Below are 57671 nucleotides of genomic sequence, written 5' to 3'. Positions count from 1 at the left end.
TGGATTGCCTTCGGCTATAGTATCCCAGCTGATTCCATCAATACGATAATCATTGAATTTCTCCGGCTTTGCATGCGATCCACAGGTATGAAGGATGTTTTTGCCATAGCTTGCGGCCTCCAACACAATAGAATCATAGGGTCTGGAGAACTCATCGAACATCGCTTCATCAAATAATCCCGGATGTGCCGTTCCTGTCACTGCGTAGAACAAACCATCTGAACCTGCTTGCTGCAGCTCTTGCACATAATCAGCCAAGGTTAATGAAATCGCATGTAAAGCATGGTGTGCTGCCGCTCTATGCTCTTTAAACAACGATTCCAAAGTAACAGGCTGCTCAATGCCAAACACAGTTTTTGTTACATAAGCAGAACGCCCTACGATAAACAGCAACACCGTTAACGGCGAAAATATCGTTTGGATTAGCGGGGTGTCCGGTAACCCTTGACGAATTTTTCTGACCGCCTCTAAATGCTCGATCAGAGAAGCAGTCTGGGTTGCCTTTTTCACTTCGAGATCCCAAAGGTTATCGGCGGTAGTAATAGCAGTCGTCTTTTGTCTTGGAAAAACGGTCTGATAATCCGTAAAGTCATATTGATTTCCCCAAGCTTCAGCTAAATAAGTAGCTCTAGGATTAATTTTGACCCAGTCCCAATCATATTTTTGCGTAAAAGAAATCGTTGTTGCTGCTAAATCTTCTGCATTTTGTTCCTTGTCAATAAAATGACGCCATCCGCTGACAATGTGACGATCCGCCTGTTCTCCGGATAATATTGCCTTAAACCGGTCCTGCTTACTCCATTCACTCATCTGCCGATCCCTCCTTGTATCTGTAATAACTAATAGCGGCGAATTTTTCTTGCCAGCTTGTTACCTAAAGATTGAATGCCTTGCACCAAAATGATGAGAATAAGAACAGTGGCTACCACTACTACAGTGTCAAATCGCTGGTATCCATAGACTATGGCCAAGTCTCCAACTCCGCCGCCGCCTACCGTTCCGGCCATTGCAGTTGCGCCAATCAGCCCGATCGTTGCTGTTGTCAATGACAGGATTAAGGAACCGACCGCTTCCGGCAACAAAAAGTACCAGATGACTTGAAAAGGAGTAGCCCCCATCGCCTCTGCGGCTTCCAGAATTCCCGGGTTCACTTCAAGCAGCGAGTTCTCTACCAAACGTCCTATATAAGGTGCGATATAGATAATTAGAGGTACGATCGCTGCGCTTGTCCCAATCGAAGTATGCACAATGGCCCGTGTAAACGGAACAATCGCAACCAACAAAATAATAAAGGGTAGAGAGCGAATGATGTTGATCATCGGATTTATGATGGCGTAAAGGGCTTTGTTCTCCAATACACCGCCTGGACGAGTGATTACTAGCAATATCCCGATTGGAATCCCGAGCAGGGAACCAAGAAACAAGGAGAACCCTACCATTTGAATCGTTTCTATTATGGCCTGCATAAATTGTTCACTTGTTACTGTGGTCGAAAACATAAGATTCTACCTCCTCTACACCGACTCCGCTTCTTTTCAGGAAAGCTAAAGCATTGTTAATCTCTGATTGCTCTCCATTTAATTGAATGATCACTGTTCCGAGTGTCGTTTCTTGAATCTCCGTCATATTCGCAAATAAAATATTGACCTTTATCTCGGAAGAACGAATCATCTCATACAGAACGGGCTCAGATGCATTTTCACCAACAAAATTAAGTTTATAGAGCAGACTTCCATGTTCTGCTTTTATTGATTTTTGAACGCTGGACGTCATGCTGTTTTGAATAACGGTTTTCACAAAATTTTGCGTGGTCTCATGTTTGGGTTGACCAAATACATCCAGCACGCTTCCTTGCTCGATGATCCGCCCCTCTTCCATCACAGCCACCTTGTTGCAAATCTCTTGAATGACAGACATTTCATGCGTAATGATCATCACCGTAATGTTGTATTCCGCATTGATTTTTTTCAAAAGCTGTAAAATAGATCGTGTTGTCTGTGGATCTAAGGCAGAAGTCGCTTCGTCACACAGCAGGATAGACGGATTCGAGGCAAGCGCTCTGGCAATCCCGACCCGCTGCTTCTGTCCACCTGATAATTCACTCGGGTAGCTTCCAGCCTTGTCACTTAATCCGACAAACTCAAGCAGCTCCTGTACCCGCTTGCGGATTTCATCTTTATTCTTTTTCAGCAGAACGAGAGGAATCGCGACATTATCAAATACTTTTTTAGATTCTAACAGGTTAAAATGTTGAAAAATCATGCCGATATTTTTCTTGGCCGCCCTCAGCTCTTTGTCGTTGTAGGTTCCTAAATCACGCCCGGCTACTAGAACCTGGCCTTTTGTGGGTCTTTCCAAATAATTGACTAAACGGATTAATGTGCTTTTTCCCGCACCACTATAGCCGATAACCCCGAATATATCGCCTTTTTCAACCTTTAAATTGATCCCTTGCAGAGCATCAATCGTAATATCCTTGCGAGTGAATGTTTTGTACACATTCTTTAATTCAATCATGTTCATTCCCCTCAATCATATTGTAGATTTAAGATTTAGGATTAAGCCCTCTCTAGCAGCTTCTGAAGTGCTTGCTCTGACAATGAAGCAAAATATTTAGCGGCAGGCAGTATAGCTGCCTCATCCACATCGAAACGGGGGTGATGCAAAGCATAGGCCGGGCCTGTTCCGATATTTACAAATGCACCCGGTATCTGCTGTAAATAATATGAGAAATCTTCTCCCCCCATTTGCGGCGGGATATCATGCACATCATATCCGGCTCCTATGGCGACCTCTTTGGTGAAGTCAGCCCAGTCCCCATGATTAATAGTTGCTGGCGGGCCAGGATACCAGTGCAATTGCGCCTCAGCCCCGGCTCCTGCAGCAATCCCTTCGATAATTCGGGTCATTTGTATAGGAATCTGGCGGCGGATCTCTTCATTGTAAGTACGTACCGTACCTTCTAATTCAACTTTTTCCGGCAATACATTCCATGTGAAGCCCCCGTTAATTCTGGTAACACTTAACACAACCGGCTCTAAAGTATTATTTTGGCGGCTTACGACGGTTTGCAGCATTGTAACAATTTGCGCAGCGGTCACAATCGAATCCACACCTTTTTCCGGAGTAGCAGCATGAGCGCCAACGCCTTTTACAGTGATTTCAAACCGGTCAACACCTGCCGTTAAAGCTCCCGACCTCGTTCCAAAAGATCCTGTTGGCAAGTCTGGTGAGTTATGTAAACCGAATATAGCAGCTACATCCTTGAGGCCTCCTGATGCTAAGACACTTTCCGCCCCGTGTCCTGTTTCTTCTGCCGGCTGGAACAAGACTCTAACTCTTCCCGGCAATTCACTTTCACGCTCTTTCAGCAACAAGGCAGCGCCTAAGATGGTAGCGGTGTGAAAGTCATGGCCACATGCATGCATTTTTCCTGGAATCTCTGAGGCAAAAGGTAATTCCGTTTGTTCTTCTATCGGGAGTGCATCAATATCACAGCGAATGGCCACAACAGGCCCGTCACCTTGTCCAATCTCTGCGATAAGTCCCGTCTCTAAAGGGAGGTCTAAAATATGTATATTGGCAGTTGTCAGCCATTCCTGCAGTTTCTCTGTTGTTCTGAACTCTTCATATGCCAGCTCTGGTTCTCGATGCAGGTTTCTTCGAACCTCTATTAATTGACTAGCTAAAGCTTGATCAATCTTATGCAGTGGCTTCATAGGTGAAGTAATCCCCTTTCGTTATGGGCCGATATGGTCTATCTCGTTTTCTTCCATCCCTTTGATTCGCGCAAGCGCAGTAGATAAGCTGCTTAGAATATGATCCCGCATTGCTTTTTCTGCACCATCTTCATTTTTGTCAGCGATCATTTGCAGGATATAATTATGTTCTTCATCCGCCTGTGTGTTCCAATCTCCATGCATGGAGACATAGCGACAGTAGCGAAGCGAATGATCTCTTAATTGATTCAGAACTTTCTCAAACGTTCTAAGTTCACTGATTTCAGATAAATAATCATGGAACTCAAAACCATAGGATACAAAATCCTGTTTATCACCTAGCTGGAAGGAATGTTTGATTCGCTCCATCATCGTTGTTAAATGTAGAATATCTTTATCTGTAGCATGCTTAGCTGCACTTCTAGCAATATAGCCTTCAAGCATGCTGCGAATCAGAAAAACCTCTTCCACCTCTTTGATAGTTACGGAGGCTACCCGCAACCTGCCATTTGGCTGACGAACGAGAAAATCCTCATTCTCCAATCTCTGAATGGCCTCTCTTAAAGGAGTCCGGCTGACCCCGAGCAACGCCGCCAAATTTTCTTCATTTACCGCTTGATTCGGCTCTAACTCACTATCAATAATTTTTTGTTTTAATGCATAGTAGGTATTATCCTTAGACAACCTTCGTGATCGTATCACCATACCTATATTGCTCCTCATCGATAATTTGAGAATGGCTTTAAATTTATTTGTATAATTGTATACAATTATTAAATTAATAGATTAAATAGATGATTATTTCAAAACACGTCTTTGTTTTTCAAGCTTTTTTCATACTATAAACCTATTATTCCCCCTAGTCAAGTGGGTATTATGGGTGAATAAAAGCTTTTATTGTATAAGAGGAACAGAATTCCTATCAAACAACCCAGTACCGCACCGGCACTGGGTTTGTTGTATATTTGAAGGGACGTTATGGAACAGCCCTTTTACTATTTTAAGGCTCAATCCCCCATACTAAAGTATCGTTTTGGTATAGTGTAACTTTCTCCCAATCGATGAAGGCGTTTTGAGCTCCGCCAAACGAGTAGTCGTCCACTTCATTAAAGTTTGACCAGTCGCTTTTCGCAGCACGGAATTGAATGTCACCACTCTGTCCTCCTGCTGCGATGGAGCCTGCATTTGCGCTAAAGGACAACTCCAGGTAAGTGTCAGCACCGGTTTTCGCCTCACTTAAAGGTGTGAAGGTTCCGGTTACATTGCTGTTTCCAATCTGCGCCCAATCCGTCCAGAAGTTCATTGCTGCGCTTCCTTCTTTCGTGAAATAATAACGTATTTTGAGAGCATTCAAATCTACTGCAGCTGTTCCTGTACTTACAATATTGAATGAAGCACTGATCGAATTGTCTGTTGCACTACTGTTATTTACTTTGTATTGAACCTTGAGTGAGCCTGTAGCCGGAGCCTGTGGAATTACGCTAACTTCAGTAGAGTTAACGCTGGTTCCTACGCTGTTTACCGCATTCACCACATAAAAATATGCAGTACCATTCGTAACATTGTTGTCTGTGAAGCTTGTACCCGTTACATTTGTTGCCACAGTCTCATAAGGCCCGCCGCTAACTGCTGCACGTTGTACCGTATAACCAGCCGCACCACTGGATGCTTTCCAGCTAATTGTGGCTTGATTATCGCCTGCCTTTACCGCTACATTGCTAGGTGCCTCCGGTGCTTTATCGGGATTCGTCGGATTATTCTTCCAATCCGGTAATTCATCCAATGTCACCACGTATTCGTGATTATATAGCTTATTCAGATGAGCCAATGAATTTGTTATTCCGTCTTTTAAGTGCTCTCCTTCCCAAGTACAGAACCAACTCCAATCGGCATTATATAGTTGTAATAGCTCAGGATCTGGAATGGAACCGTTTTCACTTAACGCTACAAGTTTATGATCATTACCCAGTGCTACAAGTTGATCGAATTTTCCGATCTGTGGACTGTAATCCCCTTTGCTTGGATAGGAATCGTAACTTACAATATCTACAACGTCATCCCCCGGATACCACTCTTCGGCAACGGAGTTCCATACCCAAATTAGGTTATTCAAGTGGTGCATATTCGTTAAACGATCATACACAATACGGTATAATTCTTTAGCTGGCCCTGGACCTTTTGCTCCCCACCAGAACCATCCGCCTTCGGCTTCATGCAATGGACGGAACAATACTGGAACATCCGCATCCTGCAATCTTTTTAATTGGACAGCTATGGCATCAATATCTCTTAATAACAGCTGATAATCTTCAGAAGCTTTATGTTCAAGAGCATAACTTAGGTCGAATGTGGTTGAGTCTGTGTAGAAACCTCTCCACCATTCTTTTCCTGGCTGATCAATGAGGTCTTTGGGTGCGTTCCAATGCCAAGCAAAAGTCACAATCCCATTTTGGCCGTCCCATTGGATGGCTTGATCAATCTCGTTAGAGGTAGTCCCCCGCTCGACTCGTGATGGTGAATAATCCATCAGATCAAATCCGACAACTGCCGGTTTCTTTCCGGTATTGGCTTGCAACCAGCTCACATTGTCATATTCCTGCTGTCCTGAAAGAATGGCTTTGCCATAATTATCAACAAGATAGCCCATCAATGCTTTAGCTTCCGGTGTTGCAGCCGGATTGACTAAAGCGTCCGTCACTTGGTGAGGGGCAGGAGCAGCTGCAGGTTCTACTTTGACATAATCAATTAGATACCAGCCCCAGTGATTTTCAATTCGAATTGTATTCTCTCCTGCATTTAATAACGCTTTTGTCACTGGAATTTCAGTAAATTCAGTCGTTTCCGCAAAATCAGCCACTCCGGCGGGCACTCCGTTTATAGACAGATTAGCCTGTTTATAGCCGTAAATCGCATTGTACCTGATATAGATTTGATATAGCCCCGTCGTTTCCACCATTGTCGTAACGGTTACAGAATCGCCAGCGGTGTCAAACCCTGTAACATACCCTGTGCCGGAAAAGCCGGAAACTGCCGTGTCGACAGTAGTTCCACTTAATATACCATCCTCTGCTTCATAAATCTTAGTCTGGGTGTTTGCGGAAGCTACTGCCGGAATAACGGATAGAACCACAGATAGCAATATGAATATGATTCCAAGCCTTTTCATCATAATTCCCTTCCTCCCATTAATTTTTTTAAAAGTAAGCGCTTTCTATATTGATCTATCCCCTCCCTTCAAATGCTAGACTCCACTCTATTTTAAAACAAAACAAGAACATTATCATCATAATTTTGTATTTTAGGATATATTTGGTATGTAAAATATGGATTTGCCCATTAATCCGGGACTTCACTTCCTTCTCAGCCATTGGAACAGCTCCTGCCAATTCCGGAACCCTATATTTCTGCGATAGTTCTCCGAAGACCTGATCAGTAAAAGAAACTAAAAGACACTAACGCAGGTTAGTGTCTTTGTCTGTTCATAGCTTGCAATTTTATCATTACATAGAAATAGGACCCACTACCGGATGAGGAACATATGGCTCTTCCAGCGACGCAATTTCTTCAGCTGTTAACGTAATGGAAAGAGCGGCTACGGCATCTTCAAGGTGAGACATTTTCGTGGCACCGATAATCGGGGCTGTTACTGGTTCTTTCTGCAACACCCAGGCAAGGGCAATTTGAGCACGGGGTACACCACGTTGCTCTGCGATTGCTGCAACTTTCTCTACAATCAATCGGTCCGTATTTGCAGTCGCATCATATTTAGATTTCTGGACTTGGTCGGTTTCGGAGCGATGTGTGGTTTCCGACCAATCACGGGTCAATCTCCCTGAAGCAAGTGGGCTATATGGAATCACAGCGATTTTTTCTTCCTTACAAAGCGGCAGCATCTCTCTCTCCTCTTCACGGTATACGAGGTTGAAATGATTCTGCATGGATACAAACTTAGTCCACCCATTGTTCTCAGCTACATGTAATGCCTTTAGAAACTGCCAAGCATACATGGCAGAAGCACCGATATATCTTGCCTTCCCGGCCTTAACAACATCATGCAAGGCTTCCATCGTTTCTTCAATGGGAGTATTGAAATCCCAGCGGTGAATCTGGTACAGATCCACATAATCTGTTCCCAGTCTCTTAAGACTCTTATCTATTTCACTCATGATCGCCTTTCGGGACAGTCCAGCACCGTTTGGACCTTGATGCATCCGGAAATAAACTTTCGTCGCCAGGACAATTTCATCTCGATTGGCATAATCCTTTAAAGCCCGCCCAACGATTTCCTCGCTTGTTCCGTCTGAATATACATTCGCTGTATCAAAAAAATTGATCCCATTCTCCAGAGCTTGTTTAATAATGGGACGACTCCGCTCTTCATCAAGGACCCATGGATGGACCCATCGTTCTGCTTCACCAAAGCTCATACAACCCAGACATAGCCGAGAGACATCCAAACCAGTATTTCCGAGTTTCATATATTCCATTTGATTGTTCCCCATTTCCACATAGATTTTGTTTCCTTCAAATGTAGCTTACTCCTTGGAGTTAACTCCAAGGCAAGCGATTTTATTAAACGCTGCGAAAGAATAGATGTCTTCATTGACCATAGCCGCTAAGCATGGTAATCGTTACGCTCTTAATAGAACAAAAACAATATAGAGAGGATGAACCTGATGTTGGAACACCATAGACAGACAATGGAGAATTTCGTGAACAAGCTGAAGGTTGCCCCTTCATGTCTGGCGGTCATCACCTCTGGATCGGTTGCCCGGGACCGGGCGAAGGAAACTTCCGATGTGGATGTCCATCTGGTAGTCACAGATGAATCCTACGAGGTACATGCAAAAAATAACAACCTGTCTTATGTGGACCGGGAGGCCAGCACATATGAAGGCGGGTACGTAGATGTGAAGGTGACTAATCTCCGCTTTCTGGAGCTGGCCGCTGAGCGCGGTAACGAGGCGACACGGTATGCATTTACCGGTTCGCAAGTGCTTTTCTCAAGAATACCTGAACTGGAGCGTATTGTAGCTCGAATCCCCATTTATCCCGAAGAGAACCGTGAGTGCAATTTGCGGGACTTCAGCGCACAGATTCACCTGCATGCTTTTTATTTCGCTAAGGAAGCCGCCAAAAATAACGATGCCTATCTAATGGCGCATACAGTAAGCAATCTGGTATTTTACAGCGGACGGATGATCCTGGCTTATAACCGTATGCTCTTCCCCAGCCACAAGGCCTTGCTGGATACGGTCGAGACCGCGCCGCACAAACCGGAGGATTTCAAACAGCGGGCTACAGAGCTTCTACTCCATCCGAACGTCAATAAAAGCACACGCTTTGCAGCGATGATGCTCTCTTTCCACAACCCCGGGCTTTCCTCAGACCAAGCACTGGGGATCTATGTAAAGAACAATGAGCGCAACTGGATAGACCAGCCTCCTCCCTTGTCAGACCGTTAATCCGCACAACAAAAACAGTCTGATCCCTAGACCAGCAACTCTGGCCACCGGATGCAGACTGTTTTCTTATTTACCTATAGCTCCAGGCCTGTTGGGCCACAGCCATCATTCGCGCTTGAAGAGTTACCCGTTCCAAGGAACGTTCCAGTCCAGCTTCACGGGTCCCATCCATTATTTCAGCGAAAGCTCGAAGCTGGTTCACGTAATAATTCATTGGCTCAAAATTTTGAACTGTACTGCGGTCATCCGGCAGATCATGGCGTATTTTCATAGGATAGAATCCTTTGAGCGGCCGTAAAAAATCGGGTACCGTCAGCACCGTCTGATCAAAATAAAGGGTATGCGAGGCGCGGTAAGGCAGCTCAAAGGAGATCAGACATTCCGTATCCAGCCCGCTGTCATACTTAAGCGCAGCCTGAAAGGTCCAGTCGCAGCCGTCCGGACCGTCAAATTGCGACTGCCCGGAGATTTGCACATGTTGAAGCCCCTCTATGTTCGCCACGAACTGTAGCCAGTAACAGCCCAGGTCAGCAAAGGCACCGCCGCCTTTTGACTTGATGCTGCGGTAATTCCCGGAATGTTGGTCCTTGGCAGGAATGGTTATACGGGTCTTCAGACTGCGCAGCTGGCCGTATTGACCGGAATCAATGATGGATTTGAGCGCCTGCTGCCAAGGATGATGGGCCACCATCAGACCTTCGACTAGCTTCGGGGCTGCAGGCTGTGCCGCAGCCGTCCCCAATTGTTCCGCCTCTGTGGGAGTCAAGGCAATTGGCTTCTCGACCAGCACATGCTTGCCAGCCGCCAGTGCCTTGAGGGCCCACTCTGCATGCAGGTCATTGCTGAGAGCGATATATACCGCATCCAGCTCCTTCATTTCCAGCAACGCCTCAAGACTGCCTGCAACTTGGGGGATGTTGTATGCGTGAGCCAGTTCCATTGCCTTTTCTGGGGTGCGGTTGGCAATAGCGGATACGGTAATATCATCAACATAACGAGCCGGTTCCAGCAGGGCAGGCCTGACGATATTCGAAGCACCGAGAATGCCAAGCCTGTAAGAGTGTGCCCCGCCTTCAGTCCTCATACATGTGTCAGTGCCGAATAGGTATTCAGGTACAGCACATTGCACTTAGAGCAGGCCGGGGACAACCCTTCGTCCAGAGTCCTCCGCAGCCGGTCATAACGCTCGGAGTTCCAAATATCCGTTAGGGATTGTTCGTTTACATTGCCAATAGACAACTCGGAAAAGAACTTGCAGGCGCTTACATCGCCATTCGGGGCAATATCGACCCGGGTGCTAAGCGCCAGACATTTCGAGCTGCTGCGGGACGCCATCGGCTTGCCGGCCACGAAATCCTCGATCTCATCGAAGTCCAGTCCCGGCTGGTAACGGATGCGGGTATTTTTCCAGGTGTGGGCATTGATCCGTTTCAGGTCTTCCGTCAGCCTGACCACATTGTCAGGTTTGATATGATACTTGAAGGCATGCCAGCTGCTGCGGTGGTCCGGGCTCAGCTCGGCAAGCCACTGGAAGTGTTCGTCATAGAACCGGTCCATTTCCAGACTGGTCTCTGTGGATATATACCAGGGGAAGCACAGCAGCACCAGATCGACACCCTTTTGCTCGAAGAATTCCACCATTTCGTACAGCTTGCCGATCATATTGTCATTGATCACATTATGCACTGATATTCTGCCTCTGAACTTCCCTTGCTCCCGCAAGGCAAGCAGCCGGTCCACAGCCTCGACCACTTTTTGAAAAGAGCCTTTTCCCCGCAGCAGATCATGTTCTTCCTCGAAGCCCTCAATCGGGATCAGCAGTTCCAGATTGTCCGAGATCGCACACAGCTCCTCTTCATATTTAGAGAGAAGAAGGGCATTGGTGCAAATCGTCGTATCTCTGGGGTGCGCCTGGAGGAGCTCCAGAATTTGCTGTGTATCGCGGTGAAACAACGGCTCTCCGCCCCACAAGTACAGTCTGGACTGTGCTTCATCGGTCTCCTCCAGCAGTTCGCGGATCATATCCAGCCTCATATCGAGATTCTGTTCGGTCTTGTCCATATCATGGTGATAGCCGGATTCATTCCACTGATAACAATGCTTGCAACGAAGATTACAACGGTTGGTCAGCTTGAGCGACATAATTTCCGGCATCACTGTCTTGAAGCCGGGATCAAGCTTCCGCTCTCTATGCGGAACGACGACATTTTTGATGGTGCGTTTCAGCGCTTCAAAGGACTTGGCGTCCAGCGCGACTTTGCTGCTTGGTTGCATTAGCTTCTCCCTTCTGCTGCGTACAGACGTTCTGCATAGCTTTTGGCATAATCAGGATACTGTTCTCTGGATGTTAGGATGTTCTCCGATAACCCCCGCAGCAGTTCACGGTCAAAGCCAGCCTGCTTCCACTCTTCATAATGGATACCGAAGCCAAGCTCGACCCAGAGATCACTGTTAATTTGCTCATGGGGACCGAACGGGTCCAGCAGCACGAGCGGAGTCCCGGAAGACAGTGAATCGACCAAGGCACCACCACCCGGCTTACTGATGACTGCGGAGGCCTGGCGGATAACACCATACATGCCTTCTGGATAATTATGACAAGGGGGGAACCAGTTCTCCCCGCTGCCGCTCACCTTGGCAAAGGGAGGAAAGCAGTAGTGTCCGCTGCTGTCACGGAGCCATGTCCTCCACTGCGGGTCATTCATATAGTAGTGTCTTCCGTGGATTTCTTCGCCAATCTCCTCATTGCTGTAAGCAGCTATATCAAGCAGGTAGCCCGCTGCCTCCAGCTCAGAAAATTTCTCGCGGAATGTTCCGATTCCCCAACCTCCGCCATGCACAACCAATCTGCCATTCCTTGCTGGCATGGGCAGCGGCTCGATACCCGTGTCCATTCTGCACAGCACCTTCCGATTCACAAGGTCATACATGTTCACTTCATGGTAGCCCTGCGCATACCCGGGGTTCAGTTTGCGGAGGTTCTTCCAGGAAGGAGAGAGGTCCGCATCGATATAGAGCAAATCGGCCAAGACTTCATAAGCCGCCGTTTCCCGGTACATGTCCAGTACATGAACCCAGTGTCCGGAGAGTGTAATGAAATGCTGCCTTCCTTCCCCGCGCCAGCGTTCAAATAACGCTTTGACCACAGTGGGGTCAAGGCTGCTGCGGATATCCCCCGGTATTTTTTGCGAAGTCAGCGCCACGGCAAAATTCTCCCTGTAAGCTTTGCGGCTGTTATCTGTCGTCTTCTTCTTATCCTCAAACATTAAGGTTTCGAAGACCTCCACCTCCGCCTTGATTCCCAAAACCTTCAGCGCCCGTTCAATCAGCAGGCCAGGAACATAAAAGCCCAGCCCAAAGCCAGAACATAGTATCGTCACTGTATCCTTCATTGGCTGCTTCCCTTCATTTCCGCAAAATAGTATATCCGCTGCTTTGCAGCGCCTCGTCCAGCTTGACCGACAGCTCCTTCTTATGCGCAGTATCGCGGTAAGCGAGCGCCGCATACAGCTTGCCTTTGGTGCCTGCGGAGTGCTCCTTGCCCGGCGGATGAAGCGTACCTGAAGTTAAAGGAATTACGCCTTCCCCGTTTCCCGCGCCGAACAGAATATTCGCTTGCTCCAAATTCCGCAGCAGCACTTCATAAGAGGTTTGCCCCATAGAAACCAGCGGAACTTGAACCAGAACCGTATAGATGTCTTCCCGGTTCAGATACCGGTCTACGCTGTGCTTGATCAGACTCATCGATTTTCGTGCATTAATCTCGACCAGAGGCGCAATTGAGCCGTCGCGCAGCAGCATCGAATCCACACAGACGTCGCCATAATAGCCATCCTCGTAGAGTTTTCTCCCTATACTGTGCATGATTTCACAATAATTCTCCTGCTCCAGCCTATCCAGCAGCGGTTTGCCGGGAGACTGTGATTCTCCGAAGGCAAACCCATTGTTGACCAGTTGCTGCACAGACACAATGGAGATTGCACCTGCTTGATCAATATGAAATTGACAGGAGAAATCCATTTCACGGTCGAGCAGCCGCTCCAGCACAAAGCGGATTCGCTTCTCCTTATTCCTGCCGGATTCCAGATACCCGGCAATTCTGCGCAGGGTCCGCTCGGAATCTACCAGCTGGTTTCCTTTGCCGGAAACACCATACTCATCTTTGATCAGGAATGGGCCCTTCTCCAGCAGTTGCAGTCCGGTATGCAGTAATTCCTGGACGCTGTCAACCGCTAACCCTACGTTCGGCAACGACAGGCGGTCCCGCATCGCTATCGAGTAGGATTTGGTGTTCACGCTGCGTACCGTCTGCTCGTCCGGCAGTTCGGGCTGAAGGCGGTAGCGCCTTAGGGCATTCTGTGTTCCGGGAAGCACGGCAAAGGGGGAAAGAGACGCTCCCCCGGGTATCATCCTGGCTAATGGGCCTTCCGGGTCCAGTCTGTCCAGCAGCTCAAATATATTCAGACTCTCCTGAGCAGCACCTTCCTCTTGCAATGTCATCGGATACACATTTGTAGTGAATGCATAACCGAGGGAATGCAAATAATCGGCCTGCGCTTTGTCCATGCCGTAACGGGTCAGCAGCACATCGCCGCTGCCGCAGAATACAAACAGCATTTCATCCATAGCCTGCACAATAGACATCCCGCTCAGGTCGGGAATGGAAGGCAGCGCGGCGAGGTCTTTCTCCCGCCAGTACCGTTCCGACTCAAAGCTGCCGCAATGCACCGTAGTCTTCATTGTCCGGTAAGTCCGGCAACATAACCCGTGAAACGGTCTACCGATTTCAAATGCTCCAGATCAAAGGTATCGAAATCAACTTCGACATTGAACTCATCTTCGATCCTAAGAATAAAATTAATAATCTGGAGCGAATCCAGAGCAGCGTCAATCGTCAAATCGGAGCTGCCGTCAAGCGTTTGCAACAACGCCGGATCCTCCTTAATTTCCGCTATGATTTCAATAACTTTTTGCTGCATGTGTATACTCCTTTCTGTGTGATTACTTGGATGGAATGAAAAGAATATACCAAATTTAATACTGTTAATATATGGTTGAATGCGCCAAAATATTCAGTTATACTAGATGGATTCCAGACTACTAATCTTACTTATTCTTCTATTTCTAGCTGAAACGGAGGTTCGTCTATGGAGGTTTTTCCGGTAGTTGCTGGGGAATATCTATTTGACACAAATTCACCGGTTCAAGTGTTGCTGACCGAAGAATCACTCACATCTGTTCTCCACCAGCATGATTTCATGGAGATCGCATATGTGCTTGAGGGAGAGGGCATTCAGCTTATCGACGGGGACAAAATACAGGTTGCAAAGGGCGATCTGTTTGTCATCCCGCCTGGGGTATCCCATGTGTTCCAGCCCCGGGATCTGAGTGGAACACAGCCGCTGCGGATCCTGAACTGTATGCTGAGTCCTGAGGTGTTCAAGCTTCCTGCCGCTTTGCCGGCGCTCTTCACGGGGCCATTCGATGAAGAACAGCAACGCCGGTTGCGGTTGCTGGAAGAACAGAAGTCCTGGTTCGGTTACCACGAGCAGGGAATGGAACTGGAGGCCTTGTTCCGCCACATGCAGGACTTACATAACAACAGCCCGTCGGCAGATCCATTGAGGCTGTACCCCTTATTGTTTGAACTTCTAAGGATTGTCGAGCCTTGTGCGGGAGTTCCTTTCTCAGACCGTTTACAGCAGGCAGATGATCCGCTGCATGATGTAATTTTATATATGGTCAGTAATTTCAAACAGAGAATTTCATTGAAGGAGATCAGCCGCTATATTTCCATGAGCTCGCGCCAATTTCAAAGACTGTTCAAGCTGAAGACCGGCAAATCCTATATCCAGCTGTTTCAGGAAATTCGTATGAAATACAGCTGTGCAATGCTGATGTTCACAGACTTTGGCATTCAGAAGATTGCGCTTGAGGTCGGGATTGGAGATATGAAATACTTCTACCGTTTGTTCCGCGAATACAGCGGGATGACACCGGGGAATTACCGCAATTGGGGGCACAGCCATTTCTCAACTGGCAAGGAGATGATAAGTTATGCTGAACATCCTGCCCGTTAAAAGCACTCCCTACCCTACGCTTCGCAGCTGTATCGATGACTGTATCCAATCAGTGGCTGAATGGCAGGGTAAAGACAGCAAGTACATGTACGGCAATGCCTGGCAGTTCTCCTTCAAGCAACAACAGTCTTCAGAACAGTCCATCATCGACCGGGTATCTACTCCGCGAATCAGCAAGGAGTATCTGGCGGCTTATCATGGGATAAATTTTACATATGTGAACCGGGAAGAGCCGGCGATGGACAAGTCTTTTCTGCTTGATATGCTAGAGAAGCGGCTCGCTGGCGGCATGCCTGTTCTGGTAGGATTCGATTCCTATAGCTGCCCCTGGTGTCTGGCCTACCGTAAGCTGCATACTTCACACGCTTGTCTGGCTGTAGGCGTCGATCGTTCAAGCCGGAAGATTTATTTAACGGATGGCTACTACGGCCGCCCCCTGGAAGCGGTGGATTTGGATGAATGGGAGTCCGCCTGCCATTTCTTCGCAGAGTTCAGCCTGTGCGAACCATCACGCCCCCTTGGGCAATGGCGCCTTGCCCTTGAGCATACGCTGCTGAATCAAGAGCATGAAATCCAGCCGCTCCAGGTTGCGGAGCATCTAAGAGCCTATGCTGATGCCTACCTCGAGACAGGAATAATCGCAGAGAACCCCGGGGAATATAGTGCCTATTTCTTGCTGGCTGCCAATACCCTTCCGATCACCCGGATAAGGTACAGCCTCTTCTTGAGTGCCATTTCCGCTGATCAAGAAGTGTCTGAGCTTACCCGCATTGCCGAGGGCTACCGGATTGCCGGGGAGACGTGGAATATGGTGAATCAATTTATGATAAAGGTGATGTGTTCGGGTAACAAACCGGCACAACGCGGCAAAATTCATAAGAAAATGCTTGAAATCATTCACTCGGAAGAAGCATTGCTGCTTGAGCTGGTGCAATTAGTGAACCAACCCGCATTCAAGAGTTAAATTTCCATTTCCCATAGACACCACTACAAATAGACCGCTCCTTATCAGGAACGGTCTTCTCTTATTACGCTTAGATCAAATAGATCTAAAGAATTCGGTAACTTCTTGAGTTTTTTTATCTCTGTTCAAGCAACTACTTCTCTAATTGTTCCATGACCAGTGCAACGAACGACTGAACATAACTTTCCTGCTGTGCCTTGGGTCTGCTGGCCATCCATATGGAATGCTTGGTCACAGCGTCTCCTGTTTCAACCTTGGCTAACGTCCCCTGATCAAGATAAGGCTGTGCCAACAAGGAAGAAACAAAGGTAATTCCATAACCGGCTATCACGGCCAGAACCGTCTCGTTCACACCATTAAATTGCAGTTCGATCTTGGGTTGCGCTACTTTTCTGTCTTCACACAGCCGAAGCAGTCTCTCTCTGGCCGCACTACCCTCCTCTCTCATAATAAACGCCTCAGATACCACGTCCTCAAGGCAGATCTGCTGCTTGGCAAAAGGGTGCTCGGAAGAAACCACAAACACGTACTCATCCTTGTACAATTCGCGATACTCAAAGTTTCCCGTATTATGTGTAGGGAACTCCATATCACTGTAAATAGCCACGTCCGCTTCAAAGTTAATTAGTTTCCCCATAGTTTCGTAAGAATTGGCGGTTGAAATCTGAATTCCAAGGTCGTGAAACCGTTGTTTAAATAAGGATGCCCATCTAGGAATCAGCAGGCTTGTAGCAAGGTAATTGCCTGCGATACGGATATTCCCCATCGGAAATTTGTGATAATCTTCAATCATTTGCTCTATTTGTTCACCCATGGCAAACAGTTTCTCAAGTGGCTGGATCAGCCTGTGTCCAAGTGGTGTGAGCGCCATCCTCTTTCCTCTCACTTCTAATAATGTAATATTATTCTCCCGTTCAAACTTACGAATCTGTGCGGATATCGCGGGCTGGCTGATATGCAATCGCTCCGAAGCCTTGGTTACACTACCTGTTATCGCCACGTAATAAAACAATCTCAATACATGAAAGTTCATCTGAATACCTTCCTAACGATATGAATGGAACGCTGTATTTGTGCAAACAGGAATTCGCAACTATAAATATACATTATGAATATTAATTATTATATAATGTTTATTTATATTCTCTTATTTTATACTTACATCTATAAATAAGGGAGGCTTCGAACATGACAGAAACCGTATTATATTTAACCCGCCATGGGCAGACAGAATGGAATTTGCAGAAAAGAATGCAAGGGCATCAGAATTCAGCTCTTACTACCCTGGGAAAGCAGCAAGCTGAATGGTTGAAGGAACGTTTAGAGGGAGAGAACTTAGACGCGATCTATTCAAGTAGCAGTCTAAGAGCATTCCACACTGCGCAAATTCTGAGGGGAAATCGAACGCTGCCTATTCAACAGTTGGATGAGCTGATGGAAATCAATATGGGGATATGGGAAGGAATGAAAACCGAGCAAATAGAGCAAGATTATCCCTTGCAATATGCTCAATTTTTCACCAGTCCTGATCTATATGTTCCTATAGGCTTAGGAGAAACGTATGAACAGCTAGAACAAAGAGTGATTCCCGCTGTTAAGTGCATCCTTAACGATAACCCGGGACAGAAGCTGCTCATTGTTACACACCGAATGACCTTGAAAGTCATTATGGCTCATTTTCTCAATAAATCACTACGGGAAATCGGGGAAATGCCGGATATTTTCTCCACTGCATTATGTAAAGTACAAGTAATAGACGGAATACCACACATCGATTTGCTGGGTGATACTTCACATTATCGTGGAGCACAGAACCAGGAAAGCAGAACCGGTAATGCTACTTGATAGCAAATGGGTGACCGGTTCAGGCTTAGCTAGGACAAATTGCTCCTAAGGACTCCTAGCTTTTTCAAATTCAATATAATCGATAACATGCAGCTAAGTGAAACAAGCCCCATCCATAGGAATAGTGAATACGACATCCACACGCTAATCATGTAGTAATTATTGTTTAACAGATAAGGCCAGAACATAACCAATACCAGCAACATCGCTCTTAGGATAATAACAATAATTACTATAAGTCTCTTGTTCCTTGTCTTTTCAACCTTTTTATTTTGCTTGCTTCCTCCAGCTAGCTTAATCACCTTAAGACTTAAACTAATGGCTGTTAGTAAGGCCAGGAACGAAAAGATCAAATCAAGCAATATGTAACTGTCATCGTATGTAAATTTATTTATAGGATTACCATTCATATTCTCATGCAGGTTATGTGCAATCAGCGATGGTGCAGTTGAATTTAAATTAGTTAATACTAATACGGCCTCAAATTTCTCAATATCAATAATAAAATGTGAGGAATAATTAGGATTACTTCCACTGTGACTAATCACCCGTTCCTCTGGATCATTACTCCAACCGTATGAATAGTATTGGTTCTCCTCTTCATATCCAGCGGTTTGAAGGTCCACCTCATGAGATTGCTGAATAGCTCTCCTCAGACCATCCGGGATATCACCCATTCCTAATTGGGCATTCATCCAATGCTCCAAATCCTTTATATTCGTCACCAAATATCCAGCAGCAATATTCCCATAATATCTGGGGGCATCATATTGAAAGCTTTTGCCGAAAAACACCCGGTATCCTCTGGTAAGCTGATCCGGTTTCTGTTCCTGACCTGTTGAAAAATAACTGTCCGTCATTTTTAGCGGTACCAGTATATTCTGAGTTACATAATTCTGATAGCTTGTACCTGTAACTTCCTCAATAATCATCGCCAGAATATCATAATTTACAGTTGCATACTGATATTCTGTCCCCGGGTATGTATCCAATGAAATATCTGAAATCTTATTTATGGTTTCGTCAAGCAGATTCTCAGTAGTACCTTCAGGAATTAACTTTATACTCCAAGACGGAATCCCACTTGTATGAGCTAACAGCTGATCAATTGTAATATTCACATTCTCTCCTTGAAAGGCTGGGACAAAACGGGGAAGATACTCTGAGACAGAATCCGAATAAGCCAGTTTCCCCTCATCTTTCAACAGAATAATAGCCAGAGCTGTAAATGCCTTGGTCGTTGATCCCAATTCAAACAATGATTCTTCAGTGACCTTCTTGTCTAGGTCAACATCTGCGTATCCGTATACTTTATAATCTGTATTGCCCTGCTTGGATGAGACTATGGCTACTCCTGGAGTCGCTGTTTTGGCCATAAGGGTCTCTACCATATGCTCCTCAGTATCATATTTCCCTTCCGTAAACAACGTTCCAAACGCGCCCCTGTCAACAGCGGCAGTAATGATTATGATAAGCAAGATTACACTTGCTAGTGCTAAGCCTTTTCTCCTAAATAAGTTCTTCATTGTCTCTCCTCTTCTTGTTCGAATTATTCCATACTCCGCACAGCCCCAAGTCATTAGAAGCTGCTGCCTGGAGCAACGCTCTTTATTTATATCTTAACGTTCTTCATTTGGTTAGACGTTCTATTCCTCTACTTCTCTGCAACTAGTTGACAGAAAACCTCTCCACTAACCGTTTACACAAATTTAAGACAACCAAGTGGAAACGGCTTCGCCGTCCTCAAAAGGACGGTATCCGTTTCAGCGAGAAATAGAAGGATAATTTATAGCGTGAAGCCTATAAATTCTTATCTTTCAAAAAAGCTCCCGCCAAAACATCAGCAGAAGCTCCATTGAACTATTTTTAGACATTTCAGGTCAATTAGTATCTTCGTCACTTTTGTATTCTAAGATATCGCCAGGCTGACATTCTAAAGCCTTACAAATCGCCTCTAAAGTGGAAAAGCGAATTGCTTTTGCCTTTCCATTTTTTAATATAGACAGGTTAGCCATCGTGATTCCAACCCTCTCCGTAAGTTCGGTTACGCTCATTTTCCGCTTAGCCAACATCACATCAATATTGATTATAATCGCCATAGTTTTCACCTCAGACTGTCAAATCATTTTCAGATTTTAGTTCAATCGCCTCTGTTAAAAGGCTTTGGAGAACAGCAGCAAAAACGGCAATCACCATGGAGGCAAAGATAATAATCAATCCGATGACTATGATTCCAGGGGCATCATCCTTCTCCGCTATGAGATAGAAGAGTGGCATGCCTGCCACATACACGCTGCTGATTGTAATTGCACAGTATTTTATATTTTTTAATACTCGTACTGATAATTCTGAGAAAGCTTTGTTGTTGTCAATATAGCCCAGAAGTTTAAAAGCTTGATACAGAGCAATGTAGAAAGGAATCGCCGATGCATATAAATCGAGATAAACGAGAAATTGGATGTACGTCATCTCCGGATACAATTCTGCTGCAAAATTCGCGATCTCAGGTACCAGAAATATGCACAAAGCCAGAACCGGGATTCCAATCAGAATAACTGCTGCCTTTAAAAAGAGTGTTGTTCCTCGTTTCATAAAAAGCCCCTCACTTATGTTTAAATTTAATATGACTTTAGCACATAATTTATCGTTTTTCAATAAATAATTAGTGAATTTAAATATATTATTGTTGTTATAAGTAAAAGCCAATTAAGCTCCTGCAGCACTATGCGGCAGATAGTATCAATTTGTATACTGTAAAAAACACAAATGACCCGTAAGAGGGTCACTTGATGTTCAAAGTTTCCATCTTACGGGTCACCGTTCAGACCAGCTCTGTTGCCGGCTGTTTAAAACACTTTTGTCGTCCACGATTCGCAGTTCCATGTTTCTGTCACGATATCGCGGTAAAACTCGGGCTCATGGGAGATCAGCAAAATGCTGCCCTTGTACGCCTTGAGCGCACGCTGTAGCTCGTCCTTCGCATCTACGTCGAGATGGTTGGTTGGTTCGTCAAGTACGAGCAGATTTGTCTCACGGTTGATCAGCTTGCACAAACGGACCTTGGCTTTCTCGCCGCCGCTTAAGACCGTGATTTTGCTCTCGATATGTTTGGTCGTCAGGCCGCATTTAGCAAGAGCCGCCCGAATTTCAAACTGCGTATAGGACGGGAACTCGGTCCAAATTTCTTCAATACAGGTGTTGTAGTTCGCATCCTTCATTTCCTGCTCGAAATAGCCGATTTCCAGCAGGTCGCCGAGCTTGACCGAACCGGAGATCGCCGGAATCTGGCCGAGAATGCTGCGCAGCAGCGTCGTCTTCCCGATCCCGTTCGCACCGACGAGCGCTATTTTTTGTCCCCGCTCCATGCGCAGGTTCAGCGGTCTGGACAGCGGAGAATCGTAACCGATCACAAGTTCATTCGTTTCGAAAATCAGCTTGCCGGAAGTGCGCGCGTCCTTAAAGTTGAACTGCGGCTTCGGTTTTTCCCTCGCGAGCTCGATAACCTCCATCTTGTCCAGCTTCTTCTGCCGGGACATCGCCATATTCCGCGTAGCCACACTGGCCTTGTTCCGCGCAACAAAGTCCTTTAGATCTGCGATTTCCTGCTGCTGACGTTTGAATGCAGATTCAAGCTGCGATTTTTTCGCCTCGTACACCTGCTGGAAATAGTCATAATCCCCCACATAACGGGTCAGTGCCTGATTCTCCATATGGTAAATCAGGTTGATGACACTGTTCAGGAACGGTATGTCATGCGAGATCAGAATGAAGGCATTTTCGTATTCCTGCAAATACCGTTTCAGCCACACGATGTGCTGCTCGTCAAGATAGTTCGTAGGCTCGTCAAGCAGCAGAATGTCCGGCTTCTCCAGCAGCAGTTTAGCCAGCAGCACCTTAGTCCGCTGCCCCCCGCTGAGATCATGGACGTCCTTATCCAAGCCGATGTCTGTAAGTCCAAGTCCGCGGGCGGTTTCGTCGATTTTGGCGTCGATCATATAGAAATCCTGGCTCGTCAATGTGTCCTGAATGGTTCCAACATCCTCGAGCAGCTGCTCCAGCTCCTCCGGGGACACCTCACCCATTTTGCCGTACATGTCGTTCATCTCTTGTTCCATATCGAACAGATACTGGAACGCTCCGCGCAATACATCACGGATCGATTGTCCCTTGGTAAGCACCGCGTGCTGGTCCAGATATCCGGTCCGCACCCGTTTAGCCCATTCAACTTTACCTTCGTCCGGTTGAAGCTTGTCTGTGATGATGTTCATGAAGGTGGATTTACCTTCACCGTTGGCACCGATCAGACCGATATGTTCGCCCTTAAGCAGGCGGAAGGATACATCGGTGAAAATCGCGCGGTCTCCAAACCCGTGACTCAGCTTTTCTACGTTTAATATGCTCATGTATTTAACACCTTTTCCTTTATTCTTTATACTCGTCATATTATAAAGGCTAAAGCGCCACAACTCCATACGGTTTTAAAAAATCGTACATTTCTCTTAACCAAAAACAAGCCATCCCCTCATAAGATCTAAGGGGAAAGCTTGTTCAATTATACTTCATTGCACTCTGGCTGGGCTGTCCCCGGAAGTATCAGAGCGCCGCAATCCGCTGCTGGATGCGCGGAAACAAGCCAAAGGCATTCTCGTAAAACACCTTCTCGTGATGCTGCTCAGGTACAAGCCGGCGGACGAATTCCGCATACAGGTCAATTGGGGCAAGCGGCCAATCGGTGCCGAACAACATTTTCTCATAATGGTCGGAGTACACCAGTGCCCGGCGGAAATGGTCCATGAACAAGGGTTCGTTCATAAACCGTTCAAAATGGGGCCGGTCGCCGACGACAAGGCCGGACAAATCGGCATAGACGTTCGGATTCTTGGCCACCACTTCGGCAGCGTCCATCACCCAGGGATCACCCAGATGGCAGATCATAAAGTTCACGCCGCGCTGCTGGTAGGCTAGTTCATCTACGGTAAGAGGATGCGAATACTTAAGCAATCCATTCATCGAATACGTATCGCCGGTATGAATGACCACAGGCACGCCGTATTTGGCAGCCAGCTCATAGACCGGTGTATAGATTTTGTCATAAACGTAGTGATGGTAGTACCCGGCATACAGCTTAATTCCCGCTACCTCGGGAACTTGCAGCCGTGCTTCAATTCGGTCAAGCTCCTCTTGGACCTGGTCCCCTGCGAGCATGTTCGGGTTGATGCCAACGCATTCCATTAAGAACGGCGGAACACTGGCTTCCAAATCAAGGCCCATCGGATTGGGTGAAGCAGAGTCAGGAAAAGCACCCTTCGTCTGTTCCGTGACCCCCATACCAATGCCGAGAACTACACCGTTCTTGTCAAATTCCGCCTTGAGGCCAGCGGCTGTGTAATCGACCTTGGACAAATCCGCCGCTGTTTGATGAAAGCTGTCGATGTCAGACAGATGAATGTGTATGTCAATGATCGGCATTTATGCTCTCCTTTTCGTCAGTAGGACTGGTAAAGGCCAGCTTCAGAAGGCCCCGTACATCCTCTGGATTCAGAGGGATCTCCCCCATGATCAAGAAGGTTGGCTGTGTCCAAGCGGTTTCTCCGTTTAGAAGTGGAAGATGATGATCCACATCATGAGTGAACACCTTATTGTTCACATACAATGAAGCCCTCTGGTTGGGGTAATGATTCACAACATGCAGCATATCCTTACGTGAAACCGCACCGACCCGCAAGATCCCCTTGGAATCCAGCTGAGCTTCCACTTTCCCCAGAAGGAATTTGCCTTCCCCGGGGAATTCCATCCATCCTTCGGCAAAAACAGGTGAAGGCTTGAAGTAACTCTCCTCAGATAGCGAATACTGTGGCAGAACCACTCCACTTCCGTTGGTTACCGAATGCAGCATACAGAGCACCGGAACGCCGGGCAGCATAAGGTAATGCTGGTTGATTATGATCCCCCGGTTTGCTTCCTGCTTTTCGATAGAAGTGGTTAATCGCAGGCCTTTCCAGACATTTCCATAAACATCCTTCCGCTTCACCCACGCTGCGGTTCTCGGCTCCTGCTGCCGGCTGAATCCACCCATTCCGGAAATTCCTACGCCGAGACCACCGTACCAAGGATTCCACCAGGAACGCGGAATGGCTTCCGGGTAGGAGCTGTCCAGCCATTCTTCCCCTTGGTGCTTCAAGGAATGCACCACGCTTCCGAACTGAGGGGCAGCCGCTATCGAGAGTACTCCGTTACTCACCGTATAAATGGGACCCGCCGGACCTTCTTCGATCTCGCAAACAACTGTTGTTTCCGTCTGAGGGAACCAGAGACCCGACCGCTCCTGAATGCGATCCTCTCCGCGATAGACCACCCGGACCTTGTGACCAGATTCGCTGTGTCCCGGCGATCCCATTTCCTCAGGAGGGAGTTCAAAGCCCGCAGAGCGTATATCCTGCTCCCTTTGCAACTCGATACCAGCCGCTCTCTGCTCCGCTCTGCCATCGGTTTGCATAAACAGCTCAAGGCTTCCTGCAAGCGGGGTCATCTTTCGTTCGAGTAGTTCTGCCTGAAGCGCACCTGCCGCAAACGGATTTCCGCCGCCGAGTGTGAGTTCCAGATGATCGTCCAGCACCGGGATAACCGAATTCTTCTGCTTTCTGGCGAAGGCGCGGAATTCCGGCCACTTGGGAAAGGTGTTTAGTGCAAACACAGTTGCCTTTGTCCGCACGATCTCTCCAGCGGAAATCTGCCCAAGGTTATGCTCAAGCCCAAGCGTGTATTCCGGGCGAAGCAGCTTCAGCGAAGGGTCCCAGCAAATTCCGCAGGTGACGTTCTCTTCCTTGCAGAACATCCAGTTCTCCGTGACCTGGTCGCTGTCCCAAAGACCCGGATCACCGGCGTACGCATCGCCCATGTCCACGTAATGTCCCTGATACGGCAGGATCAGCCGCTTGCCAAAAAAGCCGAAATTCGTCAGTACATACATGTTATCATCTAATGCTTTGCTGCTGGTGTTGCAGATCTCATGATGAAACTCAGCGATTCCATTAGCGAATAGCTTAGCCACCGTTGTTATCTCCATACCCGGGAATTCATCCGACTCGTAGAGCGCTTCGAGAACCTGGCTCTCCCCTTCCGGGTAGATCTTCACGCTGACAGCCTGCTTCTTAGAAAATTCTTCTGCGAACGGCTTGCCTAGCTTCGGAAAGGTCCACCAGAAGTTATGGCTGGAGCCGGGATATTCAATCCACATTCCATTGTCGGACTTGTTCATATGGAGCGAGAAGGCACCGTTCACGGCGACCCACTGTTCACCCTCCTGCCCGCCGAAGCGGCCCTGCGTTCCCTTCATTAGAACGGATAGTTTGCTTGTGAAGGTGACCGCCTTTTGCCCAATTGGAACGGCCGTCACTTCAATATCTTGTGAGTAAAGCCCGTAGGACAACAGGGTGAAGGCTACCGGGATAGAGGCTTTGCTCTTAGCCGGAACCGTGAAGCGTATTGCACGTTCACCCCACTGCAGGAAATCCTTCTCCGGCAATTCAAAAGCGAACTCCGCTTCTGAGGCGAAGTTATTCTCCACGTTCAGATACAGCTCAGCCGGCAGGCCCGGATACAACTCCCGGGTTGGCAAAGCAATCTTCATCTTGACCGGAAATTTCGGAGCTACGCCAAGGCGGAACTCAGCCCGCTTGCCACCGATGATCCATTGGCTCGTCACAACCGGATGGGTCTTCTTATCATTCTGCTCCTCCCGAACCGGACCAAGCTCGAATTCACCCTCTACACTAACCGTTTCTCCCGCAGCAAGTGTATGTACAGCAGACAGGTCAAACCGGATGTTCTTATCATTCTGGCCCTTGATCTCAATCGCGAGTTCAGATGCAGAACGATTCTTGATCACATAACGAATCTTGTAAGCGGAGCCAAACACAAGATCATGATCGTCTATTTCAGTTGAGATCTCATAGTCAGGTGTATCAAGAGCGGTCAGCCCGCGACCGGACTTCTCGAATTCTGCCCGCAAGGAGAGTTCTCCCTTTTGCCAAGTATAATCAAAGAAATCAAACCCACGCTCCCGCCGGCCATCCGGCTGAATGGGAAGTTCGCGGGTGCTGTCTGCGTACCAATCCAGCTCCTCGAAATAGGGAGCAAGCGCTTCAGTCTGAAGAACGGTTGGAATGAAGTTCATCAGATGGACGTAATCTTCATTCTTTTCCCAGAAGAATCCGCATTTCTTATACATCGGCACAGCCTTGGTGTTGCCTGCCCAGGTAAACAGATCGAGACGCGGCCACCCCGCTTCGACGGTCTTGCGGACGGCGTTCAAAATCAGATTACGGCCTACCTTGTAACCGTGATAATCAGGTCGCACATTTAATAACGGTACGTACAATGCTCCCTCGTCTTGACGGTAATGTGCAAAACTGCAGAATCCGACCACCTCTTTGCCATCGACAGCGAGAAACACATGAAGATTGGCCGAAACCTCCATTTCCCTGCGCACACTGTCTTCTGTTCTGTGGTTGGTGCCGCCGCCCCAGCTTTCGTTACTGCGGTTCCACATCTCCGCGACCGCTCCAGCGTAAGAAGGATCGTATTCAATAATGCGGATTTGTTCCGTAGGGATAATTGCTGTCATGAACTCATCTCCTTATGTTTCAAATATGGATATGTAATCTACTTTAGCAGAGCAATAATAGCCCTATAAGTTCTCATTATACTATTATTTGGAAGACCATTACGAGGGCAAAAACTCTTATACTTAAAGAGTACATAGCTCAGTCTGACCCAATTATAGGAAACAGCGGCAGCCATGGACGACGAAATCATGTCCCGGACTGCCGCTGTTTTATTGGAGTATCGTCCTCTCCTAACCCTTCATGCTCAGCTTCTTAATATACGCGCTATCACGCTGACTAGTTTAATCTGCTCGTCTTGCGGCCATGACGTCCGCCTGACAAACCGGCATCCTATCCCCTTCCCGGCTCCGGCACTAGCATGAGAATGACAATACCTGCGATGAACAGGACGATAAGGCTGAAGACTCCCATGTTCGTGTGGCCGGTGAACTGTGCGGTGACTCCGATTAGAAGAGGTCCCAGAATCGATGCGAACTTGTCGAAAATATTATAAAACCCGAAAAACCGGTTAGCGTTCTCCTTCGGCACCATCCGTGCGAAGTAAGCCCGGCTCAACGCCTGAATGCCGCCTTGCGACGTGGCAACTAGCATCGCAAGCACCCAGAAGTCGAACACCGACTTCATGAAATACGCGTAGATACATACGATGATATAGACACAGATACCGACATATAGCATGGTTTTGCCCGAGAACCGATCCGCCAGACGCCCGTACAACATCGCAAATGGAGCAGCGACGACTTGCGTGACGAACAATATAATGAGCAAATCAGTCGATTCGATGCCCAGATCAGTCCCATAAGCGGTAGACATCGTAATGATCGTTCCAACGCCGTCGATATAGAAAAAATAAGCGAGCAAAAAAAGGAAAATCGCACGATGCTGCTTGATTTGCTTTAAGGTCTCGTAGAGGCGCTTGAAGCTGTTCGTGATGATTCGCGGCTCGCGGTTCAAGTAATGCTTCTGGTGTACGTTGCGGAGCATGGGTAAGGTGAAGATGCCCCACCAGAGGGCCGTAATGAAGAAAGCGATTTGGCTCGACACCGTGACGGAGATCGGCAGAATTTCTTGCTCAGCAAGAAGAATGATCGCAATGCTGATGATAAAAGGAATCGTACTGCCTATATACCCGATCGCAAATCCGCGGGCAGACACCTTATTCATCCGTTCGTTGTCGGTGACGTCTACTAGGAACGCGTCGTAGAACACATTGGAGCCTGCCGACCCGATCGCGATGAACATATAGCAGATGAGCAGCAGCTCCCAACTGTCGTTCGGAATAAACGTGAGCAGCGCGGTAGCGACTATACCGAGCAAGCTGAAGCAGGCGAAAAACGTTTTTTTGAACCCTTGGTAATCGGCAATTGTGCCCAAGATCGGGCCTAGCAGGGCAAGGATAAACGTCGAAACTGCAACAGCATATCCCAGATAAGCCGTAGAATCCGCGGCACTGATGCCAGCACCCTGAGCTGCTGCTTTGTAGAAGAGCGGGAAGACTGCCGTCGAAATGATGATGGAGTAGGCGGAATGACCCCAATCGTACCACATCCAGCTTTTTTCTTCCTTCGAATATGTACTCATAAACTGGACCTCCTGAATGAACCGAATGCTTTTATGTATAGGATATGTGAGTTTTGGACAGGGTGAGGTGACTCATAAAGGAAGTATAAGGCTTGAAATCGCAAAAATAACATGATTTTTGTAAAAATTGATGGATATAGGTTTAATAAAGAGCGATGAAAATCATTAAGAAAAAAAACACATTAGGCATTAGTCGTTACAGAGATAGGGACAGATACATATTATGGGTGTATAAGTTAAAGCAAAGGAGGAACAATAATGAGTGGTTGTGCAGGATTCGGAGGGTATACTTCTACTACTGTCATCTTGGTGCTTTACATTCTGTTGGTAATTGTTCTGAGAACGTTCTAAAATAATATTTAAAAAAACAAGAGCCTACGCTATGGAGGCTCTTTTCCCATTTATGTTATGTGTATAATAAAGTAATGACAAGCAGCTCGTACAGGACAAGAGTTAGAATCATCTCATCACTACTGTAAGAAGGACTTCCGAAAAAAGCACGCTGCCCTCCTTGCTTTGGAACTGCGAAATACAGTAAGCCTCTGTCACAATGCACAATTCTCCCGACGTAAACTTGACCGTCCAGGGTTTCAATTCTGACAATCTGATTACCATGTTGTTTGCATATATGCTGTAGGTGGCTCCTAATGTTTTTTAAGTTTTGAACAGATTGGCTGTCTGCTTGATACAAAACTTTTTGCTGATATCCTGCAGTTTGAAAACTCATAATTAACACTCCCTTCCTAATAAACTAATACATCATATGCCTAGTGCAATTACGTGGTTCGTTGCTTTAGAAAAAAGTTCTATGACCCTCCCCTCTTCCTTTTTATTTGAAATGAACCAGTTCTATTTGGTATAACTATAAGAAAACTGGTAAGGAGGTGAGCTCATTTGAACCATAAAGTGCTTAAAGTACTGAATAAGTTGTACAAGTATCCTAATTACAATTACGACAGAGAGAGGGAAGTAAGCCTCTACTTGGTGGATACCCTATCTCCTGCCGAACGGGAACTGCTGGAACAGCATCATTGGCAGGCTAATGATATCGGGCACATCACACATGATTCTGTGATTCACAGCCTGACCACGATGCAGGCGAATGCAAACCTTTCGTGGAAGGTAATTGCCGCCGCTTTTGTCACAGGTGTAGGAGGCAGCTTTCCACGTGGAATCTCCCCTTTGACCAGTTATCACCAAATGCTTCACACCCGCCCGCATCGTTATGAAGAAGCAGAACGTTTCCGCTTTTGTAAAGTGTGCGGGTTCAGCCACAACGATGAAGGCTGGACAAACGCATCCTATATTAGATATGCCATTCACTTAGGGAATACATATGGAAATAGTCCAATAGGCGCCTATGTGGACATAACCGAGTTTGCGCAAATCATAAAGAATGAGCCTATAATCCCGAGTAGTGAGGATATTGCCGTTTTTAACCGGCTGCTCCGCAATCTCGCTGAGGCGCCGGAGGATGAGACTCCAGGTAAATATGAGAAACGCCTAACCTCCATGAAGCTGGTTAAAGGAACGGCGGGTGTGCGCCGGGGTATCCTGCAATCACTGGCAACGGTCGGCATCCTGCCCAATCAAGTGCTGGAGCTTCAAGCTGATCGTTGGAGCAATAGGGAAGACATTGTAAACGGAGAACTGCAGTTGAACAATACGAGAGGCCGATCTGACATGGAAATGCCGTGGGCAGGATGGTACGGAGGCCTTGGGGTCGATTGGGACAAGGCGCAGCAGTTATTTGGCGAATGGATACAGCTTTAGTATTTAAGCCCTTGCCATTAACGGCAAGGGCTTATTCCCATTCATCTTATCAGTATTTGCAGCATCATAAATCCTACAAATTAATCTGCAAAAGCATCAACTAGAATATATCTTAGTGAATCTGCAAGAATTGTATTTGTTGTTTGAACGGAGAATGTGTCGCCAGGTTTGATTTGATTTTTATTGTATACATCAAAAGAACCGAAATTCGAATCTTGAACATAAAAGCGCAAATAGTTTCCAATACTTAATGACGATTCCCCCTCGTTGAGGGCCGTCACATTTACATTAATGACGGGTATTCCGGCTTTGTTGATTGTCGTTTGAATAGTGGAGTTTATAGGCCTAACCTTCGTATCGGATTTCCCGAGATGTCCCTCATCACTTACTACTCCCGAAGGCAAGTAGGCCGGATCGAGATTTAAACTTACAAGTCCTTTATTGTGATCCCAGGTAGTCTTAATATGGAGTGCTTTAGTGACTACGCTCAATGGAATGAACATACTTTCTTTGATTAAAGCTGGTACCGTATCCATCTCGGATTTCACATTATTTATTTCAATCTCTTTTGACCCAATTGTCATTTTTATAGTATAGTTCTTCTCTTCTTCCTTTAGATAGTTCTTTCTTGTGATCATAGCGTTTTTTGTCTTAGCATCATAATTCACGTCAGCAGCCAATAAATCAGATATGCTGCGCAATGGAACCATTAGGCGATTTTTGTTATCAACATATGGTGCGTGGGGAGCGGTGTATGCCACATAGAACTGGTTAATTTTCAACAATAATGGTGATTTAACCGGTGCAGATGAAGTGGATGCTGCATTTGCTACAGGGATCGATGAACAAGTTGTTATCAGAAGACAAAGCATTATTAACTTTCGTTTGATGAGCACATATATCAACCTTTCGAGATAAAGTAGTAAAGACACCTTATGTGATAACACCAGAGAATATTTCCACGGCATCATAAAAATAAGGTGTCTTTAAATTTATTTACACTGAACAGTAATAATTATTTTGAAACCTTTATTGTTACATTGTTGCTCGAAACGGTTACATTAGCAAAATCGGTACCGTTGGACACAGGAGTATATGCGCTACCGTCTATGAGAATATTACTCAATATACCTGTAACTTGTCCAGCAGCGTCCCCTTGAGGCACTTCATTAACTACTGTATCCGCAATAGTGGCCAAATATTTCCAACTACTGGTGCTACTAACATAAGTGTTTGCTATTTCTGTTACGGCTGTAAGATATGTGTTTGTTCCGTTCCCCTCATGGTCAGCATAAAGAGCATAACCTCTTGTGGATAATCTAGTATTATTACCAAGATTTCGATAAATAGTTACATCTACATCTTTACCTGGAACGTATCCATTTTTATACCAAATTTCATTATATGGACTTATTCGATTTCCTGGAACTGTATTTCCATCTCCTTTACTTCCCCAATAGTAATTAATAGTTGGTTGCCACTTATTAACACCATATGCACTTGAAAATACAAGTCCCATATCTGACTCAATTGTTCTGTTAGTTGTTCCTGACTTGTCCTTTCCTACACCAGAAAAACCGCCATAAATATAGGTTCGGGCTGTAGGTCCTGTTGTAGTAGCAGGAGTACGAATAACAAAGGTGTTGATGCTTCCATTTCTTTGAACTGTTGCTCGTCCCCCGATCCCACTTGGAATTGTGTCGGAGGCAGCAGCAGTTACTTCACTCTGATCAGATGTTATTTCGTTTTGTGCTAAATATTCTAGAGGGTAAGTTAATACGTATTCATCAGCACTTACCGAAGACCTCTCATAAAAATATCCTGTATCTCCCTCTACAAATGTATAGTTAAATGTTTCAGGAATTGAATTTAAATTATTGGTTTGTTGTTTGTTCGATGGTGAATATTCTTCAGATAAATTACGTGCTTTTGATATAAAAGAATCTAGCTTTTCTTGAGCCGGTTTAATTCCTTCGCTTTGAATTTCAATATTGCTTCCTTCAGTTTCTGCGCTTGCTATCGTTGGAACAAGAAGCATTGAACTTAAAACTACTAAACATATGCCTTTCTTCAAAATCATAATATTTCCTCTTTTCTATAAATTTTTCAATTTATATTTGAAAGCCGGCCAGCTATTCAAAACAAAATGACATGATTGATAGTATAGAGGATATGTATGACATCAATAGATATCCCTGACACAATATAACATTATATTCCATAGTAATCAATGGAATTTTTTCTATTAATTCTTTTTTACATTCACAGATTCAGTGACAGCTTCAGGATCATATTCTACCTAATAGTTTTTCGTTAACTAAAAGTCAGCAAAAAGCGGCACATTTAAGTGCCGCCTGCGAATTATGATCTATAAGAGTCATGTGTGGGACGAAACAAATCTTCCTCAGAATCTCTGACCATAGAAAAGTGCTCGACATTGTAGTGCCCATGTAACGTTTTATTGTGATGCCTGATGATCTGTTCTGCACTTAAAACATCAGTGTCCGTTGTAGAATGTCCATCCCCAACCAAGGTGACATCCATATTACTGACCGTAGCAGTCCGGACTGCAGTATCGATGCAGTGCTGAGTTTTACAACCCATAATGACCACATGCCCAATCTGCTGATCTTTCAGGTATGCAAGAAGTCCTGTCCCGTGAAAAGAATTGGTTGCCAGCTTATCGAAGACTTTGGCATCTGCAGACTTATTGATTTCATGGTGCACTTGAAAGCCTGCACCTTTTCCCTCCGCTACATCGAGGTCCCTTATAAACACAACTTCGACACCTGCTTCTTGGGCTCGTTCAATCACTTTATTAATATTCCGGATAAGCTGTTCTTTGTTAAATACCGCACTTTCCTGCTCATTTCCATCAATTAACTCTTGCTGCGCGTCGATAATTAATAATACCTGATTCAAATTGATTTTCCCCTTTCAGATGGCGGGGAACGTTAACGGACATGATTAGTTAGACGTTATCCCCATATTGTTTTTTTCACTGGCATTGTTTTTCATAATATCTAGCTCCCGAGAAAAAATAGTGTATCCACTTTAGAGTGAACATTTAGACTTTTTTAGTCAGGTACCGCAGAAAGTCCGGTAGGGTCTGGTGGATTCCTCTGGCAGTGAATTGTAGTCATCCTGATCTGATGAGTAGGCGTATGGGTTGGCAAGCACACCAAGGAGCCGCTCCAGCACACTAAAGTCCTCTTCTCTCACTGCTGCTTCGAGCGCTTCTTCTACCCGGTGGTTGCGTGGAATTACCGCTGGATTGCTGGCGCGCATTAGCTGCTGCGAAGCGTCTTGCGATTCCTGCTGCCTGCCCAGTCTCGCCTGCCAAAGTTCATACCACCCGGTAAATTCAGGTGTTCCATGCAAAACCGTTTCTTCCGGCTTATTTAAAGTTAAGGCCCGGAAAGTATGGGTATAGTCGGCACGATACTGTTGCATCATTTCAAGCAAGCCTTCGATAAGAGATTCATCCTGCGGTTCTTCATTAAAGATTCCCAGCTTCGCCCTCATTCCTGTGAGCCAATGGCTGAGGAAGATCTCTTGAAAATCTGCAATTGCATCCTCGGCAAGGCTGATCGCCTCGCCCTTGTCTTCATGCAGCAGCGGCAGCAGCGTTTCTGCAAATCTTGCGAGATTCCATGCAGCAATCCCCGGCTGATTGCCATAGGCATACCGGCCTTGAAGATCTATCGAGCTGAATACTGTCGCAGGATCATAGACATCCATGAAAGCACAAGGACCGTAGTCAATGGTTTCTCCACTTAGTGCCATGTTGTCGGTATTCATCACTCCATGAATAAACCCGACCAGTTGCCACTTAGCAATCAGCTCAGCCTGACGTTTGATCACTTCCCGAAGCAGCACAAGATAACGGTTCGGATCAGAATCAGAGCCAGCTTCCGGATAATGTCTTTGCAACGTGTAATCTGCCAGGGCCTGAAGATCCTTGTCAGTGCCCCATGCGGAGACGTATTGAAAGGTACCGACACGCAGATGACTGGCAGCTACACGAGTCAATATAGCACCCGGCTGCTCAGTCTCGCGGAATATCAGCTCCCCTGTAGTGACTACCGCCAAGCTGCGGGTGGTAGGAATACCAAGCGCATGCATGGCTTCACTGATAATATATTCGCGAAGCATTGGCCCGAGCGCTGCACGTCCATCGCCTCCGCGGGAGTATGGCGTTCTACCTGAGCCCTTAAGCTGAATATCAAACCTCTCGCCTTCTGGCGTAATCTGTTCACCAAGAAGCACAGCCCTCCCGTCACCTAACCTGTTAAAGTGTCCGAATTGATGTCCTGCATAAGCTTGGGCAAGTGAATCAGCACCTTCAGGAATTTCATTGCCTGCCAGCACTGCAGCTCCATTATCGCTACGCAACGCCTGAACCTTCAACCCAAGAGATGCTGCCAAGGTTTCATTGAAAATCACCAGCTTCGGCAGTCGTACGGAATCAGGTTTGAGCCTTGTATACAGCGATTCGGGAAGAGAAACATAACTGTTGTCGAAATTCCATCCTGCATCAATTTTCTCCGTCATAAAATCTCCTATCCGAAATTTATTATTTTTCACAAAGCATTTTCTCTGATCTCATTTAGTTCTGCTGGATTAAAAACACACCTGCATGATACAGATTGAAAAATTCCTCCGAAACACTTTGATCAAAAATAATCATGTCATCCGTATTTACGGTGACTCTAATCCCATTACGCTTTTAGCAGCAATCCTTTTTCTTCCACTTTTCTTTTTGAAGGAAGGAACAGCAAATTCAACATATCCAATGATTGGAAGTAATTCTGAGCGAAATATTGATCTAACTTTTCTTTTATCTCATCAATAGGAGTATAGGATAAGAATGCAATCTCCGGTACAAAAGTCATTTGAAGCAGCTGTACACCATCCAACTTTGCCTGCATAAATGCGGCTTCGATACGTTTTTCATACCCTAATCTTCCCTGAAATAATGGTTTTATGTATTGCGCATTCCATTGATTCATTTCGCTCAGGTCATTAAACTTCGGACAATCAGGTATTTTCACCCCGGCCCATTCTTCGATATACTTCTTATTACCGCCTCTTGGAAGATGGTTGTGCAAATCCCTTTTGGTATTTTTCTCATCTCAGCCAAATCATTACTTTCCAACGCTTTACAAAATCTTTCCTTCATCCAGCACCTCCTAAATACCGCTCCTCCAGTTCCAAATCCCCCTCCATTGCCCCTTTTCCTTATCTCAAGTATTTAAGTTCAATTTATAGTCGCTAAAATTCCTTGGATGTAACCGGTCAGCTCTTGTGCCGCTTGCTTATGGGCCAATACTCCCGGATGGCTTCTTGCACCTATAGTTTCATTCGTCATATTCGGAAGTTGAAATACAGAAACCTTCTTGTCGCCTGTTCTCTTGGCATAACGGTCTACACCACGATGAATCGCCGGCATCATTGGGATGCCCAGCATTCCATAGGCCCAGATGATGTGCGCAGTTTTATTATTAGTTCTGAGCTTCAGAAGAAACTTCTCAACAGCCAACTCGAATGCCGCCAAATCCCCTTCATTATAAGTCCCGTCCTCATTTAGCCGTTGATTATGAATCTTCCCGCTATCTTCATCGTGCCATCCCGGAGAATGAAAAGCACCGTCATCATTGGTTCCGAGATTAACCACCACCACATCCGGCTGCCAAGAATCAAAATCATTTGCTGAAAAAGCTCCTAACGCTGCATTTTTCGCACCGGCAAGCAGCCCGCACACCTGCTCGTAGGTTTCAGGAAGATTGGCATGCGGATTATTATCCCAGCTAGTAAGCACGCCCCATCCGCTTTGCGAAATAACCCGATATTCTGCGTTCAAAGCGTCAGCCGTCATTGCCGTATAATTATGTATTGCGCTGAACCACATCGGAATCCAGTCTTCTTCACTTTTGGCTCCGACGACGCCTTCCCCGGAAGTAATGCTGTCGCCAATAAACTCAAATTTATAGGGCTTAGCTTCAACAGGTACAAATCCCCCATCCGTCTTCACGGCGTGGATTTGCATGTAGCAGCCCGGATCTCCGCTCATAGCCTGCACATCTTTTACAACCCGGACATTCTTCACAGCATTCTCATTCATCCCTCTGAACACACAGACCCAGTACCTTCCCGCGGTTAACATTTGTCTGCTTACAGGTACAGAGTTGATGAGTATACTAATCCAAGGCTCGTACTGATCATATCCGGACTCCACTTCAATCCAGAGCTCCGAAGCCTTTACGTTGAATTCAACCGCACTTCCTGTCCAGAACAAGGTTACCGGGTCCAGGCAGCCTGTTGTTCTGCCATGAACCTTCAAATGTTCGATCCCGGAGCATGGATATGTCTGCAATGCTTCATTTTTGTGCATCAAATTCCCTCCAATTTATGGTTTTAACCCACAGGAGATCTGTAAACTTCTCTACATCCATTGATACATCATAACAATGGAGGAGATCAGGTTAGTCAGCCCATGCAGGACCCAACCTGGTATAATCGAGCCGGCAGATAACTTCTCGTCCAACAGTCCGATACTCCAGCCCACAAAGCCTGCAAGAATCATTACAACTACAGAATGAAATAATCCGGCACTACTGTATAACATAACAGCATGTACGGCGCCAAACAATAGAGCCTGGGCACTGTTCCCAATTGCAAATCCGAACTTCGAGTTTAGCCGTTTGCCAATGAATCCGCGGAACAGAATCTCTTCGGACAAACTCGTCTGCACCCATGAAAAGATCAACGCCGGAATCAGACCCTTAAGACCTGTACCGTAAAACTGCGAGCTGGCCAAAGTATCCTTATCCAGCATATAGATTGTAGTAAGCATTCCCAAGCTGGTGAATATAGTCACTGTAAGGATGAAGCATAGGATGAACTGCTTCCTGGAAACCACTTGAGGTTTCTTCCAGCCAATCCACTTTACAAACGAAGATGTCTTTCTGCTTGTAAAGAACCAGTATGCATAGGGAATAGAGGTGAACAAGATAAGCTGAAGGACTGCACTGATGAGCAATGACAATGTCAACGGAATAACCTCCTTTAAATAAAGAACAGCCTCACTTTATCATGGACTGCTTCTCTGAAACGGGAGGAGACCGTAACTTGCCCGGTTGATGGAGTAGTTGGCATCTGATAGCTACCCGGGCACTGGCAATACCGCCAGCATCATGAACTGCTGATCCTCATATCTGAAACTGACACTTCCTTGAAGCTGCTGAACGGCATACTCAATACTTTCGATTCCGAACCCTTTGCTGCCTAAGTTCCGCTTGCTGGATAAAAAGGAGCCATGTCCGTCCTCCGTAAGCAGAGATGCGGGATTCTTCAGGGAAATCACCAATAATCCGTCACTATAAATCACTTCCAGTTCAATTGAATACGGCCCTGGCTGGGGTAATCTCTGAATCCCTTCAATCGCATTGTCGAGGGCATTGCCAAGGATTATCGCAATATTCACCTCTTTGCCTGCAAGCGACAAGTCCTGAGGAATGCGAAAATGAGATTGCATTGCAACCTTATTCAGTTCAGCTATAGCGAACTTCTCGTTATAGATCGCATCAATAGCTATGTTTCCAGAAGAGATAAATTTTTCTCCCGGCCTATGCTTCAAAGCAACCTCCGCAACATAAGCGCTGGCTTCTTGTACAGCTCCTGCTTCCAGCAGAGAATGAATGAGGAGCAGAACATGATTCAGATCATGCCGCAAGCGCTTTGCTTCTTGATTCTCTTTCAGTTTACCTGTGTATTCCGTCACTTGCTGCTCCAGCACATGATTATGGAATTCTACCTGCATCCGTTTCATTAACTTATGGTACATAAACATTTCAGCAATGTTAATGACAAGAATACCTAACAGGATGATCACAAATTCAAGCGGGATATTGGAAGGCTTGAACCCATTCCCCCTTATATTGACAATAATAATGAGCAAAGAGCCGGCCGAAACCAGATTCAGCACAGCCCAATCCTGATTCGACAGTAACGTTGTGTTGTCAACTTGGAATAACCGTAACAATAGCAGGCATAACATGATGCTTAGCAAAATAAGAACGATGAAACTGAAAGACAGCCACAGGAAATTGGCATTATCCATTCTCTCGGGATTGAGCGGGATATGCTGAACCCCGTACCACACCAGCATTTCAATAACAACTGTAAATACCGTATAGAAACTGCTGAAGAACAGCTTTTGCAGCACACTGCCGCGAAAATAAACGGTCGTAATCAGACTATATACTAGGAGGTGAAGGACAACCGAAACAACCGGCGGCAAGCTGGCTGCGGTAAGTGATTTAACCATATAAACGAGAATAAGGCAGCCAACGAATGACTTCTTGCTCCTGTTCAGGATTAGAAATTTTTTTAGAAAAATATAGAATGCAAACCCCTGCGGAGCATAAATAAGGATGAGCATAAACACACCGAGCAAAAAGTAGGGACTATTCTCCTGAATGAAAGACATCTATCTAAGAAGCCTCTTTTCTATAAAGGCATGGTACGACCGTAAAGAATCAGAGCTTCTACTGCGGCTGACAGGAAGTTCCACTCCGTTCTTCAATTGAATAAGCTCTTTACTTAAAGAACGGACATAGAGCCAATTTACAAGGTATCCCGTATGTACGCGACAAAAATCATGCGGCCAGAGCCGTCCCTCCAACTCCCCCAATTTGCCGTAATATGAATAAGTAGCGTTTTCAGTACACAGGACCAATTTTTTCCCCCGTTCTACCGTGATATACATAATGTCATCTACTTTTAAATTATAGTCCATATGATGAATTGAGAATGACAGCACATTGCTTCTTTGCATGCATTGCTGGACGGCCTTGACTGTCGCGGCCTGCAGTTCATGTTCATCAATGGGTTTCAGCAAATAACGGAACGGATGAACCTCAAAGCTTCTTCTCATATAACTGGTGTGGCTGGTGACATAGATGATTAACACACCGGCATCTTCTAGCCGGATCTTCTCTGCGACTTCTATGCCGTTATACCCGGGCATCTCCATGTCCAGATAAACAATATCGTAAGCAGTAGAGCTCATGGCCGTAAGCAAGGATTCACCTGACTCAAAAATCTCAATGGTGCCAGTTATCCCCTGCAGGTTCATCAGCAGCTTCATTAGCAATTCTTCCAATCTTGAGGCCTCTGTCCTCTGATCGTCACAAATGGCAATGTGAAGATTCATAATATGTATCCCTCCAAGTGAAACGTATTCTATCATATTATCAAATGGAAAAATATGAAGATCAAGTGTGATAAAAAGCGCAGATAACATTCCTATATAGGAATATCCTGTACAGGAGGAAGGTGGTCCACACGAAAACATCAGGTGGTTTCTTAATCTCTCAGATCAAACAGCTCCAAGGCAGAGTTTTTGAAAAAATGTTAAAAGAAAGCGGTGTGGACGCGTTTAACGGGGCACAAGGAAGGATTTTGTATGTGCTGTGGGAACACGAGAGGCTTACGATTTCCGAGATTGGCCGGCTTACCTCGCTTGCAAATACTTCTTTGACCAGCATGCTTGACAGAATGGAAGAAGGGGGGCTTATTGTTCGAATTCCAGACAACCATAACCGCAGGCAAACTTTCATAACGATTACTGAACAGGCCAAAGCATACCGTGAGGCTTACGATCTCGTATCTGAACAAATGAATACTTTGTTCTATCAGGGATTCACAGAATCGGAGGTTACTGCATTCGAGAAAATGCTGAGCAGAATTGTTGATAATTTGAATTGATGAATTGGAGGAACCCGAAATGGAGCAGCAAACTAAAGACGCTATCCTCAAATTAATTGAAAATAGCCGTGATGCCATTGCATGTTCAATTGACAGTGACGGATTTCCAAACGCCAAAAATATGTTCAAGATCAAACATGAAGGCCTAAAGACCTTCTGGTTCTCGACAAACACGTCTGCAATCCGCACCAGCCAATGGATGAACAACTCCAAATCTTGCATTTATTTTCTCGACGCCGAGGACTTTCACGGATTGATGCTTACAGGGCATATGAAGGTATTCCTTGATGATGAAACGAAGCAGAACTTCTGGAAAGAAGGCGACGAACAATATTATCCGCTTGGTCCAACTGATCCGGATTATTGCATGCTGTGTTTTACGGCAGAGAAAGGGAACTATTATCATGGGCTGCAGAAGCATTTGTTCAGCGTAGAGGAATTGCAGGAATATTATCGTCATGCCTTATAAGCCGTGCCCGGTACGAAAGTTACGTAATTTTTCCGTATCGGGCAACTATATAGATTGAACTTATAATTCTTCTATTTCGGGATTGGCCGTGACTACAGAGAATATTTGGACTTCCGGCCGCTGTTAGGTTTGGATTTCCTGAATTTAACCGCGATTTGCGGTAGAAATCCAAACAGTTACGTACGACGCATATATGCACGCACGGTGATGGGAGCGAAGATCGCTACGATTACAGCCGCTCCGACAAGGGAGAAGACAAGATCTGTGCCCATCGTCCCCGAGTTGACCAGCTCCCGGACGGCTGTCACCAGATGCGAAATCGGGTTAATATTCACGAACCACTGGAGCCAGTCCGGCATGGTATTGACCGGCACAAAAGCATTGGAAAGAAAGGTGAGCGGGAACAGCACAATCATGGATATCCCCTGCACACTGGAAGCCGTGCGCGCTATTACGCCGAAGAAGGCAAAAATCCAGCTGATCGCCCAGGAACATCCGATCACGAGGAGCGCTGCGATGGCTACATGCCCGATCCCGCCTTCGGGACGAAAGCCCAGAAGATATCCCATGACAAAAGTAAGCACAGTCGCTATGGTGTACCGGACGGTGTCGGCAAGCAATGCTCCTGCGAGCGGGGCAATCCGCGAGATCGGCAGTGATTTGAACCGGTCAAACACACCCTTTTCCATATCCTCCCGAAGCTGAACGCCTGTAACTATGGAAGTCGTAATAACGGTCTGTACGAGAATACCGGGGATGATGACCGGCAAATAATTATGCACATCTCCGGAGATCGCACCACCAAAGATATAAGTAAACATCAGCGTGAAAATGATTGGCTGAAACGTGACATCAAACAACTGCTCGGGTGTGCGCTTGATTTTCAGCAACCCCCGATAGGCCATTGTGAGTGAATTGCGTACCGATTGGCTAAAGCTCGAATGATTTTTCAGCTGGCGTTCGGCACCCGGTTTAATGATTGTACTCATACTGTTGTTCCTCCACTTTGTTCAATTTGCCGGACGCCTGAACCGCGTCCTCCTGTACACCATGGCCCGTGAGCGTCAGAAATACCTCATCCAGCGTTGGTTTCTGCACACTTAATTCGGCTAGCGGGATACCTGCTTCGCGCAGCGCGATCAACAGATCGGTGACCCGGTCGGCGTTGCCCATAGGTGCAGTGATTTTCGCCACTTCCATCGAAAGACTGGACGGTACCTGAAGCACCTGTTGCACAAGCCGGCGGGCATTCGTGAGATCTTGCGGATTCTGAACCTTTAAATGCAGCGACGAACTTCCGACAGAGGATTTCAGTTCATCTACAGTGCCCTCGGCAACCACACGGCCATGATCGATAACCGCGATCCGGTCGGCCAGTTGATCAGCCTCTTCAAGGTATTGCGTGGTTAGCAATACAGTTGAACCCGACTTCACCAGCCGCCGGATCGTGTCCCACATTTGGTTGCGCGTACGCGGGTCCAAACCGGTCGTGGGTTCATCCAGGAAAATGAGCGGTGGCTGCGCAATCAGACTCGCGGCCAAATCCAGCCTCCGGCGCATCCCGCCGGAGAAATTTTTGAGCGGGCGTTTCGCCGCTTCGGTGAGTCCGAATTCCTCCAGCAACTCTGCTGCCTTATGACGCGCCTCGGCACGTCCCAGTCCGAGCAAGCGGGAGAATATCACCAAATTCTCTGTCGCACTGAGCGACTCATCGACTGAAGCGTACTGGCCGGTCACCCCGATCAGCTGACGCACAATCTGCGGTTCCTTTACAACATCATGTCCGAAGATCCGCGCCGAACCTGCATCCGGTCTTAGTAAGGTCGCCAGCATTCGGATGGCTGTGGTCTTCCCCGCTCCATTCGGACCCAGCACACCGTAGATCGAACCGGTCCCCACTTTCAGATCCACACCGTCCACCGCCCGGTTATCTCCAAAGACTTTGACAAGCCCCTGCGCTTCAATGGCCCAATCTCCGTGGTGTGGTGCTTTTTTCGTTAATTGATTCATTTGCAATTCCTCCTAAACAACTGAATATATAAGGATGGTAAGCTCCTTATTTAAACTGAATATAAACCTGCTATGTATTTCCTCGGTGCTGCTTTATTATAATCCCGCACCTGCTAGGATCTTAACGGTCTGTGAGATGATTTAAATCTCGGCCTCGGGATGGATAAACCAAAAAAGCCGATCCTCTCGGACCGGCCCATAATCACTTCTTTTTCAAGGAAGTTTCAACCCTAGTCAGTTTCATCCGAATCGCTGAACAGCTCACGCAGTACACTCTTTCTATTTTCGAGAAAGCGTCTTGTGATCATGTAATGCATCGTCTCTTCATAACGAATTTCCCCAACCGGATCTTCATCGAAATTCAATATCTGGGCATCCGGATAACCGAGAAGAATCGGCGAATGTGTAGCTATGATGAACTGGGCTTCATGTTCCAGATCCTTAATAATACGGAGTAAGGCCAATTGCCGTGCTGGCGAAAGAGCCGCCTCCGGTTCGTCGAGTAAATAGATCGCCTTTTTGCCGAAACGATGATTAAAGAGTGCCAGAAACGCCTCACCATGGGATTGCTCGTGCAAGGATCGCCCACCATAATACTGTAAGCTCTGAGGCATAGTATCCAGATGAGAGGCAAAGTGATAAAAGGTCTCTGCCCTAAGAAAAAAGCCGTTTGTAACTTTGGGCAGCCATGATAAGCGAATATGATCTCCCAGAGCAGAGTGGGAAGCATCCACCTCGTAAAGGTTGTTCTTGCTGCCTCCAGCCGTATTAAACCCGCATTGATAGGCCATGGCCTCCAGAAGGGTTGATTTGCCCGATCCGTTCTCTCCCACAAAGAAGGCAACGTTTGATTTGAATTCGATGGTGCTGAGGTTCTTTAAAGCTGTAATGGAAAACGGATAACGGCTATGGTCCATTTCATGTTTCCTCAGAATTTCAAGACTGCGCAAGAACAAGGTACCCTCTCCCCACCATTTTTCTGCAATTGTTCCATCGTTGTACTTACCATACACCTGCGGAGAATGTTTGATCTTCCGGCCGCTGTAGTCGTAAGAATTTCTTGACTTCGTTCCGCTGTTCGCGGCTAAACGTCTATTCAGTCTCTGTGCGCTGCCGGGACGCCAGCCGCCGAAACTGAATGAAGATAAACAGAGCAGTCAGCATCACAACGATTCCTGAACCGAGGAACCATAGCTGCACGCCGTATTCATCCACCACGGGTCCTGCCACCAGAAGTCCAATCGGTGAAGACAGCATCATAATACTGGTCACGAGTGAAATGACGCGTCCCAGCATCTCCGGCTCGAATGAACGCTGAATCATCGCCATGAAGGGACCATTGAAGAAGGGTGCGGCACTGCCCATGAAGAACGAGAGAACCGCAAAGATCACAAAAGCATCCGGACCAATCAAGCCGCTGATTACACAGGTCAGGCCGATGACCAGCAGACCCAGGCTCATATAGCTAATATCACTCCACTTGGATGAGAACACCGACAGAAGCAATCCTCCCAAAATCATCCCGATGCTGAACACCGCTTCCACCAGGCTGGCACTATAGCCCCCACGGCCAAAATGAGACAACGTCATATAAGGAAATAAAGTCGCCAGCGGCATAAACGCGATACTGAACACTGCTGTAGCCCCTGTAATCAACACAATAGGTTTTGCTTGAATGAGTGCGCTCCAGCCCAGCCGGAATTCATGGATAAAGGAGGGTGAAACTGTTATCTGCGCTTTGGGCTGATGAATCTTCACCAGGAACAGCATTAGATTCGCAATCAGCGCCCCGGCCACATCCAGGAGCAATACCGCCCCAAGCGAAGTCGCCGAATATACTGCTATCCCAAGCGCTGGACCCATTACATTCGAGAAAGAGAAGACCATCTGCTGCCAACCCGCGACTCTTGTCAGCTCCTCTTCCGGTGCAATCAACGGAACGGCCGCCTGGAACGCCGGGGCATGAAAGGCCGAAGCTGCCGAACGCAAGCTCAGAATGACATAGACGATTCCGAGTCCCGGCTCCCCCAAAATGAAATAGAACCCTAAGATCAGACTGAAGAGCGCAATTGCGCTATCCGCAATAATCATCGTTAATTTACGGTTCCAGCGGTCCAGCCAGACCCCTACGAAGGGACCCAGGACAGCTTGCGGCAAGAATGCAGCCAATCCGGCAATCATCAAAACTGCGGCTGAACCTGTCGATTCCGTCAAATGCCAGATCACTGCGAATTGAACCATCGAACTCGTGAGTATAGAGAATATCTGTCCACTAAAAATAAGCGCGAATGTTTTTTTCCATTGTTTTTGCATAAGGTCATCTCCTTTGATTGAAAACTCAAATAAACTCATTCCATTAGCATAGGTACACTGAAACAGGCGCATAACAAATAAACTCATTCCCTTGTCTCAAAAAATGGGCGAGTTCACCAGTCTTGCACCTCCAATTACCGTAAACGTATGGAATGGGTCATAAGGAGCACCTCCTGAAAAATTAGGTTTATTATAACATCGCCTATCCTCCATGAGCCAGTTTCAATTGTTCTTTTACGAAGAATTTGATCTATCCCCACCACCCAACACCTCAAGCATCATCAAGACACCCAGCCGGAAACCTTGCGTGTATGCCGCAGCAGCATAAATGGATGTAGTTTGACCCAGCAAATCTATTAATTCCTCCAAAGCATCGAATTCTTCCATCGTGAGTTTCTTTTGATAGGCTTCTATTGATGCAGTAATTTTCCGGTTCAAATCACGGTATTCAGGACTTGTTGGGTGTATACATTCGTCAGGTCGGATGTTTCCATAGAATAGACTTTCCAATACACTGCTCATGATTTTCCTCCTATGAATTGCAGATGAAAAAGCCGAGAATAAAAGTTCTCAGCTGTATAGTACTTCATCTGACCATTGCACAATGCATTTTAGCGGTATAATCACTAAGTTATGCTACCAAAAAGAAACGGATGTCGTAATTAACCAAAGACGAGATCCGTTTCCGCGAGAAATATAAGGTTGAAGTATAAATACTGTCCTTATAGGGCTACTCTCCGTTTCACCTGTTCCTCAACCCTTTCCCCAATCCTTAACCTCCACCCATCCCCCATCCTTACTCCCCCGTTCGAACGCCGTACCCACCTCGCGTTGAAATGGCTCGAGCAGACTAGAATCCAGATCCAGAATAGGGTACACACGCATGAGCTGTGCATTGTTGGGATTGTCAGATATTCGTTATCTTCATCTCCGGCAAAAAGCCGCCAGCCGCTGTCCTCTTCCCGGGTTGCAGGCGTCCGGTACATCCAGCGGACGAAGTTTCCGGGCTGCAGGCATTTTTTGGAGACAAAAGCTATCTTCTCACCCACCTCCACCCACAACGGGTCCCCTTTGCGGAGTACGGTCTGGGCAATATGTCTGGGTTCAAATTCCACGACATCACCCGCTTGACGCCCTTCTCTCTTGTTCCGGGGGAATAAAGAAGGATTCCGAGTATAATCGGCTCGTGTCTTCCACATCTTCTAGGGTCCATTCCATTCAGCATTCCTCCTGAGGTACAATTTTCAGGGTTGCCTTTGTCATATGGTATAATTAGCCAAATAAATGCTATTACGGAGGTAATGAATATGAAAAAAAACATTTCAGTTGCATTGATTCTCGCAATTTCACTTCTCTTTTTGTCAGCTTGTGCAAAAAATAGCCCCACTAAATATGTAGATGCAAATGGAAAAGAGTATACATATAGTCTTGAGTTAAGTGGCACAATGCCAAATGCTGAAAAGTCGAGTAAATGGGTTGTTTACACGAATGATGCTGATTTGACATTTGATGAGGCAGCAAAAAGTATATTGAGTTCTAATTCAAATGACTGGATTGATATGCATATTGTTTCAATGGAATAATATAGGCCTAAAAAAGCCCGGTGATGCAGGAGTTCCTGAATCACGCGGGCTTTGCATGGGTTGAGGCAGATCAAGCCTTGTCTTCTATTACTCTTTCACGACCAGCTTCAACGGTGCGGGAATCATCGGCTTTACAGTTTGCCCGTCCAGCACATCCTTTGCAGCTTGAACGGCCAACTGGCCGATTAATTCGGGCTGCTGGGCGATGGTTCCGGTCAGTTTGCCCGCCTCGATGGAATCAAGCGCGTCTTTGTTGCCGTCGAACCCGATTACGGGGATGTTTTTACCCGAGCTCTGGATTGCTTCAATCGCCCCTAGCGCCATCTCGTCATTGTGTGCGAAGACTGCCTGCACGCCAGGATTTCCTTCGATCAGGTTCTCCATGACCGTCAATCCTTTGGTGCGGTCGAAATCGGCGGTTTGCTTTGCCATGACCTCAAGCTGGGTATCCGCGATTTCATGGAATCCCTTACCCCGTTCACGTGTAGCTGATGCGCCCGGTGATCCTTCCAGCTCGATGACCTTCGCACCCTTACCCAGCTTCTGGACGATATATTCAGCCGCCATGGAACCGCCTTTGATGTTGTCCGAAGCGACCAGCGCTTTGACATCTCCTTTATCCGCCGAGCGGTCCAGTGTAATGACGGGGATATCCAGACTGTTCGCCGACTGGACCGCCGTCGAGATTGCCGATGAATCCACAGGGTTGATCAACAACGCGTCTACCCCTTTTTGTATCAGATCCTCCACATCATTGTTCTGCTTGGCAGAGTCATTCTGCGCGTCGATAACCAGGATCTCCACCCCTTGCTTATTCGCCTCCGCTGTCACGCCGTCTTTGAGGGCCACGAAGAAGGGATTGTTCAGGGTTGAGAGGGATAAGCCGATTTTCAAATTTTGCCCGTTGCCTTCATTATTGGGCTTGGCCCATTCCGGGGGCTCCAGGGAGCAGCCGGTCATTAGCAGCAGCAGTATGGACGTCAGGACTAAAGTGATTTTTTTCATAATAGAATCCCCCTTTTATGCGGCTTTCTTGCGGTCAATCAGTACGGCTATCGCAATGACAATCCCTTTGACCACCATTTGGTAGAAAGAAGAAACGCCCAGCAGATTCAGCCCGTTGTTCAGAATTCCGATAATGAGTGCACCGATTAAGGTACCCACAATACGTCCGCGGCCCCCGGTCAAGCTGGTGCCTCCCAGTACAACGGCCGCGATAGCATCCAGCTCATAGGAGGTTCCCGCCGTTGGCTGGGCCGAATTCAACCTGGAAGTCAGAATGGCCCCGGCCAATGCCGACAGCATACCTACCAGTGAATAAATCATAATTTTGATGCGGTCTACCTTAATCCCGGAAATTATTGAAGCTTTCTCATTGCCGCCGATGGCATAGGTCTTGCGGCCGAACGGCGTTTTGTGCAGTACAACCCACAGCAGAGCGAACACGATAATCATCGTCACAGCGGGAACGGGAATCCCTAAGAAGTACCCGCGGCCAAACAATTGGAACGTCATGCTGTCTCCAAGGCCCGTAATCGGGTTGCCGTCCGTATAGACTAGCGTTAATCCCCGGAAGATCGTCATAGTCGCCAAGGTAGCGATGAACGGTGCCATTTTACCCTTGGTAATCATTAGGCCGTTGACCATCCCGATCACTCCACCCAATACACAGCCGCCGATAATCGCCAGTATGGGATTCCAGCCCGCCAACAGCAAGTTGGCCATGAAGGCACTGGAGAGCGCGAGAACGGAACCCACCGATAAGTCAATTCCGCCTGTCAGAATGACAAAGGTCATGCCAAAGGCAATCAGCGCGTTGATCGCAACCTGCCGGAGCAAATTCAGAATATTAAGCGGCTCCAGAAAGCTTGGGTTCAGCATAGACACGATGAGAACAAGAATAAATAACCCCAACAGCGGACCCAACTTCTGTGTAATCTGCCCCACCCGCAAACTCTTCTTTTCTTTGCCATCCGTAATTGTTGTCATCTCATTGCCCCCCTGTGGCTAATGTCATAATACTTTCCTGCGTAGCTTCCTGCCGGGAGAGTTCTCCGCCGATCTTCCCTTCATGGACCACTATTATGCGGTCACTCATCCCCAGAATCTCTGGCAGTTCAGAGGAGACCATAAGGATCGCAACGCCGCGTTCGGTTAACTCGTTCATGAGCTGATAGATTTCGCGCTTCGCTCCCACGTCGACGCCGCGTGTGGGTTCATCCAGAATCAGCACGCTGAGGCCGATACCAATCCATTTGGCGATGACCACTTTCTGCTGATTGCCTCCTGAGAGCTGACGCGCCAGTGTAGATGAGGACTCTGTCTTGATCTGAAGACGCTGAATGAGCAGGTCCGCGAAATCTTTTTCCTTCTTGTCTATGATTACACCCTTAGGGGCGAAGCTGGATAAATTCGTTACTGCCATATTGTCCCGAATGGAAAAATCAAGAATCAAGCCCTCATCCTTCCGGTCCTCCGTAACGAAGCCGATACCCGCTTGCATCGCATCATGGGGATTGCGGATTGCCACTTGCTTTCCCCGAATCTTCACCTCACCGCTGTCTAGAGTGTCCAGTCCGAACAACGCTCTCATGATTTCCGTCCGGCCTGATCCCATCAATCCGGAGAATCCAATAATTTCACCGGCCCGCACCGAGAAGTTAACGTCTTTAAATTTCCCCGTTTTGCAAGCATTCTTCACTTCAAGCACCACTTCTCCCGGCTGGAAGACACGCTGAGGGAAACGGTCCGTTAATTGACGTCCGACCATTTTCCGAACTACATCGTCAAAATCCGTGTCTGGAATGGCTTGGGTATCTATGGTTTTCCCATCCCGCATGACGGTGATCCGGTCGCATATCGTAAAGATCTCCTCCATCCGGTGCGAAATATAGACGATGGAGACACCTTCTTTTTTGAGAGAGGCAATGACTTCGAATAATTTCTGAATTTCCCGTTCGGTCAGTGCAGCCGTGGGTTCGTCCATCACGATAACCTTGGCATGGGTCATGAGCGCCTTGGCAATCTCGATCATCTGTTTCTCCCCGACGGAACATTCCCCAGCCTCCTGGTTCAGTGGAATCGTCACGGAGAGCTTGCGGAACTGTTCATTTGCTAACGCTTTCATTTCTTTCATATTCAATAGTCCAAGTGAAGAGATTTTTTCCTTCCCGATAAACAGGTTTTCCAGAACCGTCATATCCGGCCATACATTCAGCTCCTGGTGGATAAAGGCGATCCCGCTTCGCTCTGCTTCTCTGGGGTTGGCAAAATAGGTTTCCCGCCCATCAATGTGAATCGTTCCCTGATCCCGCTGATGAAGACCAATCAGAATGTTCATCAGTGTGGATTTGCCGGCGCCATTCTCTCCCATCAGGGCATGAATCTCCCCATCCAGCAGCTCGAAATCTACCCCCGCAAGAACCGGGTTGGTGCCAAAGGACTTATAAATGTCTTTCATTGCAATGCGCATATCCCTCGAACCTCCTCCATATCAAAAATAGACGCCGGCTTGCAGGATGCAGTTCGCGTAAGGCTTCGCTTCGCCCGTGCGAACAATCACCTTGGCCTTCTGGGTCAACTGCTTGAATTGCTCATGGGTAAGCGCCTCTATCGGCGTTCCCCTGAATTTATCATTCACGTATTGCGAGGTTGCTTGATTATTCACGGCCAGTTCCTCGGCCACAATCACCTTTTCGATCACCATATCCTCCGCAATGACATCGACGACCTCTTGAAAGCCGGGGACGCCCAGTTTAAGCGCCAGGTCAATCTTGAGAACGCCCGCCGGAACCGGCAGTCCGATATCTGCAATGACAATCATGTCGGTATGGCCCAGGTCGGCCAGTATTTTGGAAATATGACTGTTCAATATTCCATGTTTCTTCATAATTAAAGACTCTCCTCGACTTCAGCTCTCATGGGCATGCCGCCTTGAGCGCCGAATTTTGTTACGGATAAAGACGCTGCACGATTCGCGAACTTCACGCTGTCCGGGATGGAGCTGCCTTCGGCCAGAGCCACGGCAAATGCGGCGTTGAACGTATCTCCTGCTCCAGTTGTATCTATAGCCTCCACTTGATAAGTGGGCACCAGCACCTCGCGCTCTCCATCGTAATACCGCACACCGCTGCTGCCCTCCGTTATGAACAGCTTGCCCGGAAACTTCCGTAAAGCTTCTGCTTTATCCACCCCGCTGAACAAAATGGAGCATTCATGTTCATTCGGCGTCAGAAAGGCAGCCTTTTCGATCACCGCTTCACTAAGCGGACGGGCAGGCGCTGGATTGAGCAGCAATGGCACATTGATTCTCTGGCAGAGGCTGCTAACATACGATACCGTTTCCTCCGGAATTTCCTGCTGCACTAGGACCATATCGGCGCTGCGGATGGCGTCCAGTGCCCGTTCGACCAGAGCAGGCGTGACGAAATCATTGGCGCCTTTGACCACGATAATGCTGTTGTCCCCCTCAGCTAAAACGATGTGGGCTGTTCCGCTCTCTGTATGTGTAACCGGTTCCACATTGGTGGTAATAACGCCATTTCTTTTAAAATTGTCCATGATCGCTTTGCCGTAAAAATCGTCCCCGATACAGCCGATCATCGTTACCTCAGCACCCAGCCGTGCGGCGGCAACCGCTTGGTTCGCACCCTTGCCTCCCGGAACGGTGGTGAAGCGGTCTCCTAGAACCGTTTCACCAACTTGAGGCCGTTTGGAAGCGGTTACCACCAAATCCATGGAACAGCTTCCAATTACACAAATCTTAGCCATATCTTTCACCCTTTCTTACTGGTTTCTATTCTGCTTCGGGTAGTTTCCCGCTCGATGAAGCTGACCGGCAACTGAATGTTCTTCTCTTCCACCTGATCCTGCTCAATGAGCTGAATCAATAATCGGGCGGCCTCGCTGCCCATGTCACGCGCAGGCTGGCGGATAGTTGATAAAGATGGCGACATCAGACTGCTGAGCGGAATATCGTCAAAGCCGATAATCTGAACATCCTCCGGCACGGTTTTGCCCAGCCGGTGGGCTTCATGAAGAACCGCCGTGGCCACAATATCATTACTGGCGATCACGCCGTCCGTATCCAAAAACCGCTCAAACAGCTCGGTCGCCCATTGCTCTGCTTCGGTATAGGAAAAGGATGATGTCCGGATCACATTGTAGCTGATCCCCATTTCTTCAAGCGCTTCGGCCGCGCCCTGAAACCGGTCCTGCGCCGGCTTGACATGGGCCGGTCCTTGGATAATGGTAATCCGGCTGCTGCCTCTTGCGACCATTTCCTGAGCGGCGAGACGTCCGCCCTTCCGGCCATCCGCGTAAACGGAAGGACTGTCATTGGAAGTACGGTCCAGGAAGACAACCGGAATATTCATTTCCAGATAAGCCCCGCTGTCGGGAAAATTCGTTGAAGATATCACACCTACGACATTATTCTGTACAAAAGTGCGGATATAATCCAGTTCCTTCTGTTCATTCTCGTCACTATTGCCAAAAATAATCCGGTACCCATTCTCTTGCATGTAATCTTCGATGCCCCGTGCCAGCTGTGGAAAAAAAGGGTTGGTAATATCCGGCAGCAGTAAACCGATTAACTTGGATTTGCGTTTGTATAAAGACCGGGCCACTTCATTGGGGGAATAATTGCTTTGCCGGATCGCCGCCTCTACCTTTTTGCGGGTATCGATGTTGACATAACCTGATTCATTGATTACCCGTGAAACCGTGGCCACCGAAACGCCGGCAATTTTGGCGACATCCTTAATTGTAATCATGGACTGCTCTCACTCCCTTGTGTGTAACCGGTTACATGTTTTACATTTACAGATTAGCATATCGCGATTTGATTTTCAAGTACCAAAAAAAGGAACTTGCACGAAGCAAGCCCCCTCATACTTAGTACCCCTGTGGAATACGGTCTGGGCGATAGGTCTGGGTTCAAATCCACAACATTACCCAGCCATGTTCGCAACGGCATACCGCAGCAGCTGCTCACGTGTATCTAGTGGAATATCCTGAGGCTCATCCACCAGAGCATGCGGGTTCACCTCTATCTCTTCTCCAGCTTCTGCCTTTAAACGGGCAATCTCTTTAATGGTATCTACAGGACTGGAGTGACTTCCCAGCAAATGAGAGGTTAACCGCTCCGTCAACTCTTGCGGATTCTCCATCTTAAAGCACAGCTTCCCTTCTGTCAGCCGGATCTGCGACTCATACTGATCTCTTTGATCGGTCACGGTCCATCCCGGCCAAGCTGTGCGAATCTGCTGCAACAGATTCCCCGCATCCGGGGCATACCAGATATCTATCGTTCGTGCCAGCAAATCCAGGTGAAAGCCTTGATCCGGTGTCTCTTTCGGCCATTCGTTTAAGTCCAATTCTGTGCTGCCTTCCGATTTATTAAGCAATTCTACCAGCGAAGGCCCCTGCAATAGATAATCCTCCAGCTCCGATTGTACTGGGTATAGTCGCAGTTCCCCATCCAGATAAACCACGCTTGCCACCGTTCGGACCCAGCCGTCCCTGGATTCAGGCACCAGCGATAATGGTGTAATGGTCCTACTCACTTCACTGATGAGTTCTTCCACCGGATAACCCACATAAGCTGCCATGTCCAATATCCCGGAAGAAGCCCATTCAATGGTCCATCCCGGCCATAAGGGCTGCATCATCTTCAATAGATGCCGGCGCAGCGGAATCTCATAATGCTCGTCCTCTCCGCCGTACCACAATAAATGCCGGTGATCCAAATCCACACATGCACAGCCTTCCGCCCATGCATTGTCCAGCCAACCCTCTGCAGGCTCCTGCTGTTCAATAAAAGCCACAGCCGCTTCCGGTCCCCAGAACAAATCACTTGGAAGAGTAATTGCGCACCAATGGCTGTAGTACAAAGAGTAATTACCTTCCCGAATAATCATTAGATTGGCCCGATGTCCCATACTCTACCTCCTAGTGAATTAATGCAGTTTCTCCGATCTCAACTGCCTCAGCGGTGTTAATTCTTTGTGCACTTTTTCGCTTGATATATTATTCGGCTTAACTACCTCTTTCCCCTCTGAGGTTAAACCGCCCTCCAGCTTAATGATCCTTGGCATAATTCAAACCTAAGCGGTAAGCATGGTTAAGCAGCATTTCGAAATGACCGGGATTTGAAGCCATGGTCTCATATAAGAATTCAACCTTGGAATTGGAAACACCGCAATAATCTGCAATTCCTACATTCAGCAGATGAGTAATCGTTTCATCATAGTTACGCTTTTTCATCTGTTCTTTCGAAACGCCAGCCAAACCTAGCCACAAGACATGCTGATGATGAAGGTGGTTCGAACCGTACGCAAACCCATTGTTCCATACACGGTCAATATACCCCTTTAGCATAGCCGGCAAATGCCACCACCAAAGAGGAAAAATAAATGCCAAAGCATCATGCTCCTTCATCCGTCTTATTTCCATTTCTACTTCAGGGGAAAAGGACTGTTCCGCAACTAACCAATCGGGTTCATCTGCTCCTTTTAAAACAGGGTCAAAACCAATCCCGTGCAAATCCAATATCTCGTAGTCGTGGCCAGCCTCGGCAAGACCTTGTACGAAACGACCAGCCACCTGAAAGGTCAAGGAATCTTTTCTCGGGTGTGAAACAACGATTAATACTTTCATGCTTGTATCTTCACTACCTTTCTTGAGCAGCTGACTTCTAGCCATGATCAATGGCTGATGCTATTATAAACAGTAGGAAAATAATCTGGAAGTACGCACTTTTAAGTTCTATAGGAAGATACAGGTGCCATAGGAACATGGAAGTACCTTAGGTGGATTCCCCAGAAACTGACCTGAGTAACGGGTTGAAGTGATTGGTTGTTCTCAGCAAACCTAGCCTTTTTAACGGAGGATTAAGAGATGACTGAACAGATGAAAAATAGCGTTCAAAAGAAGTATCAAGTTGGAGTGGAAGCGGCTTTAGAAGTAATGGGAGGAAAATGGAAGCCTTTAATTATCTACCATTTGATGACAGGACGGAAACGAACGTCTGAGCTTCGTCGGTTAATACCCGGCATTACTCAAAAAATGCTGACCACTCAGCTCAGAGGCCTGGAAAACGATAAGATCGTTACACGAAAGGTTTATAAGGAGATCCCCCCTAAAGTGGAGTATGAGTTAACGCACTACGGTTGGGGATTAAAACCCGCGCTAGACCATTTATGCTATTGGGGTGAGGATCACCTGGAAAAGATTCATGGAGACAAATCCAAGGTTTTGGAAGAATTCCAAGACTGCTGTATTGAGTGAATTCAAGTTACTACTTAGCCCCCAGTTCATGAGAAAAGAGTGACGTAGCCACTGCGGAGAGAGGAGGCCTCCGATCAATCTTTAATGTCGAACACTAACGTTTTTCCAGCCTCCCTCTCCCTCCGCCTCTGTTACGTTTGCCAGCCAACGTAAGTAGTAATGTTCATCCAGCTTATCGAGACATATTTTATTCCTACCCGCATTCTTCAGCAATTTGCGTAAAAAAGACCCTTTCCGGGAAGAGTCTCTGTCAGGTTGATTCATTAATCCCAATTATTAAAAACTATCTCTTTAAAGTACTTGTGGTTTCCAATATTTAATCTGCTTCAGTTCATCTTGGTTCAGGTTTTGAATCATCTCTTCATTAACTCTCATTTCAAGATCCTCAAGCCCTAATATGCGATAAATATCGCAGCGATCATTACTTTCAAATTGCTCTCTGCATCGAGAAAAGGTATTAATATAATATGTATTATCAATAAATTCAATATTTCCATTTCTATATTCGCTTGCAAATGCTACGAAAGGATATTGTTTGTTCATGATTATATACACCTTACCAGATGCCTTAGCCAGTTCTCCAATGTAGTAATTTGAAGTGTAAAAAATCTCTATAACATTAACTATATCCAACCCTAATTCTTCTGAAAATTGGTGACAGAAGACTTTAAATTCTTTCTCCGTAATTTTTGTTGTGGCTAAACTCTTGCCAAATCCCGTAATACCTTCCGGAAGGATCATACTTGATTCTCCAATTTGTCTTGTACTCGTTCAATAAAATTAAGCAACTCCGACTGCTCTCTTCGATCTGCTATCATCGAATCCATTACTTCTACCGTCACATCACGGCCTCCACTTAAATTCGTAAACAGCGAACCAATGGTATAAATCGGCCCCCACGGTATGCCCCACCATCCGAACAATACACTAATTAACGTGAATTTGAGCCCTGTGCCCACTGAACCCATTCTTGGTTCTATGTAATAGATTGACGAACTCTTCCGGAAGGTCATGAAGATGATGGATATACAATATGTATACACGACAAATTTCCCGCCTTGTCCAACCTCCTGCTCTAATGTATCCCAAGGGAGTCCCCCCAGGCCAATAATATTCATCTTACAATTCCCTCCATATGTATGTATAGTTGCAATATTCTTTTGCAGAGTGATTGTAGCATAGATTCCACAATTTGTAATCGAACAATGGTCATGTTCCTAACCAAAGAAATCCACGCCATTCCGGCATATTAACGGGATAACTAAACATGCCGATGAATACACGATCAGGTGATTTCTTCTATTACTTTTAAGCTTACGAAAAAGACCCTTCCGTTGAAGAGTCTAATTAGAATCGGATGTTCACAGTAAATTATCTTCATACACCATAATGTATAACATATTTCTGTTCAGCAATCGCCCTCCTTAATAATGTCATTAAATCTGTCAGTTCCATTGAGTGGAAGTAGGTTCTAATTAAAGTCAGGTCGCTCCACCAATCATTCAGGATATCATCATCAATTGCCACACAATGATATTTCATGGGTTCATAGCAGACAGCATAATCCTTATCTTTCTCAAAATCATCTATGATACCGAATTCCGCCACACAAGTCATAGGACTACCTCCTTTTCAAAGCTCCTTCATACTCAATTTCCGCCGTGTGCCACATTGGTTTAATTTGAAGAACCTGCCCGTCTGTATTCAATCCAATCCGAATGGGTTCCGTTGAATTTGTCAGCAAATCACTTGCTTTATAGTGGAAATCGTCAATCGATGCGAGTATTTTCTGCGCTTCCGGCAGTAGCTGTGAACCTTTTTCCGTAAGGACCATCCCTCTGGAGGTTCGGTAAAAAAGTACAAAACCCAGCTCGTTCTCCAATTGGACGGCGTGATTCGGATGAACTAAAAGTATTAGACTGGAGTCGTTGATTTAACGCGGTTTTTGAATTGAAGAATCGTCAGCTTTTGAAAAATAAGGTTTAGACTAATCCATTAAAAAAAGAAGCGACAGAACAAGACTTGAAAAATAAAGTCTTTGACTGCCGCTGTTGTCGTTCAACTAACGTTTCCCGTTAGCGTATTGCAAATCACTGGCAGTGAAACGCAGTTTAGTTCTTCAAACCTTCCTACTGGTTTGTGGCGATTGACCTCCGAACTCTTTTTTCTTCATTCTTATGCCCAATATGATGAAAGCGACATAGATTAGGATGGCAATAGAATCGATTAACGTATCCGTAAGTGCAGAAACATCATAAAATGCCGTTACGCCGAGAATAACCATCAGACGAACGAGCAGAAGTGACGCGATCGTCCATGCAGCAGGCCGGATCTTCGATCGCTCGCTTTGAAATGACAGGATAATAAATACAATACCAAAGACCAGATTCTCTGCGGTGATAATGTGCCAGACATACCTAAATATTATCCGTGTATCCATGGCTATATCATTCACAAAGAGCGTCGGCAGTACAGCGGATTGCCCGTTCCAAGCGTGCGTAACGGCAAACAGTATCGCAAGAACGCCAGCAATCAGATAATAATAATTCTTAATTTTGATGTCCATCACAATCCTCCTTAGTTATTCCAGGATCCTTCTTGTGAAGATCCCGGTAAATCTCCCGAACGAACTCTGCTAGCCGCTGGTCACTTTCATGATTAAAGCCCCTTAGCGTTTCAACTGCTACGTCGAACAACTGACTGACCTTTTCAAGATGTGCAATTTTCTTGCGTGTTTCTGCTTTTTTGGCATCAAGGAATTCAGCGACCTCCTGGTAATAAGCAGAATCTACACTCTGCATTCTGTGGAACTGAAACTTCCCCTTGATTTCTTCTAGAGAAAAGTCCGCATACTGCATGATTTGAATATTCATCAAATCGACGAGGTCATCCTTCGAATACCTACGGTAAGAATTGTGTTCCCGGGACGGCGTTACGATTCCAATACGGTCATAGTACCGAAGCGTATCCTTCGGAATACCAAGTTTCCGTGAAACCTCTTTTATAGAATATTGTTTTTCCATACATTCACAATAACATTGGAGTGAACTCCAATGTCAATTCTGTTTTATTTTTTCTTTCACGCGGTATTCAAGCAATCCTTACAACTATCCTGCCCATCCCTCGGTTTTAAGGGTTTATCTCACATATACTCACTCATTCGTAGGATTTCGTCGCCTCGG

The 57671-nt window shown here is 46.5% G+C and carries 60 protein-coding genes (1 of these 60 running past the window's edge); 10 read left to right on the top strand and 50 right to left on the bottom strand.

The features are described 5' to 3' along the window. The 7 genes from AC3WT9_RS00300 to AC3WT9_RS00270 form a co-directional block, all read right to left on the bottom strand. Positions 1–810: the 5' portion of a uroporphyrinogen decarboxylase family protein gene (locus tag AC3WT9_RS00300; protein WP_341379011.1), read on the bottom strand. It extends 210 nt beyond the left edge of the window; only the first 810 of its 1020 coding nucleotides appear in the window; it begins with the start codon at positions 808–810; its stop codon lies beyond the left edge, outside the window. Positions 811–839: 29 nt separating this feature from the next. Then, positions 840–1499 carry a methionine ABC transporter permease gene (locus AC3WT9_RS00295; RefSeq protein WP_341379012.1) on the bottom strand — a complete coding sequence of 220 codons (660 nt, stop codon included), beginning with the start codon at positions 1497–1499 and terminating at the stop codon, positions 840–842. Continuing rightward, positions 1474–2517, bottom strand: a complete 1044-nt coding sequence (locus AC3WT9_RS00290; RefSeq protein ID WP_341094162.1) for a methionine ABC transporter ATP-binding protein — start codon at positions 2515–2517, stop codon at positions 1474–1476. Before AC3WT9_RS00290 ends, AC3WT9_RS00295 begins: the two co-directional genes overlap by 26 nt. A 41-nt stretch (positions 2518–2558) precedes the next feature. Beyond that, positions 2559–3710 (bottom strand): amidohydrolase, encoded by a 1152-nt coding sequence (locus AC3WT9_RS00285; protein WP_445745039.1) that lies wholly within the window; start codon positions 3708–3710, stop codon positions 2559–2561. A gap of 30 nt (positions 3711–3740) precedes the next feature. Then, positions 3741–4424, bottom strand: a complete 684-nt coding sequence (locus tag AC3WT9_RS00280) for a GntR family transcriptional regulator (protein WP_076114509.1) — start codon at positions 4422–4424, stop codon at positions 3741–3743. 295 nt (positions 4425–4719) lie between these two features. Then, positions 4720–6885 carry a glycosyl hydrolase gene (locus AC3WT9_RS00275; protein ID WP_445935394.1) on the bottom strand — a complete coding sequence of 722 codons (2166 nt, stop codon included), beginning with the start codon at positions 6883–6885 and terminating at the stop codon, positions 4720–4722. A 334-nt stretch (positions 6886–7219) separates the two neighbouring features. After that, entirely contained in the window at positions 7220–8206 is a 987-nt protein-coding gene (locus tag AC3WT9_RS00270) for an aldo/keto reductase (RefSeq protein WP_341094166.1), read from the bottom strand. A 189-nt stretch (positions 8207–8395) separates the two neighbouring features. On the opposite strand from AC3WT9_RS00270, the gene AC3WT9_RS00265 reads away from it, so the two are divergent. Continuing rightward, positions 8396–9184 (top strand): nucleotidyltransferase domain-containing protein, encoded by a 789-nt coding sequence (locus tag AC3WT9_RS00265; RefSeq protein WP_341094168.1) that lies wholly within the window; start codon positions 8396–8398, stop codon positions 9182–9184. A 70-nt stretch (positions 9185–9254) separates the two neighbouring features. On the opposite strand, the gene AC3WT9_RS00260 is transcribed toward AC3WT9_RS00265, so the two are convergent. Genes AC3WT9_RS00260 through AC3WT9_RS00240 form a run of 5 tightly spaced genes read right to left on the bottom strand, consistent with a single transcriptional unit; the run spans position 9255 to position 14163 of the window. Next, the gene (locus tag AC3WT9_RS00260; protein ID WP_341379015.1) at positions 9255–10268 is read right to left on the bottom strand and encodes a Gfo/Idh/MocA family protein; all 1014 of its coding nucleotides are present in this window, start codon (positions 10266–10268) and stop codon (positions 9255–9257) included. Then, positions 10265–11458, bottom strand: coding sequence for a radical SAM/SPASM domain-containing protein (locus AC3WT9_RS00255; protein ID WP_341379016.1), 1194 nt, complete (start codon positions 11456–11458; stop codon positions 10265–10267). The genes AC3WT9_RS00260 and AC3WT9_RS00255 overlap by 4 nt, the downstream gene beginning before the upstream one ends. Next, entirely contained in the window at positions 11458–12576 is a 1119-nt protein-coding gene (locus AC3WT9_RS00250) for a UDP-glucuronosyltransferase (RefSeq protein WP_341379017.1), read from the bottom strand. Before AC3WT9_RS00250 ends, AC3WT9_RS00255 begins: the two co-directional genes overlap by 1 nt. 13 nt (positions 12577–12589) lie before the next feature. Continuing rightward, positions 12590–13924 carry an ATP-grasp domain-containing protein gene (locus AC3WT9_RS00245; protein ID WP_341094173.1) on the bottom strand — a complete coding sequence of 445 codons (1335 nt, stop codon included), beginning with the start codon at positions 13922–13924 and terminating at the stop codon, positions 12590–12592. Further along, complete coding sequence (locus tag AC3WT9_RS00240; protein WP_341094174.1) at positions 13921–14163, bottom strand: acyl carrier protein; 243 nt, start codon at positions 14161–14163, stop codon at positions 13921–13923. Before AC3WT9_RS00240 ends, AC3WT9_RS00245 begins: the two co-directional genes overlap by 4 nt. 168 nt (positions 14164–14331) lie before the next feature. Here AC3WT9_RS00240 and AC3WT9_RS00235 point away from each other — a divergent pair, with 168 nt between their 5' ends. Both AC3WT9_RS00235 and AC3WT9_RS00230 read left to right on the top strand, forming a co-directional pair. Then, positions 14332–15264, top strand: a complete 933-nt coding sequence (locus AC3WT9_RS00235; protein ID WP_341379019.1) for a helix-turn-helix domain-containing protein — start codon at positions 14332–14334, stop codon at positions 15262–15264. Beyond that, entirely contained in the window at positions 15242–16228 is a 987-nt protein-coding gene (locus AC3WT9_RS00230) for a hypothetical protein (protein WP_341094176.1), read from the top strand. Before AC3WT9_RS00235 ends, AC3WT9_RS00230 begins: the two co-directional genes overlap by 23 nt. 133 nt (positions 16229–16361) lie before the next feature. Here AC3WT9_RS00230 and AC3WT9_RS00225 read toward each other — a convergent pair whose 3' ends face one another. After that, a complete protein-coding gene (locus AC3WT9_RS00225; RefSeq protein ID WP_341094177.1) occupies positions 16362–17261 on the bottom strand; it encodes a LysR family transcriptional regulator in 900 nt (299 codons plus the stop codon). A gap of 155 nt (positions 17262–17416) precedes the next feature. Between AC3WT9_RS00225 and AC3WT9_RS00220 the strand changes: the two genes are divergently transcribed. Continuing rightward, on the top strand, positions 17417–18073 hold the full coding sequence (locus tag AC3WT9_RS00220; RefSeq protein WP_341379021.1) for a histidine phosphatase family protein: 657 nt from the start codon (positions 17417–17419) through the stop codon (positions 18071–18073). A gap of 29 nt (positions 18074–18102) precedes the next feature. Here AC3WT9_RS00220 and AC3WT9_RS00215 read toward each other — a convergent pair whose 3' ends face one another. From AC3WT9_RS00215 to AC3WT9_RS00185, 7 genes are all read right to left on the bottom strand, one after another. Next, the gene (locus AC3WT9_RS00215) at positions 18103–19599 is read right to left on the bottom strand and encodes a serine hydrolase domain-containing protein (protein WP_341379022.1); all 1497 of its coding nucleotides are present in this window, start codon (positions 19597–19599) and stop codon (positions 18103–18105) included. A 354-nt stretch (positions 19600–19953) separates the two neighbouring features. Continuing rightward, positions 19954–20172 carry a helix-turn-helix domain-containing protein gene (locus tag AC3WT9_RS00210; protein WP_038593853.1) on the bottom strand — a complete coding sequence of 73 codons (219 nt, stop codon included), beginning with the start codon at positions 20170–20172 and terminating at the stop codon, positions 19954–19956. A gap of 10 nt (positions 20173–20182) precedes the next feature. Continuing rightward, the gene (locus AC3WT9_RS00205) at positions 20183–20665 is read right to left on the bottom strand and encodes a DUF2975 domain-containing protein (RefSeq protein WP_341094180.1); all 483 of its coding nucleotides are present in this window, start codon (positions 20663–20665) and stop codon (positions 20183–20185) included. Positions 20666–20919: 254 nt separating this feature from the next. Continuing rightward, entirely contained in the window at positions 20920–22476 is a 1557-nt protein-coding gene (locus tag AC3WT9_RS00200) for an ABC-F family ATP-binding cassette domain-containing protein (RefSeq protein ID WP_341094181.1), read from the bottom strand. A gap of 190 nt (positions 22477–22666) precedes the next feature. Further along, on the bottom strand, positions 22667–23542 hold the full coding sequence (locus AC3WT9_RS00195) for an amidohydrolase family protein (protein ID WP_341379023.1): 876 nt from the start codon (positions 23540–23542) through the stop codon (positions 22667–22669). Then, positions 23529–26699 (bottom strand): GNAT family N-acetyltransferase, encoded by a 3171-nt coding sequence (locus AC3WT9_RS00190; protein WP_492407151.1) that lies wholly within the window; start codon positions 26697–26699, stop codon positions 23529–23531. Before AC3WT9_RS00190 ends, AC3WT9_RS00195 begins: the two co-directional genes overlap by 14 nt. Positions 26700–27030: 331 nt before the next feature. After that, on the bottom strand, positions 27031–28281 hold the full coding sequence (locus tag AC3WT9_RS00185; RefSeq protein ID WP_341379025.1) for an MFS transporter: 1251 nt from the start codon (positions 28279–28281) through the stop codon (positions 27031–27033). Positions 28282–28539: 258 nt separating this feature from the next. Here AC3WT9_RS00185 and AC3WT9_RS00180 point away from each other — a divergent pair, with 258 nt between their 5' ends. Then, entirely contained in the window at positions 28540–28632 is a 93-nt protein-coding gene (locus tag AC3WT9_RS00180) for a YjcZ family sporulation protein (protein WP_231578298.1), read from the top strand. A 55-nt stretch (positions 28633–28687) separates the two neighbouring features. On the opposite strand, the gene AC3WT9_RS00175 is transcribed toward AC3WT9_RS00180, so the two are convergent. Continuing rightward, on the bottom strand, positions 28688–29008 hold the full coding sequence (locus AC3WT9_RS00175; RefSeq protein WP_076114330.1) for a hypothetical protein: 321 nt from the start codon (positions 29006–29008) through the stop codon (positions 28688–28690). 167 nt (positions 29009–29175) lie between these two features. Between AC3WT9_RS00175 and AC3WT9_RS00170 the strand changes: the two genes are divergently transcribed. Beyond that, positions 29176–30054, top strand: coding sequence for a hypothetical protein (locus AC3WT9_RS00170; RefSeq protein ID WP_341094185.1), 879 nt, complete (start codon positions 29176–29178; stop codon positions 30052–30054). An 80-nt stretch (positions 30055–30134) separates the two neighbouring features. Here the strand turns inward: AC3WT9_RS00170 and AC3WT9_RS00165 are convergent, their stop codons facing one another. The 10 genes from AC3WT9_RS00165 to AC3WT9_RS00120 all read right to left on the bottom strand — a co-directional run bounded on the left by AC3WT9_RS00165 (position 30135) and on the right by AC3WT9_RS00120 (position 39271). After that, entirely contained in the window at positions 30135–30950 is an 816-nt protein-coding gene (locus AC3WT9_RS00165) for a copper amine oxidase N-terminal domain-containing protein (protein ID WP_492407149.1), read from the bottom strand. Positions 30951–31069: 119 nt separating this feature from the next. After that, positions 31070–32134, bottom strand: a complete 1065-nt coding sequence (locus AC3WT9_RS00160; protein WP_341379028.1) for a YrpD family protein — start codon at positions 32132–32134, stop codon at positions 31070–31072. 281 nt (positions 32135–32415) lie between these two features. Continuing rightward, on the bottom strand, positions 32416–32976 hold the full coding sequence (locus AC3WT9_RS00155) for a cysteine hydrolase family protein (protein WP_341379029.1): 561 nt from the start codon (positions 32974–32976) through the stop codon (positions 32416–32418). 159 nt (positions 32977–33135) lie between these two features. Next, a complete protein-coding gene (locus tag AC3WT9_RS00150; protein WP_341094189.1) occupies positions 33136–34608 on the bottom strand; it encodes a protein adenylyltransferase SelO in 1473 nt (490 codons plus the stop codon). 167 nt (positions 34609–34775) lie between these two features. After that, positions 34776–35108: a hypothetical protein gene (locus tag AC3WT9_RS00145; protein ID WP_492407148.1), complete on the bottom strand. Its 333-nt coding sequence runs from the start codon at positions 35106–35108 to the stop codon at positions 34776–34778. After that, entirely contained in the window at positions 35105–35236 is a 132-nt protein-coding gene (locus AC3WT9_RS00140) for a hypothetical protein (protein ID WP_341379031.1), read from the bottom strand. The genes AC3WT9_RS00145 and AC3WT9_RS00140 overlap by 4 nt, the downstream gene beginning before the upstream one ends. A gap of 78 nt (positions 35237–35314) precedes the next feature. Further along, entirely contained in the window at positions 35315–36448 is a 1134-nt protein-coding gene (locus AC3WT9_RS00135) for an SGNH/GDSL hydrolase family protein (protein ID WP_341094191.1), read from the bottom strand. Between the two features lie 51 nt (positions 36449–36499). Continuing rightward, entirely contained in the window at positions 36500–37108 is a 609-nt protein-coding gene (locus AC3WT9_RS00130) for a CPBP family intramembrane glutamic endopeptidase (RefSeq protein ID WP_341094192.1), read from the bottom strand. A 111-nt stretch (positions 37109–37219) separates the two neighbouring features. Beyond that, positions 37220–38545: an ATP-binding protein gene (locus AC3WT9_RS00125; RefSeq protein ID WP_341094193.1), complete on the bottom strand. Its 1326-nt coding sequence runs from the start codon at positions 38543–38545 to the stop codon at positions 37220–37222. Beyond that, the gene (locus tag AC3WT9_RS00120) at positions 38546–39271 is read right to left on the bottom strand and encodes a LytR/AlgR family response regulator transcription factor (protein ID WP_341379035.1); all 726 of its coding nucleotides are present in this window, start codon (positions 39269–39271) and stop codon (positions 38546–38548) included. It abuts the gene before it with no gap. Positions 39272–39468: 197 nt separating this feature from the next. Between AC3WT9_RS00120 and AC3WT9_RS00115 the strand changes: the two genes are divergently transcribed. Together AC3WT9_RS00115 and AC3WT9_RS00110 are read left to right on the top strand one after the other, a co-directional pair. Beyond that, complete coding sequence (locus tag AC3WT9_RS00115) at positions 39469–39825, top strand: MarR family transcriptional regulator (protein ID WP_341094195.1); 357 nt, start codon at positions 39469–39471, stop codon at positions 39823–39825. Between the two features lie 19 nt (positions 39826–39844). Then, positions 39845–40294, top strand: a complete 450-nt coding sequence (locus tag AC3WT9_RS00110) for a pyridoxamine 5'-phosphate oxidase family protein (protein ID WP_341094196.1) — start codon at positions 39845–39847, stop codon at positions 40292–40294. Between the two features lie 176 nt (positions 40295–40470). Here AC3WT9_RS00110 and AC3WT9_RS00105 read toward each other — a convergent pair whose 3' ends face one another. From AC3WT9_RS00105 to AC3WT9_RS00080, 6 genes are all read right to left on the bottom strand, one after another. Continuing rightward, positions 40471–41283, bottom strand: coding sequence for an ABC transporter permease (locus AC3WT9_RS00105; RefSeq protein WP_341094197.1), 813 nt, complete (start codon positions 41281–41283; stop codon positions 40471–40473). After that, positions 41267–42304, bottom strand: coding sequence for an ATP-binding cassette domain-containing protein (locus tag AC3WT9_RS00100; RefSeq protein WP_341094198.1), 1038 nt, complete (start codon positions 42302–42304; stop codon positions 41267–41269). The genes AC3WT9_RS00105 and AC3WT9_RS00100 overlap by 17 nt, the downstream gene beginning before the upstream one ends. 230 nt (positions 42305–42534) lie before the next feature. Further along, the gene (locus tag AC3WT9_RS00095) at positions 42535–43260 is read right to left on the bottom strand and encodes an AAA family ATPase (protein ID WP_341094199.1); all 726 of its coding nucleotides are present in this window, start codon (positions 43258–43260) and stop codon (positions 42535–42537) included. 136 nt (positions 43261–43396) lie between these two features. Then, positions 43397–44617: an MFS transporter gene (locus tag AC3WT9_RS00090; RefSeq protein WP_341094200.1), complete on the bottom strand. Its 1221-nt coding sequence runs from the start codon at positions 44615–44617 to the stop codon at positions 43397–43399. A 234-nt stretch (positions 44618–44851) separates the two neighbouring features. After that, positions 44852–45139 (bottom strand): DUF6809 family protein, encoded by a 288-nt coding sequence (locus tag AC3WT9_RS00085; protein WP_341094201.1) that lies wholly within the window; start codon positions 45137–45139, stop codon positions 44852–44854. Positions 45140–45339: 200 nt separating this feature from the next. Next, a complete protein-coding gene (locus AC3WT9_RS00080; RefSeq protein WP_492407147.1) occupies positions 45340–45732 on the bottom strand; it encodes an immunity protein Imm33 domain-containing protein in 393 nt (130 codons plus the stop codon). Positions 45733–45924: 192 nt separating this feature from the next. On the opposite strand from AC3WT9_RS00080, the gene AC3WT9_RS00075 reads away from it, so the two are divergent. Then, positions 45925–46200 (top strand): hypothetical protein, encoded by a 276-nt coding sequence (locus AC3WT9_RS00075; protein ID WP_342480142.1) that lies wholly within the window; start codon positions 45925–45927, stop codon positions 46198–46200. 87 nt (positions 46201–46287) lie between these two features. Here the strand turns inward: AC3WT9_RS00075 and rbsB are convergent, their stop codons facing one another. The 8 genes from rbsB to AC3WT9_RS00035 all read right to left on the bottom strand — a co-directional run bounded on the left by rbsB (position 46288) and on the right by AC3WT9_RS00035 (position 53859). Then, positions 46288–47205, bottom strand: a complete 918-nt coding sequence (gene rbsB, locus AC3WT9_RS00070) for a ribose ABC transporter substrate-binding protein RbsB (protein WP_341094204.1) — start codon at positions 47203–47205, stop codon at positions 46288–46290. Between the two features lie 15 nt (positions 47206–47220). Next, positions 47221–48189 (bottom strand): ribose ABC transporter permease RbsC, encoded by a 969-nt coding sequence (rbsC, locus tag AC3WT9_RS00065; RefSeq protein ID WP_038593920.1) that lies wholly within the window; start codon positions 48187–48189, stop codon positions 47221–47223. Between the two features lies 1 nt (position 48190). Beyond that, positions 48191–49672 (bottom strand): sugar ABC transporter ATP-binding protein, encoded by a 1482-nt coding sequence (locus AC3WT9_RS00060; RefSeq protein WP_341094205.1) that lies wholly within the window; start codon positions 49670–49672, stop codon positions 48191–48193. Between the two features lie 21 nt (positions 49673–49693). Then, positions 49694–50089 carry a D-ribose pyranase gene (gene rbsD, locus AC3WT9_RS00055; RefSeq protein ID WP_341094206.1) on the bottom strand — a complete coding sequence of 132 codons (396 nt, stop codon included), beginning with the start codon at positions 50087–50089 and terminating at the stop codon, positions 49694–49696. A gap of 2 nt (positions 50090–50091) precedes the next feature. After that, the gene (rbsK, locus tag AC3WT9_RS00050) at positions 50092–50970 is read right to left on the bottom strand and encodes a ribokinase (protein WP_341379038.1); all 879 of its coding nucleotides are present in this window, start codon (positions 50968–50970) and stop codon (positions 50092–50094) included. 5 nt (positions 50971–50975) lie between these two features. Next, complete coding sequence (locus AC3WT9_RS00045) at positions 50976–51974, bottom strand: LacI family DNA-binding transcriptional regulator (protein ID WP_341379039.1); 999 nt, start codon at positions 51972–51974, stop codon at positions 50976–50978. A 177-nt stretch (positions 51975–52151) separates the two neighbouring features. Next, positions 52152–53141, bottom strand: coding sequence for a hypothetical protein (locus AC3WT9_RS00040; protein ID WP_341379040.1), 990 nt, complete (start codon positions 53139–53141; stop codon positions 52152–52154). Between the two features lie 139 nt (positions 53142–53280). After that, the gene (locus AC3WT9_RS00035) at positions 53281–53859 is read right to left on the bottom strand and encodes an NAD(P)H oxidoreductase (RefSeq protein WP_341097715.1); all 579 of its coding nucleotides are present in this window, start codon (positions 53857–53859) and stop codon (positions 53281–53283) included. Positions 53860–54099: 240 nt separating this feature from the next. Between AC3WT9_RS00035 and AC3WT9_RS00030 the strand changes: the two genes are divergently transcribed. Then, a complete protein-coding gene (locus AC3WT9_RS00030) occupies positions 54100–54489 on the top strand; it encodes a winged helix-turn-helix transcriptional regulator (protein WP_438490841.1) in 390 nt (129 codons plus the stop codon). Between the two features lie 291 nt (positions 54490–54780). On the opposite strand, the gene AC3WT9_RS00025 is transcribed toward AC3WT9_RS00030, so the two are convergent. From AC3WT9_RS00025 to AC3WT9_RS00005, 5 genes are all read right to left on the bottom strand, one after another. Beyond that, a complete protein-coding gene (locus AC3WT9_RS00025; protein ID WP_341094212.1) occupies positions 54781–55230 on the bottom strand; it encodes a hypothetical protein in 450 nt (149 codons plus the stop codon). Continuing rightward, a complete protein-coding gene (locus AC3WT9_RS00020; RefSeq protein ID WP_341094213.1) occupies positions 55227–55607 on the bottom strand; it encodes a hypothetical protein in 381 nt (126 codons plus the stop codon). The genes AC3WT9_RS00025 and AC3WT9_RS00020 overlap by 4 nt, the downstream gene beginning before the upstream one ends. Before the next feature lie 259 nt (positions 55608–55866). After that, on the bottom strand, positions 55867–56106 hold the full coding sequence (locus AC3WT9_RS00015; RefSeq protein WP_341379042.1) for a hypothetical protein: 240 nt from the start codon (positions 56104–56106) through the stop codon (positions 55867–55869). Between the two features lie 502 nt (positions 56107–56608). Beyond that, positions 56609–57055 (bottom strand): hypothetical protein, encoded by a 447-nt coding sequence (locus AC3WT9_RS00010; RefSeq protein WP_341094216.1) that lies wholly within the window; start codon positions 57053–57055, stop codon positions 56609–56611. Next, positions 57039–57512: a MerR family transcriptional regulator gene (locus tag AC3WT9_RS00005; RefSeq protein ID WP_341379045.1), complete on the bottom strand. Its 474-nt coding sequence runs from the start codon at positions 57510–57512 to the stop codon at positions 57039–57041. The genes AC3WT9_RS00010 and AC3WT9_RS00005 overlap by 17 nt, the downstream gene beginning before the upstream one ends. Between the last annotated feature and the right edge of the window lie 159 nt (positions 57513–57671).

Source organism: Paenibacillus sp. EB106-06-01-XG199 (assembly GCF_058791575.1).
Note: the sequence above shows the minus strand (reverse complement) of the source record. Positions and strands in the feature narration are given on the sequence as shown.

Coding starts and splice junctions, on each gene's coding strand:
- AC3WT9_RS00295 (WP_341379012.1), bottom strand. CDS start 1,499: ATGTTTTCGACCACAGTAACAAGTGAACAATTTATGCAGGCCATAATA.
- AC3WT9_RS00290 (WP_341094162.1), bottom strand. CDS start 2,517: ATGATTGAATTAAAGAATGTGTACAAAACATTCACTCGCAAGGATATT.
- AC3WT9_RS00280 (WP_076114509.1), bottom strand. CDS start 4,424: ATGGTGATACGATCACGAAGGTTGTCTAAGGATAATACCTACTATGCA.
- AC3WT9_RS00275 (WP_445935394.1), bottom strand. CDS start 6,885: ATGAAAAGGCTTGGAATCATATTCATATTGCTATCTGTGGTTCTATCC.
- AC3WT9_RS00270 (WP_341094166.1), bottom strand. CDS start 8,206: ATGGAATATATGAAACTCGGAAATACTGGTTTGGATGTCTCTCGGCTA.
- AC3WT9_RS00265 (WP_341094168.1), top strand. CDS start 8,396: ATGTTGGAACACCATAGACAGACAATGGAGAATTTCGTGAACAAGCTG.
- AC3WT9_RS00260 (WP_341379015.1), bottom strand. CDS start 10,268: ATGAGGACTGAAGGCGGGGCACACTCTTACAGGCTTGGCATTCTCGGT.
- AC3WT9_RS00255 (WP_341379016.1), bottom strand. CDS start 11,458: ATGCAACCAAGCAGCAAAGTCGCGCTGGACGCCAAGTCCTTTGAAGCG.
- AC3WT9_RS00250 (WP_341379017.1), bottom strand. CDS start 12,576: ATGAAGGATACAGTGACGATACTATGTTCTGGCTTTGGGCTGGGCTTT.
- AC3WT9_RS00245 (WP_341094173.1), bottom strand. CDS start 13,924: ATGAAGACTACGGTGCATTGCGGCAGCTTTGAGTCGGAACGGTACTGG.
- AC3WT9_RS00240 (WP_341094174.1), bottom strand. CDS start 14,163: ATGCAGCAAAAAGTTATTGAAATCATAGCGGAAATTAAGGAGGATCCG.
- AC3WT9_RS00235 (WP_341379019.1), top strand. CDS start 14,332: ATGGAGGTTTTTCCGGTAGTTGCTGGGGAATATCTATTTGACACAAAT.
- AC3WT9_RS00230 (WP_341094176.1), top strand. CDS start 15,242: ATGCTGAACATCCTGCCCGTTAAAAGCACTCCCTACCCTACGCTTCGC.
- AC3WT9_RS00225 (WP_341094177.1), bottom strand. CDS start 17,261: ATGAACTTTCATGTATTGAGATTGTTTTATTACGTGGCGATAACAGGT.
- AC3WT9_RS00220 (WP_341379021.1), top strand. CDS start 17,417: ATGACAGAAACCGTATTATATTTAACCCGCCATGGGCAGACAGAATGG.
- AC3WT9_RS00215 (WP_341379022.1), bottom strand. CDS start 19,599: ATGAAGAACTTATTTAGGAGAAAAGGCTTAGCACTAGCAAGTGTAATC.
- AC3WT9_RS00210 (WP_038593853.1), bottom strand. CDS start 20,172: ATGGCGATTATAATCAATATTGATGTGATGTTGGCTAAGCGGAAAATG.
- AC3WT9_RS00205 (WP_341094180.1), bottom strand. CDS start 20,665: ATGAAACGAGGAACAACACTCTTTTTAAAGGCAGCAGTTATTCTGATT.
- AC3WT9_RS00200 (WP_341094181.1), bottom strand. CDS start 22,476: ATGAGCATATTAAACGTAGAAAAGCTGAGTCACGGGTTTGGAGACCGC.
- AC3WT9_RS00195 (WP_341379023.1), bottom strand. CDS start 23,542: ATGCCGATCATTGACATACACATTCATCTGTCTGACATCGACAGCTTT.
- AC3WT9_RS00190 (WP_492407151.1), bottom strand. CDS start 26,699: ATGACAGCAATTATCCCTACGGAACAAATCCGCATTATTGAATACGAT.
- AC3WT9_RS00185 (WP_341379025.1), bottom strand. CDS start 28,281: ATGAGTACATATTCGAAGGAAGAAAAAAGCTGGATGTGGTACGATTGG.
- AC3WT9_RS00180 (WP_231578298.1), top strand. CDS start 28,540: ATGAGTGGTTGTGCAGGATTCGGAGGGTATACTTCTACTACTGTCATC.
- AC3WT9_RS00175 (WP_076114330.1), bottom strand. CDS start 29,008: ATGAGTTTTCAAACTGCAGGATATCAGCAAAAAGTTTTGTATCAAGCA.
- AC3WT9_RS00160 (WP_341379028.1), bottom strand. CDS start 32,134: ATGATTTTGAAGAAAGGCATATGTTTAGTAGTTTTAAGTTCAATGCTT.
- AC3WT9_RS00150 (WP_341094189.1), bottom strand. CDS start 34,608: ATGACGGAGAAAATTGATGCAGGATGGAATTTCGACAACAGTTATGTT.
- AC3WT9_RS00140 (WP_341379031.1), bottom strand. CDS start 35,236: ATGAAGGAAAGATTTTGTAAAGCGTTGGAAAGTAATGATTTGGCTGAG.
- AC3WT9_RS00135 (WP_341094191.1), bottom strand. CDS start 36,448: ATGCACAAAAATGAAGCATTGCAGACATATCCATGCTCCGGGATCGAA.
- AC3WT9_RS00125 (WP_341094193.1), bottom strand. CDS start 38,545: ATGTCTTTCATTCAGGAGAATAGTCCCTACTTTTTGCTCGGTGTGTTT.
- AC3WT9_RS00120 (WP_341379035.1), bottom strand. CDS start 39,271: ATGAATCTTCACATTGCCATTTGTGACGATCAGAGGACAGAGGCCTCA.
- AC3WT9_RS00115 (WP_341094195.1), top strand. CDS start 39,469: ATGTTAAAAGAAAGCGGTGTGGACGCGTTTAACGGGGCACAAGGAAGG.
- AC3WT9_RS00110 (WP_341094196.1), top strand. CDS start 39,845: ATGGAGCAGCAAACTAAAGACGCTATCCTCAAATTAATTGAAAATAGC.
- AC3WT9_RS00105 (WP_341094197.1), bottom strand. CDS start 41,283: ATGAGTACAATCATTAAACCGGGTGCCGAACGCCAGCTGAAAAATCAT.
- AC3WT9_RS00100 (WP_341094198.1), bottom strand. CDS start 42,304: ATGAATCAATTAACGAAAAAAGCACCACACCACGGAGATTGGGCCATT.
- AC3WT9_RS00090 (WP_341094200.1), bottom strand. CDS start 44,617: ATGCAAAAACAATGGAAAAAAACATTCGCGCTTATTTTTAGTGGACAG.
- AC3WT9_RS00085 (WP_341094201.1), bottom strand. CDS start 45,139: ATGAGCAGTGTATTGGAAAGTCTATTCTATGGAAACATCCGACCTGAC.
- AC3WT9_RS00075 (WP_342480142.1), top strand. CDS start 45,925: ATGAAAAAAAACATTTCAGTTGCATTGATTCTCGCAATTTCACTTCTC.
- rbsB (WP_341094204.1), bottom strand. CDS start 47,205: ATGAAAAAAATCACTTTAGTCCTGACGTCCATACTGCTGCTGCTAATG.
- rbsC (WP_038593920.1), bottom strand. CDS start 48,189: ATGACAACAATTACGGATGGCAAAGAAAAGAAGAGTTTGCGGGTGGGG.
- AC3WT9_RS00060 (WP_341094205.1), bottom strand. CDS start 49,672: ATGCGCATTGCAATGAAAGACATTTATAAGTCCTTTGGCACCAACCCG.
- rbsD (WP_341094206.1), bottom strand. CDS start 50,089: ATGAAGAAACATGGAATATTGAACAGTCATATTTCCAAAATACTGGCC.
- rbsK (WP_341379038.1), bottom strand. CDS start 50,970: ATGGCTAAGATTTGTGTAATTGGAAGCTGTTCCATGGATTTGGTGGTA.
- AC3WT9_RS00045 (WP_341379039.1), bottom strand. CDS start 51,974: ATGATTACAATTAAGGATGTCGCCAAAATTGCCGGCGTTTCGGTGGCC.
- AC3WT9_RS00040 (WP_341379040.1), bottom strand. CDS start 53,141: ATGGGACATCGGGCCAATCTAATGATTATTCGGGAAGGTAATTACTCT.
- AC3WT9_RS00035 (WP_341097715.1), bottom strand. CDS start 53,859: ATGAAAGTATTAATCGTTGTTTCACACCCGAGAAAAGATTCCTTGACC.
- AC3WT9_RS00030 (WP_438490841.1), top strand. CDS start 54,100: ATGACTGAACAGATGAAAAATAGCGTTCAAAAGAAGTATCAAGTTGGA.
- AC3WT9_RS00025 (WP_341094212.1), bottom strand. CDS start 55,230: ATGATCCTTCCGGAAGGTATTACGGGATTTGGCAAGAGTTTAGCCACA.
- AC3WT9_RS00020 (WP_341094213.1), bottom strand. CDS start 55,607: ATGAATATTATTGGCCTGGGGGGACTCCCTTGGGATACATTAGAGCAG.
- AC3WT9_RS00015 (WP_341379042.1), bottom strand. CDS start 56,106: ATGACTTGTGTGGCGGAATTCGGTATCATAGATGATTTTGAGAAAGAT.
- AC3WT9_RS00010 (WP_341094216.1), bottom strand. CDS start 57,055: ATGGACATCAAAATTAAGAATTATTATTATCTGATTGCTGGCGTTCTT.
- AC3WT9_RS00005 (WP_341379045.1), bottom strand. CDS start 57,512: ATGGAAAAACAATATTCTATAAAAGAGGTTTCACGGAAACTTGGTATT.